This is a genomic window from Anaerolinea thermolimosa (assembly GCF_001050195.2).
Taxonomy (GTDB): Bacteria; Chloroflexota; Anaerolineae; order Anaerolineales; family Anaerolineaceae; genus Anaerolinea; species Anaerolinea thermolimosa.
On sequence record NZ_DF967965.1, the window covers coordinates 1156597 to 1212238 of the forward strand.

Annotated in this window: 56 protein-coding genes and 4 tRNA genes (1 of these 60 cut by a window edge); 38 read left to right on the forward strand and 22 right to left on the reverse strand. The window is 51.5% G+C overall.

What is annotated here, in order from left to right:
* The first annotated feature begins 213 nt into the window (after positions 1-213).
* A complete protein-coding gene (gene larA, locus ATHL_RS05245) occupies positions 214-1500 on the forward strand; it encodes a nickel-dependent lactate racemase (protein ID WP_062190520.1) in 1287 nt (428 codons plus the stop codon).
* Between the two features lie 67 nt (positions 1501-1567).
* Positions 1568-1933, forward strand: coding sequence for a nitrous oxide-stimulated promoter family protein (locus ATHL_RS05250; protein ID WP_084001192.1), 366 nt, complete (start codon positions 1568-1570; stop codon positions 1931-1933).
* 97 nt (positions 1934-2030) lie between these two features.
* On the opposite strand, the gene ATHL_RS05255 is transcribed toward ATHL_RS05250, so the two are convergent.
* Both ATHL_RS05255 and ATHL_RS05260 read right to left on the reverse strand, forming a co-directional pair.
* Positions 2031-3131 (reverse strand): glycoside hydrolase family 172 protein, encoded by a 1101-nt coding sequence (locus ATHL_RS05255; protein ID WP_062190522.1) that lies wholly within the window; start codon positions 3129-3131, stop codon positions 2031-2033.
* 52 nt (positions 3132-3183) lie between these two features.
* Positions 3184-3258 (reverse strand) — tRNA-Val (locus ATHL_RS05260).
* 170 nt (positions 3259-3428) lie between these two features.
* On the opposite strand from ATHL_RS05260, the gene ATHL_RS18800 reads away from it, so the two are divergent.
* Complete coding sequence (locus tag ATHL_RS18800) at positions 3429-3656, forward strand: hypothetical protein (protein WP_162787594.1); 228 nt, start codon at positions 3429-3431, stop codon at positions 3654-3656.
* 1 nt (position 3657) lies between these two features.
* On the opposite strand, the gene ATHL_RS05270 is transcribed toward ATHL_RS18800, so the two are convergent.
* Positions 3658-4548 (reverse strand): hypothetical protein, encoded by an 891-nt coding sequence (locus ATHL_RS05270; RefSeq protein ID WP_062190526.1) that lies wholly within the window; start codon positions 4546-4548, stop codon positions 3658-3660.
* A 61-nt stretch (positions 4549-4609) separates the two neighbouring features.
* Between ATHL_RS05270 and ATHL_RS05275 the strand changes: the two genes are divergently transcribed.
* The 7 genes from ATHL_RS05275 to ATHL_RS18805 all read left to right on the forward strand — a co-directional run bounded on the left by ATHL_RS05275 (position 4610) and on the right by ATHL_RS18805 (position 8249).
* Positions 4610-4798, forward strand: coding sequence for a hypothetical protein (locus tag ATHL_RS05275; RefSeq protein ID WP_062190528.1), 189 nt, complete (start codon positions 4610-4612; stop codon positions 4796-4798).
* A 46-nt stretch (positions 4799-4844) separates the two neighbouring features.
* Positions 4845-5204 carry a hypothetical protein gene (locus ATHL_RS05280; RefSeq protein WP_162787595.1) on the forward strand — a complete coding sequence of 120 codons (360 nt, stop codon included), beginning with the start codon at positions 4845-4847 and terminating at the stop codon, positions 5202-5204.
* Positions 5191-6216 (forward strand): AAA family ATPase, encoded by a 1026-nt coding sequence (locus tag ATHL_RS05285; RefSeq protein ID WP_062190533.1) that lies wholly within the window; start codon positions 5191-5193, stop codon positions 6214-6216. Before ATHL_RS05280 ends, ATHL_RS05285 begins: the two co-directional genes overlap by 14 nt.
* Before the next feature lie 70 nt (positions 6217-6286).
* The gene (locus ATHL_RS05290; protein ID WP_062190535.1) at positions 6287-7342 is read left to right on the forward strand and encodes a primase-helicase zinc-binding domain-containing protein; all 1056 of its coding nucleotides are present in this window, start codon (positions 6287-6289) and stop codon (positions 7340-7342) included.
* Positions 7335-7682, forward strand: a complete 348-nt coding sequence (locus ATHL_RS05295; protein ID WP_062190537.1) for a hypothetical protein — start codon at positions 7335-7337, stop codon at positions 7680-7682. The genes ATHL_RS05290 and ATHL_RS05295 overlap by 8 nt, the downstream gene beginning before the upstream one ends.
* Complete coding sequence (locus ATHL_RS05300) at positions 7670-8074, forward strand: hypothetical protein (protein WP_062190539.1); 405 nt, start codon at positions 7670-7672, stop codon at positions 8072-8074. Before ATHL_RS05295 ends, ATHL_RS05300 begins: the two co-directional genes overlap by 13 nt.
* On the forward strand, positions 8040-8249 hold the full coding sequence (locus ATHL_RS18805) for a hypothetical protein (protein WP_162787596.1): 210 nt from the start codon (positions 8040-8042) through the stop codon (positions 8247-8249). Before ATHL_RS05300 ends, ATHL_RS18805 begins: the two co-directional genes overlap by 35 nt.
* A gap of 225 nt (positions 8250-8474) precedes the next feature.
* Here the strand turns inward: ATHL_RS18805 and ATHL_RS05305 are convergent, their stop codons facing one another.
* From ATHL_RS05305 to ATHL_RS05315, 3 genes are all read right to left on the reverse strand, one after another.
* Positions 8475-8780 carry a hypothetical protein gene (locus ATHL_RS05305; protein ID WP_062190542.1) on the reverse strand — a complete coding sequence of 102 codons (306 nt, stop codon included), beginning with the start codon at positions 8778-8780 and terminating at the stop codon, positions 8475-8477.
* Positions 8781-8807: 27 nt separating this feature from the next.
* Entirely contained in the window at positions 8808-9746 is a 939-nt protein-coding gene (locus ATHL_RS05310) for a tyrosine-type recombinase/integrase (protein ID WP_062190543.1), read from the reverse strand.
* A 56-nt stretch (positions 9747-9802) separates the two neighbouring features.
* A tRNA-Val gene (locus ATHL_RS05315) sits at positions 9803-9876 on the reverse strand.
* Between the two features lie 66 nt (positions 9877-9942).
* On the opposite strand from ATHL_RS05315, the gene ATHL_RS05320 reads away from it, so the two are divergent.
* Positions 9943-10704 carry a fumarylacetoacetate hydrolase family protein gene (locus tag ATHL_RS05320; RefSeq protein WP_062190545.1) on the forward strand — a complete coding sequence of 254 codons (762 nt, stop codon included), beginning with the start codon at positions 9943-9945 and terminating at the stop codon, positions 10702-10704.
* Positions 10705-10713: 9 nt separating this feature from the next.
* Here the strand turns inward: ATHL_RS05320 and ATHL_RS05325 are convergent, their stop codons facing one another.
* On the reverse strand, positions 10714-11373 hold the full coding sequence (locus ATHL_RS05325) for a sortase family protein (RefSeq protein ID WP_062190547.1): 660 nt from the start codon (positions 11371-11373) through the stop codon (positions 10714-10716).
* A 222-nt stretch (positions 11374-11595) separates the two neighbouring features.
* Here ATHL_RS05325 and ATHL_RS05330 point away from each other — a divergent pair, with 222 nt between their 5' ends.
* The 9 genes from ATHL_RS05330 (at position 11596) to mreB (ending at position 19884) form a co-directional block, all read left to right on the forward strand.
* On the forward strand, positions 11596-12354 hold the full coding sequence (locus ATHL_RS05330; protein WP_062190549.1) for a YebC/PmpR family DNA-binding transcriptional regulator: 759 nt from the start codon (positions 11596-11598) through the stop codon (positions 12352-12354).
* A gap of 7 nt (positions 12355-12361) precedes the next feature.
* On the forward strand, positions 12362-12853 hold the full coding sequence (ruvC, locus tag ATHL_RS05335) for a crossover junction endodeoxyribonuclease RuvC (protein WP_062190551.1): 492 nt from the start codon (positions 12362-12364) through the stop codon (positions 12851-12853).
* Positions 12850-13665 (forward strand): TrmH family RNA methyltransferase, encoded by an 816-nt coding sequence (locus tag ATHL_RS05340; RefSeq protein WP_062190553.1) that lies wholly within the window; start codon positions 12850-12852, stop codon positions 13663-13665. Before ruvC ends, ATHL_RS05340 begins: the two co-directional genes overlap by 4 nt.
* Positions 13662-14243: a Holliday junction branch migration protein RuvA gene (gene ruvA, locus ATHL_RS05345; RefSeq protein ID WP_062190555.1), complete on the forward strand. Its 582-nt coding sequence runs from the start codon at positions 13662-13664 to the stop codon at positions 14241-14243. Before ATHL_RS05340 ends, ruvA begins: the two co-directional genes overlap by 4 nt.
* 198 nt (positions 14244-14441) lie before the next feature.
* Positions 14442-16034 carry a F0F1 ATP synthase subunit alpha gene (gene atpA, locus ATHL_RS05350; RefSeq protein ID WP_420807571.1) on the forward strand — a complete coding sequence of 531 codons (1593 nt, stop codon included), beginning with the start codon at positions 14442-14444 and terminating at the stop codon, positions 16032-16034.
* Between the two features lie 18 nt (positions 16035-16052).
* Positions 16053-16961: an ATP synthase F1 subunit gamma gene (gene atpG / locus ATHL_RS05355; RefSeq protein WP_062190560.1), complete on the forward strand. Its 909-nt coding sequence runs from the start codon at positions 16053-16055 to the stop codon at positions 16959-16961.
* The gene (gene atpD, locus ATHL_RS05360; RefSeq protein WP_062190562.1) at positions 16958-18370 is read left to right on the forward strand and encodes a F0F1 ATP synthase subunit beta; all 1413 of its coding nucleotides are present in this window, start codon (positions 16958-16960) and stop codon (positions 18368-18370) included. Before atpG ends, atpD begins: the two co-directional genes overlap by 4 nt.
* Before the next feature lie 16 nt (positions 18371-18386).
* The gene (atpC, locus tag ATHL_RS05365) at positions 18387-18800 is read left to right on the forward strand and encodes an ATP synthase F1 subunit epsilon (RefSeq protein ID WP_062190564.1); all 414 of its coding nucleotides are present in this window, start codon (positions 18387-18389) and stop codon (positions 18798-18800) included.
* Positions 18801-18879: 79 nt separating this feature from the next.
* Positions 18880-19884, forward strand: coding sequence for a rod shape-determining protein (gene mreB / locus ATHL_RS05370; protein ID WP_062190566.1), 1005 nt, complete (start codon positions 18880-18882; stop codon positions 19882-19884).
* Between the two features lie 9 nt (positions 19885-19893).
* On the opposite strand, the gene ATHL_RS05375 is transcribed toward mreB, so the two are convergent.
* On the reverse strand, positions 19894-20514 hold the full coding sequence (locus ATHL_RS05375) for a redox-sensing transcriptional repressor Rex (RefSeq protein ID WP_062190568.1): 621 nt from the start codon (positions 20512-20514) through the stop codon (positions 19894-19896).
* Positions 20515-20611: 97 nt separating this feature from the next.
* Here ATHL_RS05375 and ATHL_RS05380 point away from each other — a divergent pair, with 97 nt between their 5' ends.
* On the forward strand, positions 20612-21829 hold the full coding sequence (locus ATHL_RS05380) for a damage-control phosphatase ARMT1 family protein (RefSeq protein ID WP_062190570.1): 1218 nt from the start codon (positions 20612-20614) through the stop codon (positions 21827-21829).
* A gap of 53 nt (positions 21830-21882) precedes the next feature.
* Here the strand turns inward: ATHL_RS05380 and ATHL_RS05385 are convergent, their stop codons facing one another.
* The 3 genes from ATHL_RS05385 to ATHL_RS05395 form a co-directional block, all read right to left on the reverse strand.
* On the reverse strand, positions 21883-22584 hold the full coding sequence (locus ATHL_RS05385) for a zinc metallopeptidase (RefSeq protein WP_062190573.1): 702 nt from the start codon (positions 22582-22584) through the stop codon (positions 21883-21885).
* 197 nt (positions 22585-22781) lie between these two features.
* Positions 22782-22853, reverse strand: a tRNA-Arg gene (locus tag ATHL_RS05390).
* A 64-nt stretch (positions 22854-22917) separates the two neighbouring features.
* A complete protein-coding gene (locus tag ATHL_RS05395) occupies positions 22918-24981 on the reverse strand; it encodes a thioredoxin domain-containing protein (protein ID WP_062190576.1) in 2064 nt (687 codons plus the stop codon).
* A 188-nt stretch (positions 24982-25169) separates the two neighbouring features.
* Between ATHL_RS05395 and ATHL_RS05400 the strand changes: the two genes are divergently transcribed.
* From ATHL_RS05400 to ATHL_RS05415, 4 genes are all read left to right on the forward strand, one after another.
* Positions 25170-26300: a GNAT family N-acetyltransferase gene (locus ATHL_RS05400; RefSeq protein ID WP_062190578.1), complete on the forward strand. Its 1131-nt coding sequence runs from the start codon at positions 25170-25172 to the stop codon at positions 26298-26300.
* An 80-nt stretch (positions 26301-26380) separates the two neighbouring features.
* Entirely contained in the window at positions 26381-27895 is a 1515-nt protein-coding gene (locus tag ATHL_RS05405) for a glycosyltransferase family protein (protein ID WP_062190580.1), read from the forward strand.
* A 14-nt stretch (positions 27896-27909) separates the two neighbouring features.
* A complete protein-coding gene (locus ATHL_RS05410; RefSeq protein ID WP_162787597.1) occupies positions 27910-29481 on the forward strand; it encodes a glycosyltransferase family 39 protein in 1572 nt (523 codons plus the stop codon).
* Between the two features lie 38 nt (positions 29482-29519).
* The gene (locus ATHL_RS05415; protein ID WP_162787598.1) at positions 29520-31007 is read left to right on the forward strand and encodes a hypothetical protein; all 1488 of its coding nucleotides are present in this window, start codon (positions 29520-29522) and stop codon (positions 31005-31007) included.
* Here ATHL_RS05415 and ATHL_RS05420 read toward each other — a convergent pair.
* Positions 31004-31795 (reverse strand): nitrilase-related carbon-nitrogen hydrolase, encoded by a 792-nt coding sequence (locus ATHL_RS05420; protein WP_062190586.1) that lies wholly within the window; start codon positions 31793-31795, stop codon positions 31004-31006. The two genes, ATHL_RS05415 and ATHL_RS05420, sit on opposite strands and share 4 nt — an antisense overlap.
* 108 nt (positions 31796-31903) lie before the next feature.
* Between ATHL_RS05420 and ATHL_RS05425 the strand changes: the two genes are divergently transcribed.
* From ATHL_RS05425 to ATHL_RS05440, 4 genes are read left to right on the forward strand one after another with little or no spacing between them, the layout of a single operon-like run.
* On the forward strand, positions 31904-33148 hold the full coding sequence (locus tag ATHL_RS05425; RefSeq protein WP_062190587.1) for a glycosyltransferase family 87 protein: 1245 nt from the start codon (positions 31904-31906) through the stop codon (positions 33146-33148).
* Positions 33145-34656, forward strand: coding sequence for a glycosyltransferase family 39 protein (locus ATHL_RS05430; protein WP_062190588.1), 1512 nt, complete (start codon positions 33145-33147; stop codon positions 34654-34656). The genes ATHL_RS05425 and ATHL_RS05430 overlap by 4 nt, the downstream gene beginning before the upstream one ends.
* Complete coding sequence (locus tag ATHL_RS05435; protein WP_062190589.1) at positions 34637-36214, forward strand: hypothetical protein; 1578 nt, start codon at positions 34637-34639, stop codon at positions 36212-36214. The genes ATHL_RS05430 and ATHL_RS05435 overlap by 20 nt, the downstream gene beginning before the upstream one ends.
* A complete protein-coding gene (locus ATHL_RS05440; protein WP_062190590.1) occupies positions 36198-37676 on the forward strand; it encodes a hypothetical protein in 1479 nt (492 codons plus the stop codon). Before ATHL_RS05435 ends, ATHL_RS05440 begins: the two co-directional genes overlap by 17 nt.
* A 2-nt stretch (positions 37677-37678) precedes the next feature.
* Here ATHL_RS05440 and ATHL_RS05445 read toward each other — a convergent pair whose 3' ends face one another.
* Positions 37679-39670, reverse strand: coding sequence for an ArnT family glycosyltransferase (locus ATHL_RS05445; protein ID WP_162787599.1), 1992 nt, complete (start codon positions 39668-39670; stop codon positions 37679-37681).
* 129 nt (positions 39671-39799) lie between these two features.
* Here ATHL_RS05445 and ATHL_RS05450 point away from each other — a divergent pair, with 129 nt between their 5' ends.
* The 4 genes from ATHL_RS05450 (at position 39800) to ATHL_RS05465 (ending at position 43734) form a co-directional block, all read left to right on the forward strand.
* A complete protein-coding gene (locus ATHL_RS05450; RefSeq protein ID WP_062190592.1) occupies positions 39800-40873 on the forward strand; it encodes an ATP-binding protein in 1074 nt (357 codons plus the stop codon).
* A gap of 29 nt (positions 40874-40902) precedes the next feature.
* Positions 40903-42075 (forward strand): 6-phosphofructokinase, encoded by a 1173-nt coding sequence (locus ATHL_RS05455; protein WP_062190593.1) that lies wholly within the window; start codon positions 40903-40905, stop codon positions 42073-42075.
* 38 nt (positions 42076-42113) lie between these two features.
* Entirely contained in the window at positions 42114-43064 is a 951-nt protein-coding gene (locus ATHL_RS05460) for a class II fructose-bisphosphate aldolase (RefSeq protein WP_062190594.1), read from the forward strand.
* Between the two features lie 163 nt (positions 43065-43227).
* The gene (locus tag ATHL_RS05465) at positions 43228-43734 is read left to right on the forward strand and encodes an NUDIX hydrolase (protein ID WP_062190595.1); all 507 of its coding nucleotides are present in this window, start codon (positions 43228-43230) and stop codon (positions 43732-43734) included.
* Here ATHL_RS05465 and rsmD read toward each other — a convergent pair whose 3' ends face one another.
* From rsmD to ATHL_RS05500, 7 genes are read right to left on the reverse strand one after another with little or no spacing between them, the layout of a single operon-like run.
* The gene (gene rsmD / locus ATHL_RS05470) at positions 43735-44304 is read right to left on the reverse strand and encodes a 16S rRNA (guanine(966)-N(2))-methyltransferase RsmD (RefSeq protein ID WP_062190596.1); all 570 of its coding nucleotides are present in this window, start codon (positions 44302-44304) and stop codon (positions 43735-43737) included.
* Positions 44305-44310: 6 nt separating this feature from the next.
* Entirely contained in the window at positions 44311-45315 is a 1005-nt protein-coding gene (locus tag ATHL_RS05475) for a uroporphyrinogen decarboxylase family protein (RefSeq protein WP_062190597.1), read from the reverse strand.
* Positions 45312-46556 carry a magnesium chelatase ATPase subunit I gene (locus ATHL_RS05480; protein ID WP_062190598.1) on the reverse strand — a complete coding sequence of 415 codons (1245 nt, stop codon included), beginning with the start codon at positions 46554-46556 and terminating at the stop codon, positions 45312-45314. The genes ATHL_RS05475 and ATHL_RS05480 overlap by 4 nt, the downstream gene beginning before the upstream one ends.
* A 3-nt stretch (positions 46557-46559) precedes the next feature.
* A complete protein-coding gene (locus ATHL_RS05485; RefSeq protein ID WP_062190600.1) occupies positions 46560-47015 on the reverse strand; it encodes a GtrA family protein in 456 nt (151 codons plus the stop codon).
* On the reverse strand, positions 47012-47971 hold the full coding sequence (locus ATHL_RS05490; RefSeq protein WP_062190602.1) for a UDP-glucuronic acid decarboxylase family protein: 960 nt from the start codon (positions 47969-47971) through the stop codon (positions 47012-47014). The genes ATHL_RS05485 and ATHL_RS05490 overlap by 4 nt, the downstream gene beginning before the upstream one ends.
* A 15-nt stretch (positions 47972-47986) precedes the next feature.
* Positions 47987-49624, reverse strand: coding sequence for a G5 domain-containing protein (locus ATHL_RS05495; protein WP_062190604.1), 1638 nt, complete (start codon positions 49622-49624; stop codon positions 47987-47989).
* A 45-nt stretch (positions 49625-49669) separates the two neighbouring features.
* Complete coding sequence (locus ATHL_RS05500; protein ID WP_062190605.1) at positions 49670-50224, reverse strand: DUF2140 family protein; 555 nt, start codon at positions 50222-50224, stop codon at positions 49670-49672.
* Between the two features lie 66 nt (positions 50225-50290).
* Here ATHL_RS05500 and scpB point away from each other — a divergent pair, with 66 nt between their 5' ends.
* Both scpB and ATHL_RS05510 read left to right on the forward strand, forming a co-directional pair.
* The gene (gene scpB, locus ATHL_RS05505) at positions 50291-50863 is read left to right on the forward strand and encodes an SMC-Scp complex subunit ScpB (protein ID WP_062190607.1); all 573 of its coding nucleotides are present in this window, start codon (positions 50291-50293) and stop codon (positions 50861-50863) included.
* 55 nt (positions 50864-50918) lie between these two features.
* On the forward strand, positions 50919-51653 hold the full coding sequence (locus tag ATHL_RS05510) for a pseudouridine synthase (protein ID WP_062190608.1): 735 nt from the start codon (positions 50919-50921) through the stop codon (positions 51651-51653).
* 42 nt (positions 51654-51695) lie between these two features.
* Here the strand turns inward: ATHL_RS05510 and ATHL_RS05515 are convergent, their stop codons facing one another.
* Positions 51696-52430 (reverse strand): hypothetical protein, encoded by a 735-nt coding sequence (locus ATHL_RS05515; protein WP_062190610.1) that lies wholly within the window; start codon positions 52428-52430, stop codon positions 51696-51698.
* A gap of 18 nt (positions 52431-52448) precedes the next feature.
* A complete protein-coding gene (plsX, locus tag ATHL_RS05520; protein ID WP_084001198.1) occupies positions 52449-53477 on the reverse strand; it encodes a phosphate acyltransferase PlsX in 1029 nt (342 codons plus the stop codon).
* A gap of 75 nt (positions 53478-53552) precedes the next feature.
* Between plsX and ATHL_RS05525 the strand changes: the two genes are divergently transcribed.
* The 3 genes from ATHL_RS05525 to ATHL_RS05535 form a co-directional block, all read left to right on the forward strand.
* Positions 53553-53634, forward strand: a tRNA-Leu gene (locus ATHL_RS05525).
* 219 nt (positions 53635-53853) lie between these two features.
* Positions 53854-55479 carry a hybrid sensor histidine kinase/response regulator gene (locus ATHL_RS05530; RefSeq protein WP_062190612.1) on the forward strand — a complete coding sequence of 542 codons (1626 nt, stop codon included), beginning with the start codon at positions 53854-53856 and terminating at the stop codon, positions 55477-55479.
* Positions 55457-55642, forward strand: partial view of a response regulator transcription factor gene (locus ATHL_RS05535; RefSeq protein WP_062190614.1) — the 5' end (the start) only. Its footprint extends 540 nt past the window's final position; the window shows 186 of its 726 coding nt (coding positions 1-186); its start codon is at positions 55457-55459; its stop codon lies off the right edge, out of view. Before ATHL_RS05530 ends, ATHL_RS05535 begins: the two co-directional genes overlap by 23 nt.

Consider the following 55642-nt stretch of genomic DNA (forward strand, 5'->3'; position numbering starts at 1 on the left):
TTCATATTGCCCCGGTTCAACTTTTGGTAAAATGAGGTTCAGGCGCATTCCAGGTGTGCCTCTCTGTTCGTCGGATGTGGGGTGGTCTATTCACTACCCCTCATCCATTTAACCACCTTTTTACCAGCTTTGGAACGATCACGAAAATGCCCGAGTTATAATCAAACTATAAAATGGATAACGATAGGCAACCGAATCAGAGGTGTGGTGAAAATGGACGTTCAACTGGCTTACGGGAAAAAAGGATTATCTCTTCGGTTAGACGATACCTGGAACGTGAGTGTGGTCGAACCGTTGTACACTCCGGGGGTAACCGATGCACGCGGAGCCTTACAGGAGGCTTTACGCAACCCAACAGGTACAAGGCCCCTGCGCGAGCTGGTGAAGAACAGTGATCGGGTGGGCATTATTTTCAACGATATCACCCGAGCCACTCCCAATCAGGTCATTCTACCGGCGATTCTGGCCGAGTTGGAACATGTTCCACCGGAGAAGATTACCCTGTTCAATGCCCTTGGGACTCACCGCCCAAATACGGAAGAGGAATTGCGCCAGATGCTTGGCGATTCGATTGTGAAGACCTACCGCATTGTGCAGAATAATGCGTTTGAGCGCGCGACGCAGGTAAGCCTTGGAATGACTTCGCTTGGACATGAAATCTGGATTAATCGCGAACTGGCCAACTGTGATTTTCGAATCCTGACAGGGTTTATTGAACCTCACTTTTTCGCGGGTTATTCCGGGGGTGGTAAGGCGATCATGCCGGGAATGGCCGGGCTGGATACCATTCTGGGGAACCATTCAGCGCAAAACATTGGTAATCCGCGTGCGATCTGGGGTATCACTCATGGAAATCCGATCTGGGAAGAGATTCGAGAAGTAGCCTTAAAAACCGGCGCGGATTTTTTAGTCAATGTGACTCTCAATCGCGAAAAAGCCATCACGGCAGTTTTTGCCGGGGACCTAGATCAGGCCCATGAAAAAGGGTGTGAGTTTGTCAGGCGCACTGCCATGGTACCGGTGGATGAACCATTTGATATTGTTGTGACTTCCAATTCGGGATATCCCCTGGACCTGAATTTGTATCAGACTGTGAAAGGAATGAGCGCCGCGGCTCAAATTGTTCGGGAAGGCGGAGCGATTATCATTGCTTCGGAATGCTGGGATGGTATTCCCGATCATGGATTGTTCGGGCAACTCCTGCGAGAATCGGCTACACCCGAAGAACTCCATTCGCGGATCAACCAGCCTGGATTCTCAAAGCAAGATCAATGGCAGGCGCAGGTGCTGGCGATGGTGCTCTTGAAAGCTGAAGTATACGTCCATAGTGATTATTTGAGCGCAGAGCAGTTGAGACAGGCAATGTTACAACCTGCGATTTCTATTGAAGAGATGGTCCAGAGTTTACTCAATCGGTATGGGAAGCAGGCGAGGATTTGCATTCTTCCAGAAGGGCCGGTGACTATTCCTTACATTCGGCAAACTGCGCGAGTCGTTTGATCTTCATCAACGAAAGCTTACGTGGGGTGAATTACTATCAAACAAATTCAAACTTCGAGGATACAGAATGAACGCCATTCACCCCAGGCTGCAAAGAGAACGTCGAACGATTTATGCCATGCAGGTCATTTACTGCCGGGATCATCATGGGTTTCCATCAGGTGCTCTGTGCAGTTCCTGCCAGGAGCTATTCGACTATGCGATGATGCGCCTGTCTCGTTGCCCATATCAGGAGCGCAAGCCAACCTGTGCCCGTTGCCCAATTCATTGTTACCAGCCAGTGATGAGAGAACGTGTTCGTAAGATGATGCGGTATTCAGGCCCGAAAATGCTTTTGAAGCATCCAGTCTTGGCTATGGCTCATCTTCTTGATGGCCGGCGAAAAGCGCCACCTTTACCCCGGAGGCGGATCAGAGAACAGGCCACAGATTGAATCAATCGTACCCGGGGTATGATAAGGCGTAGAGATCCGGGCCAGGTGCCCTTCATGTGAGATTCTCGGATGAAGGGTACCTGTTTTCTTGTTTTTTTTAAATGACCTCCAGGTAATTGGCATCAGGAAGCCTGGGGAAAGGTGCATGAGGTTCTGCCTGGTACCAGAAGGCTGTGGTGGCGATATCATCCTGGCGGGGGAGATAACGACCTTTCCCTTCAAACGGAGAGCGCCAACCCAGGTCTTGAATGGTGGCACGCAGGTCTTTGTCAAAACGAATGGGGTCCATAATGTGCCAGCGATACAAGCCGAAACGCATGGTGCTTCTGTACAAACCGTCAGGTTGAATCACCTGTGGCATACCCAGAAATGCTGTGGAATACACTCCATACTGTCCACGTGGATGCTCGAAGCACCATGCGCCACCGAAATAATCTTCTGTGCCGGTACCGCAGTAGGTGGGGAAATTGGTATCGCCATCGATGAAGAATTTAACTTCTCCTTCACCCCACCAGCCATCGTTGTTAACCCCGATGGCCATATAAGTGCCCACGTAATGACCTTTTCCTTGCACTCCATCCAGGATGGTATGGTCGGTCATATAAGCCAACGGGTTAGAACGCCGCCACTGGGCATGAAAATAAGCCATAGTTTCAGGGACGGTTGTGAGGGTGTAGTCAATCTGATAGAAGAAACCGGGTACCGGATCAGGAGTGAGGTTTTCGATGGTGATGCGGGCATGTTCTCGGAAAGGCATTTCCCAGTAACTGTTGAAACCGCCGGCAGGGTTAACCGCGATGGGCAAAGAATTTACATTACAACGTACTCCCCAGCCGTTGCAAAAAAAATCACCGAGGGGGGTCTCAACCGATGGCGTTGGTTCGTGATCCCAGTACATGCGGAGAACCAACCGCCTCCATGCTGCTGGATCGACGGTGATCCAGATGTGTTGAATAACACCTGGACCCTGAATGTCTGCCAGATCGGTCACTTCGCGGCCCTTGAGGGTGATGCAGGGGCGAACTTTCCAGCCCTGGCCCAGCTCGCGGGCGGGTCCATCGGCCAGGCCTTCAACCGACATGCCCCCTTTACCTTTTTCTCCGCGGGGGTTTTCTGCACTGATCGAGCGGTAGACAGCCTGAGAAAGCTCAGGCAGGTTGCCGAGATGCAACCCGAGGCCATTGAAAGGAATCTGCATTGTGCCTCCAAAGCAGGAAAATGATGGGTGAAAGTAAGGAAAGGGGAGAGAGTGGGCGGAACAGGACTCGAACCTGCGACCTCATCTTTGTAAGAGATGGCCGAAACACGGCTCACCATACCGCCACAGGTGGGGGTCATGACCGCGCCGACCGCCACATATAGCCTGTTTTTAATCTTCCGTCAGAGCGCCCACAAGGAGAAGATGTGTTCGGAGCGTGAATCTCGCGGGCTGTTTTCCATTGTAAGCCGCAGGCTAAAAAAGGCAAGAAATTTTAAGGTTTCTGTAAGGTGAGCCGTGATTGCGGCGAGGCTGGCGACGATGGTGGGCACGGCAGGAGGGCGTCCATCAAAAACCGTGCAAATTTGCATGGTTTCTAAAGATACTGCCGCCGACTTATTGAACGTCTCTCCGCGTCTTGTGGCTACCGTCAAAGCCGTAGAGCGCGAAGCGCGCAGGTTTGGCGGGCCCGGCTGGCCAGGCGGATTAGAACGCTTGTCCGCGCCACAGGTGGGGGGGTTGTGATTTATCCCTGCCAGTTCAGGATGGCAGGCTCACGCTTGCGTTTGAAGCGTTTGAGGGCGGTGTTGCGGTCACGCTGAAAGTTGGTTTCATGCTGATAAGCCCACTGGGGATAAAGCGAATTCCACTTTTGCATGGCTTCACGACCGTTCAAACCTTCATGCTGGGCCGCAAAAAGGGCAAGTTGGCGGTGCTTTTCGGAAAGCGAGCGGTTGCGCTGGCGGCTTGCGGCGATGCCATAAGCACGCATGAGCAAGCGCTGGTATTCGCCAAATGCCTTTGCCAATTCACGGGGGGGACAGGTCAGGGTTACGGTGATGGTGATGGCGCTGGCAAGGGGGTAGTCCAAATTCCAGTTGCCTTTCATGGTGAACTTTTGCATAACTGGCTTTTGGCCTGTCAAAATAAAGGTGCGGGCGCTTTCGGGTGTCCAGCCGTAGGTTTTGGCAAATTCATCAGCCAGTTTTTGAACGAACGCAGAGAGTGCGGCGGTATCGAACGGGTAATCGGAAGCCCGGCAGACTTCGGCTAGAAATTCGCTTTCCCTGCCGGTTTGTGCCAGTTTGCCTTGAAAGATGGTGTCACGCAGCCGGACAAAATCAATGTGCTGGCAGGCTTGTTGAACCTGAAAATCAATCAGGGTTGCCAGCGTTTCATCCGTGCTGGTTTCGGTCAGGCGGGGCGGTTGTTTCGGCTTGTAAAGGCGCAGGGCAAGCCTGGCGGCGTCCACAAGGCTGTAAAACTGGTTTTCGCGTTCCTCGCGCTTCAAATCGGGGTCAAGGTAAGCGCCAACGTAGCCTTCGGCTTTGAGAGCGTCCCAAAGGTAATCATCCAGTTGCAGGCGTAATTCGGCTTCAAGGGCGGTGCGTAATTCGGCTTCGGTTTTTAGTATCACTTTAACGCTCCCTAAATTGATAGTGTACGATTATTGTAACACATTTGCGGAGTGTTTGAGGATGAAAAAGGAAAAAGTGACTCGAACTTTTGTCGTTCATTTGCGGTTGAGCCGGCCGGAAGCGGAAACTTTGAAACGCCTTACTAGGCACTTGGGCATGACGCAATCGGCAGTGGTGCGCTGGCTGGTGACCCGTGAGGCGGGGCGGTTGGAAGGCACGAAAAGGGGGGAAAATGGCAACGGCAATTAATAAAACAAGGCCCGCCGTGCCCGCGGCGGGCCAAGGCACGACACGCGTGGTTGATGCGCGTCAAACCTATTATAGCGCGGACGGCAAGCCTGTGGCGCGCCTTTGTGGGCGCACTTTGAAGAAAAAGGCGCGGGCTTCAAGCCACATGCTACGCCGGCCGCCTGCTTGGGCGATTGACCTGCAAATCCTTGAAGCCGCAAGGCGTGATGGTGCGACACAAGTTGAGGTGCTGGATGTCGAAACCAGGCGGATTTATCGAGCCTCGATTGACGCCTTCGCCTTGCACGGCTTCAAACTCAACAGGGGGCACGGCGACCAAATCGGGCTGGCTTTGTCCCACTGGAAAGTAGAAGCGCGGGGGGCGGCGCAGTTGGCGCTGTTTGGAGTGCGAGATGGGCGACCTTGACGAGATGCTAAATCAAGCCAGCCAGGCGGCGCAGGGTATGCCGGCCATCATCAACGGCAAAGACCTGATGGCCATGACCTTTCCCGAACCCGCCTGGGTTGTGGATAACATCATTCCTGCGGGAATGACAATCCTAGCCGGGCCGCCCAAAAAGGGTAAATCGTGGTTAGCGCTGGAATTGGCGCTTGCGGTTTGCAATGGCGGCTATTTTTTGGGCCGCAAGGCGCAAGCCGGACGGGTGCTTTTCTGCGCGCTTGAAGATAGCCCGAGGCGATTCAAAGACCGCCTGCAAAAACAGGGCTGGACAGCGGCGGCACTGGAAAACCTGGACGTCATCTTTGGACGCGACTTCCAAAGGCTTTTCGGAAAGCAAAACGGCCTGGCGGCTTTTACCGCATTTATAGCCGCTGGGGATTATTCGCTTGTGATAGTGGACACAATCAGCCGGGCATTCCACATTCGGGATTGGAACGATGCGGCGCAAGTTACAAGTATCCTATCGCCGCTTCAAGAAGCGACATCAGAGAGCGGCGCTAACCTGCTTTGCCTAGACCATCACAAAAAACGTAATGGATTTGACCCAAACCCAATCGAAGACATCATGGGCAGTGTTTCCAAGAGTGGCGTGGCGGATACCATTCTAGGCCTTTACAAAGAGAGCGGAAAGCCAGGCGCAAAACTCGCCGTTGTGGGTAGAGATGTTGAGGAGTGTACCATAGACTTGCGCTTTGACGCATTCGCCGGGTGTTGGGTGGAGACCGCAAGGAACGATAGCTTAACAGATGCGCAAAATGAGACCATACGAACCATTGAGCGTTTAGGTGGCTTTGCTACTCTTGCGGATTTAGTAAATGCTACGAATCGCAATCGGGGAACTTTGTATAGGGAGTTGGTTAACCTTCAAGATAAGGGGCTTGTAACATACGATGGTAAGTGCTGGAAAACCACACTTAAAGCAACAGACGCAACAGACGCAACAGACGCAACAGACGCAACAGACGCAACAGACTAATGATTTTTGTTGCCTTTGTTGCCTTTGTTGCCTTTGTTGCGTCTTTTCTAATGGCAACACGGAGCGAACCATGAGCAATTTTGATGCGGACTACATTCAGCGCACGTTCGACTTACTCTCTCTTGTGGAGCGAGATACCCACGTGCGCAAGGTTGGCGCAAACTGGTATGCTGGGCCGTGTCCGTTCTGCGGCGGTACTGACCGCTTCGTCTTGAAGCAGACCGCTGACGGCTGGCGCTGGTTGTGCCGCCACTGCACGGATGGCCAGTACCAGGATGCCATCGATTACATTCAGCGGCGGGACGGGCTGGACTTCAAAGAGGCGCTGGAACGGCTGGGCGGCGGCAAACCTTCACCCTTGCGGGCTGAACCGGAGCGGACGGCTGAACCAGAACCGCAAGGGCAAACGCAGGAAACACGGGAACGGCTGAAACAAATCGCCTTCGATGCGTCCAGGCGGATTGACCTTGACGATGACCCACTGGCGCAGACCGTCAGAAATTACCTGCACGGGCGGGGATTACTACCGCCGACCTGGCAGTTTGCACTGCTGGGAGCGGCGGAAGTTTACGACCCGAAGGCGGGGCGCAAACGCCCGGCGGCGGTCATACCCTACTTCAATCGTCGCCTGGAGGTGCGGGCGGTAAAGTTTCGTTTTGTGGATGGCGCTTCGGATGGCCTGCGCTATATCGCCGCAAAGGGGAGCGTGAACGATTTATACTGGCTACCTGAGGAGGTTGGGCGCTTTGAACGCCTGCTTGTGGTGGAAGGCGAGCTGAATTACCTGAGCCTGGCGCAAACGTTACCGGAGCTTGACCTGATAAGCACGGGCAGCCAGTCCCTCACGGCGGAGATGCAGGAAGTACTGCAAAAAGTGAGCAGGCGATACCGGCGGGTGTTTGTGTGGCTGGATGACGGCGACCGTTCGGCAAAACTGGCATTGCTTTTGAGGGGCAAAGCGTTTAAATCGCCGCTGATGGACGGGCAGAAATGGGACGCAAACCGGCTGCTGCAAGCAGACATGTTGAACGAATTTGTAGAAAAGGCTTTCAGCGTTCCCTGTCACGGCTGGCGGTTGAGCGATTGGCGGGCGCAGTACGAACCGCAGGGGGTGATGCATGGCTGACACGACCTGGAAACAAACCGAACGGGCGATAGCCGGGCGGCTGAACGGCAAGCGTCAAGGTGCAGTTGGGCGCACAGGGGCGGATGTGGTGAATGATTGGCTTGCGGTTGAGGTCAAGCACAGGCGCAGGCTGCCGCAGTGGCTGAAAGACGCACTGACGCAGGCCCGCAGCGGCGCAGGCGACCGGTTGCCGATTGTGGTACTGCACGAGGCAGGGCAGAGGCACAGCGCCGACCTGGTACTTGTGCGCCTTGCGGATTTTCAAGATTGGTTTGGCGAGGTGACGCATGACCCTTACCTGTTGGCGGAGGCAGGAAACGAGGCAAAATGGCAGAGATAACATCCACACAACGGCGCTTCCTGGCCGCGTTGCTGGTGAGTAGAACGGTATCCGAAGCCATCCGCAGGGCGAACGTGTCCGAACGTTCGGCCTGGCGCTGGATGAAGGATGAAGCCTTCAGGGCGGCGCTGGAAGAGGCCGAAGGCCAGACGCTGGAAGATGTAATGCGCCGGTTGATTGGAATGCAGGAGCAGGCGCTGAACGCCCTTCAGGCCATTCTAGGCGACCCGCAGGCCAGGCATGGCGATAAACTGCGCGCTATCGATATGGCGCTATCTCACTTCCTGCGCCTACGGGAAGCCATCACGCTTGAAGAGCGGCTGAATGAACTGGAACGGAGGATAGAGGAGGTACGGAATGAACAACATGGCAGGCCGGTTGAAGCGGATTGAACGGGCGATAAGGCCGGTAAAATGCCCGGAGTGCGGCGGCCCGGCGACAAAATACGATAATCTGAAGGTTGAAATCCACTGGCGCACCTGCGATGACCCGCCGATGAAGCCGGAATATTGCCCGAAGTGCGGGCGGCAGCTTGTGTTTGTGGTGGAGTGGCCGGATAAACGGTAATAAAATGCCCGTAGAACGCGCCAGGATGCCCGTAGAGCGATTTTTCCACGGCAAGGCATAAAAACACCCTTTGCCCGGCAGAACAGGCCTTACAGGGCGTTTTGTGCCCTTTGCCCAACACAATGACTATTATGTTGTGCATACTGGCCGACAGGGCAAAAAAAGCCCTGCCACTTGCGGCAAGGCTGAACAATCCGGGCGTGGTGGATGATTCGGTATCGGATACTATGCGTCTTCTACGGTAACACCAGGAAAGGCTTCTTCAAGCGATACCCGCTTTTCGGGCAATTCTTCAAACATTTCTGCGGCTTCTTGCGGGGTGAGCGGTTGCAGCGCGTCTCTTTCCCCCTGCCAGCAGGTGAGGCGGATGGAGAAGTAGTTGCCTTTGGGGGTGCGGTACAGGAAGGTATTTCGTCCGTGCCGTTCAAAGTTGTGCCCATCCCAATAATCATCGCCTGCCAGCAAGGTTGACTTGCTGACGTCATACCGCTTGCCGTTCTTGACTTCGGCCCATTCTTTAGGGGGTTTCATGGTTTTACTCCTTTCGGTCTATGCCTTTTATCGGGAACTGTGCCCGGATTGTTTGAGGTTATCCACAGGGCTGGCGTGCCGGTGGGCTTCCAGCAGGTCAGTGTCCAGCCATTGAATATAACGGCGGGTAGTTTCCAGGTTGGAATGGCCCAGGATGGTTTGCAGACTGACCAAATCCATGCCGTTTTGCAGGCTGAGCGTGGCAAAGGTGCGGCGCAGGGCGTGCGCGGAGAAGGCCACTCCCGCCTTTTTCGAGAGCCGCCGCAGGAGCGATTGCAGGCCGTGGGGAGTGAAGGGGCTGCCGCTTTCGGTCTGGAACAGCGGGGCGTCCGCGTCCTGACTGGGGCAGGTGCGCAGGTAAGCCAGCAGGGCGCGCCTTGTGGTTGCGCCAATCACGGCCAGCCGGTCTTTGCGGCCTTTGCCTTGCCGCACCCTGACCGCGCCGGTCTGTAAATCCACGTCTGCCCGTTGGAGGTTGCAGACTTCCTGACGGCGCAGGCCGCTGTCCACCAGGAACAAGACCAGCGCCTTCTCCCGTAAGGCACACACGTTCAGCACCTTTTGCACCTGTTCGGCGGTGAGGAACGATAGCCGCTTCTGGCGCACTTTGGGCATGTCAAAGGTGACCGGCTGGGGAAGATAGCCTTCCCTGTGCCAGAAGCGGAGAAGCGTCCGAATGCGGCTGGCTACGGTGTGGGTGGTGGTGCTTTCGGCGTCCTGATACAACGCCAGGAACTGGCGCACGTGGCGGGCGGTCACTTCATGAGGGGCGGTCATGCCTTGACCTTCCAGCCAGGAGATAAATTTACCCAGCGTGTCCGTGTAATTGGCGAGGGTAGTTTTCGAACACTGCATGGCCTGGCGGCTGAGGATGAAATCCGTCCAGGCGTCACGCAGGGCGACAGAGGCGATGTTAAAGGATTGGGTTTCGAGGAGATGAGGTCGTTGTTTGGATGGGTGAGACATAAAGACCGCCATATATGGGGTTATGGCGGTCAAATGGTGGGGATGAACCGTACCTGTGGGCGGAACAGGACTCGAACCTGCGACCTCATCTTTGTAAGAGATGCGCTCTAACCGACTGAGCTATCCGCCCGGGTAGGGAAATTATACATGAAAATTCATGAAGTATGTTAAACTGGCGAAAAAAGGAGGTGGTATTATGCGCTTCATTCGATATAGTCTAGGGGATGAGTTACCGCGGTACGGTTGGATTTATCAGGATCATGTTGGATTGGTCGAGGGAGATATTTTTAATGAATACCGTCGGCTGGAGGCCGGGATGCCTCTGGAGCGAGTTAAGTTGTTTGCCCCTGTTCGGCCGGGAAAAATCATTGCAGTTGGAAGGAATTATGTGGAACATGCCAGAGAACGGGGTGCTGAGGTACCGGAAATCCCTTTGATCTTTCTAAAACCTCCCTCGTCGGTCGTTGGGCCTGGAGAAGCAATTTTATTACCCCCTCAATCTAAACAGGTGGACCATGAAAGTGAACTGGCCGTGGTGATTGGGAAAAGAGGAAAATGGATTGCAGCGGAGGATGCGCTGGATTACGTTTTCGGGTATACCGCGGCGAACGATGTTACTGCCAGAGATCTCCAGAAGGTGGATGGTCAGTGGACGAGGGCTAAAGGATTTGATACCTTTTGTCCTCTTGGTCCATGGATTGAAACCGAACTCGACCCCGCCGATGTACTGATCCATTGCCGGGTTAATGGTGAGTTGCGACAGGTCGGTTCAACGAGGGATATGGTGTTTTCGGTGCAGCAGTTAATTGCGTTTATCTCTTCAGTGATGACTCTGGAACCTGGAGACGTGATTTTAACGGGAACACCAGCTGGAATTGCCCCGTTGAAAGTCGGAGATGTGGTCGAGGTGGAAATCGAAGGGATTGGAGTATTATCGAACCCGGTGAAAGCACTCTAACTGATAAGGTTACCTGGCCACCAGCGTATCCCCGGACGCCCAGGCGGGCGCCGGATTATAGAGTATCAAAGGAGCTGATAAGGGAGGAGTCCCGGTTTCAAGTTCCGCAATGATAAATAGCCGCCCCCAGGATGGATTCCCATTTGCCTCCAGACAGGTTTGCAGGACGAGGCGTTTACCGTCTCCGGTGGCATAAATATGGTTAAAAAGCTCGGTGGCGGTCATTCGGCGACCGGGCGAATCCAGTGGGGAAAAGTCACTTTTTGGGCTGGAAGGAGTAAGAGCACGGTATTTTTCTATAGCAGTAATTCGATAGAGTGTAATGGAGCCATCCTGGGTGATAAGTTGAAGCGATTGCCCGGTTTTTAATTGGCTGAACGCGGCCCCCGCCAGGGTGTTATGGGCGAGCAAACCGATGGTTCCATAAGTGCGGGCAAGGGAAAAATCGGTCACAACACCGGGCTCGGAAGATACAAAGGCGGGATCCCCGGCCGGTTGAGGGGAGATCGTGAAAGAAAACAGGCTATTTGCAGAAAGCCGGGCGTATTTCAGGGAGGTTTTCTGGCTGTCAGAGGGTTGTGTTTGCGGATCTGCATGAGCCAGCGAAGCTCCCTGAAAAAACAGGAAACAAGAGAAGAAAATGACAAGAAGGCGCACGATTTTCTGCATGGCTTATTAACCGTTTTGGTGTTGAAACGGTTATATTTTAGTTAATTTATCGGTGTTTCAGTGGTTATGGAGGCAGGTGTAAGGGGACTGTAAGGGACGAAGAACGGGTGAGTGTAGCAATGAGGGCGAAAGGGTATGAAAAGGTGAGCAGGGGTTCTATGGTATAATCTGGGCACTAGGGAGAATACTCTCCATTTACTCGCACTGAGGAGAAAACGAGGTATGTCTGGTCACTCAAAATGGGCAACCATTAAGCGCAAAAAAGGCGCGGCTGATGCAAAGCGAGGCCAGGTTTTCACGCGCCTGACGCGTGAAATCGTGATGGCTGCTCGCGAAGGCGGCGGAGATGTGGACACAAACTTCAGGCTCCGCCTGGCGGTCGAAAAAGCACGCTCACAGAACATGCCTAAGGAAAATATTGAGCGGGCAATCAAACGCGGAACCGGTGAAAGTAAAGAAGGGGAAGCTTTCGAGCAGATTTTTTACGAGGGTTATGGGCCTCATGGGGTTGCCATGATGTTCGAGTGCTTCACGGAAAACCGCAATCGAACTGTGGCAGAACTCAGGCACCTTTTGAGCAAGGCGGGCGGCAGCCTTGGCGAGGCCGGTTCGGTGGGATGGCAGTTCAAACGCGTGGCTTATTTTGCGGTTCCGGCTGCAAAAGCGAATTTTGATAAAGTTTTTGAGGTGGCTGTGGAAGGTGGCGCCGATGATGTGGTGCAGGATGGCGACACGATTGAAATCTATGCGCCGGTAGAAAACTTTAAGTTGATGGGTGATGCTCTCCGGAATGCCAAAATTGAGATCGAAGAGGCCGAGTTGCGCATGATTCCTCTGAATGAAGTTGAACTGCCGGTAGATCAGGCACTGCAGGTACTGCGCACCATCGAGATGATTGAAGACCTGGATGATGTGCAGAACGTGTATCACACCCTGCGGCTGTCGGACGAGGCAATTGCTGCATTGGAGAGCGAAGCGTAGCGGCGCTATGTTGGTCCTGGGAATTGATCCGGGAACGGCAACCACTGGTTATGGTCTGGTGCGGGAGTCTCCTCAGGGCGATCTGGAGATGGTGGAGTGTGGGGTAATCAGTACCCCGGCCGGTCTGGAAGCCGAAAAGCGCCTAAAACTCTTGTATGATCGAATCGTTGAAATTTTACTTCTCCACCGCCCCGAGTGCGGAGCGGTGGAGAAGTTGTTTTTCAGGCGGAATGTGACCACAGCCATTGCAGTGGGGCAGGCGCGCGGAGTTGCTCTGCTGGCTATGGCGCAACATCAGGTGGCTGTTGCTGAGTATACTCCCATGCAGGTGAAGCAGGCGGTGAGTGGATATGGTGGTGCCGACAAGCATCAGGTTCAGGTGATGGTACAGGCGATCTTGAATCTGGATGCGCTTCCCCAGCCAGACGACGCGGCTGATGCCCTGGCTGTGGCTATTTGCCACCTCCATAGTTATCGTTGGAACACGGCGGCAGAATGATTACCAGCCCGAGCAACGAAAAAATTAAGTGGATAAGAAAGTTGCAGCAAAAGAAATTCCGGCAGGAAACGGGGCTTAGCTATGTTGAGGGCCTGCGGGTGGTAGGCGATGCCTGCCAGTATTCCGCCGGGGTGGAATTGCTGATCGTCTGTGAGGAATTGTTGAGAAGCCAGTTCGGAGCGGCTTTGATTGCCCGGGAAAGATCCAGAGGAACTGAGGTGGTGGAAGTGAGTAAGCCCGTGTTTGAGGCCTTTTCACTCAAAGAACACCCTCAGGGAATTGCTGCGGTGGTGAGACAACACTGGTCAATTTTGGATGAAGTAGCCCCGGAACGAGAGAAACCCTGGGTAGTCCTCGATTCAATCGCTGACCCCGGAAACCTTGGCACTATCCTTCGCAGTACCGATGGAGCGGGTGGGGCAGGAGTGATTCTGCTGGATCAATCTACCGATCCTTATGACCCGGTTTCTATCCGGGCGAGTATGGGGGCATTGTTTCATCTGAAAATATGCCGGGCAACTCTCGAAGAATTTGCGCGATGGAAAACTTCTCGAGGATGTTTTGTAGTTGGTACTTCAGATGCAGCCGCAACCGATTATCACCGGTTTCAATACCCGGAATATTGCGTTTTGATGATGGGAAGTGAACGCCAGGGATTGGGCCAGGGCCATTATGCCCTCTGTGATGCGGTGGTAAGTATTCCGATGCTTGGTGTGAGCGATTCGCTCAATCTGGCTGTAGCTACTTCTCTGGTTCTTTATGAGGTTTTGAACCAGCGGAGAGACCGTTTGGAAGGAGGACTCTCCCGATGATCGCGTCTATTGAAGGGGAAATTATCGGGTTTGGTGAGAATTCCATTGTGGTTAGAACTGGAGGAATGGGATTTCAGGTAGCTGTACCCACCAGCTTACGGGCAGGTTGCCGGATCGGGGAGACCATTTCTCTTTTTACCCATCTGGTGGTGAGGGAAGATTTACTGGCTTTGTACGGTTTCGCTACAGAAGCCGAGAGAGATTTCTTTATCCTGTTGCTTGGCGTGAATGGCGTTGGCCCGCGCATTGCGCTTTCGATCCTCTCTATTCTCTCTGTAGATGCTATTCGTCGGGCGGTGTTAAGCGAACAGGCGGATTTGTTTTCCAGAGTGCCGGGCGTAGGCAAGAAAAATGCGCAGAAGATCCTGCTTCATTTGCAGGGAAAGATTAAAGGTGAAGGAATAGAGCTGGCAAGCGGCATCAGTTCAGCAGATGAGGCGGTGCTGGAAGCCCTGACCTCACTGGGTTACAGTGTGGTGGAAGCGCAGATGGCGCTTCAGTCGATTCCAAAAGATACTCCTGATGATGTGGAGGAAAGATTGCGCCAGGCACTACGGTACTTTAACCCGCGCGGATAAAGATGACCTCTGAAATCTGGAGGGGGTGTAATGGTAGGGGTCAAATTTTCTGGACATTCTTTTTTCTTTCAGGTATGATTGTTGCGTTATCCAATCGACGGTACATGCACCGGGAGTTGAAGTATCATGACTGATTTTATCCGACAGATCACCGAAGATTTACAGGCGCGAATTGAAACCTTTCAACCGGCTTTAGAAGTGCGTGATATTGGCACTGTGGTCGAAGCCGGTGATGGGATCGCCCGGGTTGACGGCCTCGCCAAAGTTCGTTCTCAAGAGCTTGTGCAATTTGCCAATGGGGTTATGGGAATTGCATTTAATCTGGAACACGATTCGGTGGGGATCATCATACTGGGAGACTACACCAGTATTAAAGAAGGTATGCAAGTTTATACAACCGGTCGGATTGCCTCGGTGCCCGTTGGAGATGGGTTAATTGGACGGGTGGTGAATGCCCTGGGTGAGCCGATTGATGGCAAGGGTGCGCTGAATTTTAACGGATACCGGGCCATCGAGCGGATTGCTCCCGGGGTGATTGAAAGGCAGGATGTTGATACCCCGGTTCAGACCGGGATCATCGCTATTGATTCGATGATCCCAATCGGGCGCGGTCAACGTGAGTTAATCATCGGGGATCGTCAAACAGGAAAGACGGCAATTGCCATTGACACCATTATCAACCAGAAAGGGAAAGACCTTATCTGCATTTACGTGGCTATTGGTCAGAAAAAAGCCGCTGTCGCCCGCACGATTGCTCTTCTGGAAAGATTTGGGGCAATGGAACATACGGTTGTCGTGGTGGCAGCGGCAGATGAACCGGCGGCCATGCAGTACATTGCCCCATACGCAGGTTGTACGATTGGGGAAGAGTTCATGGAGAAAGGTAAGGATGCCCTGGTGATCTATGATGATCTTTCCAAACATGCCTGGGCATATCGGCAAGTATCGCTTTTACTGCGCCGTCCGCCGGGCCGTGAGGCGTACCCAGGCGACGTTTTTTACCTGCATTCCCGGTTATTAGAGCGGGCTTGCCGCCTGGCCGACAAGTATGTGCTGGTCAGGAAGGATTTTGAAGGAAAAGAAGCCACCATTGAAGATGCAGTGGATGGTAAGGTTTTTGGTGGTCCACTCTCACGCCATGACGCAGAACAGGCGCGAAAGGCAATGCCTTCACCGGATGAGTACAGGGTCGTCAAGCTGGCGGGAAGCGGGGGATCATTAACTGCGCTGCCCATTATTGAAACTCTGCTCGGGGATGTATCGGCATATATCCCTACAAATGTCATTTCTATCACCGATGGTCAGATATACCTTGAGAATGATTTGTTTAATGCTGGTATTCGCCCGGCGATCAATGTAGGTATCTCGGTCTCGCGGGTGGGTGGTGCCGCCCAGACAAGAGCTATTCGTCAGGTGGCGGGGCGGTTGCGCCTGGATATGGCTGCCTACCGGTCGCTTGCGGCGTTTGCGCAATTCGGTTCAGGTCTGGATAAGGCCACCCAGAACCAGTTAAATCGAGGGCAACATCTTCAGGAAATTCTCAAGCAACCCCAGTATGAGCCAATCCCGCTGGAACACCAGGTAATCATTCTGTACGCCGGAACCAATGGTTATGCGGATGAAATCCCATTAGATCAAATGCGAAACTGGAAACAGGCGCTGGTACGGCATATTGAGGCGGGATACCCTGAAATTGCCCGGTCGATTGCTCAGGAAAAACGTATTACCGAGGAAACAGAAGCCCGACTGAAAGAGGCCCTGCAAGCATTTACCTCAACCTGGGTCGGATGATGATGGGGGAAACTGGCCATGCCATCGACTCGTGAAATGCGGCTGCGCATTCGCAGTGTGAAGAACCTGGCTCAGGTAACCCGTGCTCTGGAAACAGTCAGTGCAAGCCGGGTACGAAAAGCCATTCAGGCCAACAACGCTACCATGCCCTATGCTGAAAAAGCCTGGAAGGTTTTAATCCATCTGGCACGCCAGCCGGGCCGGGATGTGCTTCACCCTCTGCTGAGACAGAGAGACAGGGTTGATCGAATTCTGGTGATAATGGTGAGCAGTGACCGCGGGCTGGCCGGAGCTTACAACATGAACATCACCCGACACACGCTTTCTGAGTTTGACCGGGCGGGTGTTCCGGTTGATTATGTTACTGTGGGAAGGAAAGGGCGCGAACTTCTGGTCAGGAAGAAAAAGAACGTGGTAGCTGCCTTTGTCGATTTGCCATCTCCACCGAGTTTCAATGATGTGGCGGCGATCGGGCAGCTGGTGGTGGATGATTACCTTAAGGATGTATATGATCAGGTTTTCATCACCTATACCCACTTCCGAAATATGATTAAACAGGAGCCGGTGACGCAAAAGTTATTACCTCTGACTGTGGTTGACAAGGAGCATGCGAAGCCGGGTGATCTGAGTGCTACCCATCGAACCAGCTCGGTGTTCACCTACGAACCAGATCAAAATGAAGTTCTGGAAAATGTGGTACCCCATTTTACGGCCATCCAGATTTACAAGGCCATTCTTTCTGCGCAGGCGAGTGAACATGCGGCCCGGATGGTTGCCATGCGGAATGCCACTGAAAGTGCCAATGAGCTGGTTCAATCACTGCAATTGGAATATAACAAATTGCGCCAGTCGATTATTACGAATGAAATGCTGGATATCGCTGGTGGAGCGAATGCCTTACAGAATGATGAACGGGGAGTAGGATGATGGAACGGGTCTTCAACAACGTGGGTCGAATAGTCCAGATTCAGGGAAGTGTGGTCGATGTGGAGTTTCCGGCTGACGAGATGCCAGAGATTTATGAAGCACTGGAAATCGTTACTGCAGACGATCAACTTCCGGTGGTTCTGGAGGTGGAAAAATACCTTGGAAACAACTGGGTACGCACGGTGGCTATGGATTCCACGGATGGATTACAACGAGGGCTCTCTGTCCGACGGACGGGCGGGCCTATTCGTGTACCGGTCGGGCCAGTGACGCTGGGACGGATTTTTAACGTCCTGGGCCGTCCTATCGATAATAAGGGGCCGGTCGAAAGTTCCATCATGTATCCCATTCACCGGCCTGCGCCCAGTTTTGAAGATCAGTCGGTGCGGGTTGAGGTTTTTGAAACAGGATTGAAGGTTATTGACCTGATTGCACCGTTTACCAAAGGTGGAAAGACCGGTATTTTTGGCGGGGCAGGTACCGGGAAGACCGTCATCATCATGGAGTTGATCCGTTCCATCGCCACTGTGCATAAAGGAAATTCGGTTTTCGCCGGAGTGGGTGAACGAACCCGTGAAGGTACGCAGTTATACCGTGAAATGCTGGAATCTGGCGTTATGAAGGATACCGTGATGGTATTTGGACAGATGAATGAGCCAAGCGGGGTTCGGTTGCGCGTGGCTTTAACAGGTCTGGCCATGGCGGAATACTTCCGGGATCAAGGGCGCGATGTATTGTTGTTCATTGATAATATCTTCCGTTTCACGATGTCTGGTTCGGAAGTATCGGCCCTGTTAGGCCGAATGCCATCGGCAGTGGGATATCAACCCACACTGGCTACTGAAATGGGTGAGCTCCAGGAACGCATTACGTCCACCAGGCAGGGTTCCATTACTTCCATGCAGGCAGTCTATGTTCCAGCGGATGATTACTCAGACCCGGCGCCGGTAGCAACTTTCACCCATCTCGATGCAACGATTGCCCTCGACCGGGCGATTGTCGAGAAAGGTATTTTCCCGGCGGTTGATCCGCTGGTGTCTACTTCGCGGATTCTCGATCCGAATATTGTAGGGGAAGAACATTATCGTACTGCCCGTGAGGTACAGCAGGTATTACAGAGATATAAAGATCTCCAGGATATCATTGCCATTCTTGGGTTTGACGAGTTAAGCGAGGATGATAAGCTGGTGGTATCGAGGGCGAGAAAAATCGAACGTTTCTTCTCGCAGCCCATGTTTGTGGCTGAACAATTTACTGGCCGGCCCGGGGTATATGTGCCCTTGCGGGAGACCGTGCGAGGGTTCCGCGAGATTTTAGATGGAAAGCATGATGATTTGCCCGAGCAGGCCTTTTATATGGTTGGGACAATTGATGATGCTGTAGCCCGGGCAAAAGAACTGGCGCAATAATGGGATAGATAGGACGATGACCATTCGTTGTGAAATTGTTTCTCAGGATCGAATCGTCTATCAGGACGACGTGGATATGGTGGTGTTACCGGGGACTGCCGGAGAAATGGGGATTTTACCTCATCATTCGCCAGTGTTAACGACTTTGAAATACGGTGTTATCCATGTGAAAAGACAGGGAGAGGAACTCTTCTTCACCGTGGCGGGAGGGATTGCAGAAGTGCAACCTGACCAGGTAACCGTCCTGGCTGATGCAGCTGAAAATGTGGAAGAGATCAATATCCAGCGCGCCGAAGAGGCGCGTCGGAGGGCAGAGCAGCTTCTTAAAGAAGGAGCTGAAAAGAATCCGGATATCTATTTACAGGTTCAGGCAGCATTACGCCGTTCCAACCTGCGGATCAGTGCGGTAAAACGCTACCGCCGTGGATAGGTAGTTTGCTCATCATCGAAGAGGGGCTTCTCCCCTTATATTGGTATATAGTAGACAAAAGGTTAAGGAAAACGTATTCATGGCGTTATTTACCCGAGAGCTGGGCATTGATCTGGGAACGACGAACACCGTAATCGTTGAAGGAGATCAAATTCTACTCAACGAACCAACGGTGGTGGCGATCGTTGTCTTTGAGCAGAAAATGGTGGAATGGGGAAGGGCTGCCCGCGATATGATCGGGCGGGTTTCTGACACCATTGAAGTTGTTCGACCGCTCCAGCACGGGGTGATCGCTGAATATGAAATTACCGAGAAGCTTTTAAAATTCCTGGTGCGAAAAACCGCCGGGCCAATGCAACTCTTCCCGCCACGGCTGATGCTTACTGTGCCTTACGGGGTGACCAGCGTGGAGTGCCGTGCGGTACATGAGGCCGGGCTTAGTGCTGGACGGGAAGTATACCTGATCCCTCAACCTCTGGCAGCTGCGATTGGGATTGATCTCCCCATTGGTACGCCTTCAGGAAACATGATTCTTTCGCTGGGAGGAGGAACCATCCAGGCGGCGGTACTGGCGATGAACGATGTGGTTCGGGCTGAAACCCTGCGCAGTGGCGGGATTCGGATGGATGAAGCGATTATCAGTTATGTTCGGAAAAAATACGGAATTATCATCGGGCAGCCGACGGCTGAACAACTGAAAATTCGCCTTGGTGCGGCCATTCCGCAGGACGATCAGAGTTCGATGGAAGTGCAGGGACAGGATCAGGTCACCGGTTTACCGAAACCTGTTTCTCTGACGAGCAATGATATCGTTGATGCCCTGCAGGAACCCCTTCAGGAGGTGGTGAGCTGTGCGCGCCGAGTGCTGGAGAAAACCCCACCTGAATTGATTGCTGATATTATTGATCGGGGGGTGGCGCTGTGCGGTGGAGGGGCTTTACTGCGAGAGATCGACAAATACCTGACCAAAGCCCTGGGAATTCCGGCTTATCTGGTCGATAATCCCACAACATGTACGGCTGAGGGGGCGGCACGGGCGCTGGGAATGCGCGATGCTTTATCTCGCAGTCTGTTACAGGTCTGAGGCTCTTTGTTATTCCAGGTAATACGTCATCCGTTGTAAGTAGATGATGGGATCTACATACTGGACGTGAACGCCCCGGGGGACTGAAAGCGTAATCGGGGCATAATTGAGAATAGCCCGAACTCCGGCTGCAATCAGGGAATCGGCCACTGCCTGCGCTTCACTCGCAGGCACAGTGATCATGCCGATTTTAATTCCATGATGGCGTATTTTTTCGACCATCTGATTTGCATCCTGCACGATCAGGTTGCCAGCTTTTTGACCGATTTTTAGTGGATCGGAATCGAAAATTAATGCGATGCGAAAGCCATGTTCTGCAAAGCCCTGATAATTGGCAATGGCGTGTCCTAAATTCCCTGCACCAACGAGCGCCATCTCCCAGATACGGTTAACTTTGAGGATTTCCCGGAGTTTATGGATGAGATAATGAATGTTATACCCTTTCCCTTGCTTACCAAACTCTCCATACTGAGAAAGGTCTTTGCGAATCTGGGCGGCTGAAATTCCAATGAACTCCCCCAGTTCCTGAGAGGATGTCGTCTGGACTCCATCTTTTTCCAGGTGCTCCAGGGCCTGCAAGTAACGAGGAAGTCGGCTCACCACAACATCTGGAATCGATTTTTCGGGCATGCTTCATCCCCTCGCGGACTTATTTGTATTAAATCTATCATAAAAGGCTGTTTCGTGCAAATTATCACAGGTTGCAGAGCAAGGTATAATCAGGCTCATGTTCCAGAGATGTCATTACCCCCCTCCCTTTTCATGTTCTGAACCTGGTTCCTTTGCTGAGCATACCTTGCTGGTACGCCTACCCGAAATTGCCCGACGGGTGATTGAAGAGAATGACTTCTCGGGCTGGATTAACCGGCGGATCATGGCCCTGGTCGAAGAAATGCCGGAGGGACAGATCCGGCTTTTCAATGACCCTGGCGCGCCCGACCTGGATTATTGGGCCGTTCATCTTGCCCCATGGTTGGGAAAGTCGTGGCGCGAATTGAGTTTCCTGGCATGTGAGATGATTTTTTACCGAAGGATGCTAGAAGCCACGCGTTATTTTCAGCCTGGTGATACTTATCTGGTAGACCCGTATGGGTTGCAAAAAAGGCTCGGTTATAACACGTCCCGGTTAGGGGCGAAAGAACTGGTTCAACGGTCAGGGCAATGGAGAGATGCCTCAACTCCGGTTGAGGATGCTTTATATGAAGCGATTGACGCCAACTTATGGGCAAACCGGGCGGATTTGAGCATCTGGCCTGCCAGCGAAGATTCACCGGGGGCGCTTCCAAACCGGCTCCATCAGGCGGATGAATATTTGCTGGTAAACGACCTTGATCGGGCGGTGCAATGGATAAGTTCTGGTAAGGATGTGAGAAAAGAAATCCATTTTCTGATCGATAATGCGGGCTTTGAGTTGATTCATGATCTGGCCCTTGCAGACGTGCTATTGGGGCGTCAACTGGTGGGGCGGGTGATCTTTCATGTGAAAGCTTATCCAATGTTTGTTTCAGATGCCATCGAAGGCGATGTAGTGCAGACGGTGTTGAATTTATGCGGAGAAGCGGAGCAGGAATTATCTACCTTTGGAAGAAGATTGGAGGATTATCTCGCAGGAAACCGCCTTCAAGTCATGAGTGACTTTTTCTGGTCAGCTCCGTTACCTTGCTGGGATATGCCCGCTCATCTCAAAGCCCTTTTATCAAAATCCTGGCTGGTGATCAGCAAAGGAGACGCCAATTATCGTCGTCTGACAGGTGACTGCCACTGGTCGGAAGATACGTCCTTTCAAGAGGTCGTGGAATATTTTCCTGCGCCGGTTTTAGCGCTGCGTGTGGCAAAATCGGAAGTGATGGTTGGTCTACAACCTGGTCAGGCATCGACATTATCGGCCCGGGATCCTACCTGGAAGACGAATGGCCGCTGGGGATTAATTCAATTTCGAGGTTAAAAAAACTGCCGGGATATGTTTACCCGGCAGTTTTTCACGGGGATCACCCGGGGTTAATCGCGTTGCCGTCCAGAGAGAAGGAACAGGTAATAAAGCACTGTGGAAACTGCCTGGATGGCAGCAGCGACGTAGGTCAGGGCGGCGGCGTCGAGCACACTGTGAATGCCCTGCATTTCGGTATTGTATACCATGCCGCTTGTAGCCAGGATGGCCTTTGCCCGGTTACTTGCGTCAAATTCAACCGGCAGGGTGATGAGAGCAAAGACTGCTGTTGCCGCAAAGAGGATCAAACCGACCCATGCTACCGTGTTGCCCAAAAGGAATAACCCCAACATGAAAATAATCGGGCCGAGCCAGCTTCCAATTTGAACTGTTGGAACGATGGCTGAGCGAATCTGCAGAGGGAAATAATTTTCCGCGTGTTGCAGGGCATGCCCGGCTTCATGGGCGGCAATGCCTGCTGCTGCAATGCTGTTACTGCGATACACGTTCGGGCTGAGGCGAAGGGTACGAGAAATCGGGTCGTAATGGTCACTAAGGAACCCTGAAGTCTGTTCAACCTTCACACTGGTCAGCCCGTGACTATCCAGAATTCTTCGCGCGACCTCAGCTCCAGTCAACCCGGTAAAGGTTCGGATGCGTGAGTATTTGTTAAATGCAGACTGGACTTTAATCTGTGCCCAGAAACCGAGGATCAAGGCCGGCAGGCTGAATAACAGATACAACCCGTAACCTCCGAAGTAAAATCCTCCCATCTTGTTACGTCTCCTTTCACCGTATCGTCGTGGTGCTCGTTAACCCGGCCCCTGAAAGAACCGGAGAAAAGGGCAGGGTCTTTTCTTTAGATGCACTTTTTAGATAAAGATAGCAGTTCTGTATAAAAGAAAGATTAGAAAAAAGCCGACGGGTATATAGATTTGATAAAAAAGGCGGCTAAGAAGCCGCCGTAGAGCGCGCCTGCCGAGACTCGAACTCGGGCTTCCACCTCCGGAGGGTGACGTGATATCCACTTCACTACAGGCGCATAGGTTGGTGCAAATTATACAACGAGACCCACGCACTGGCAAGGCGTCGACATGGCTCTTCGCTCAAGCTGCCATGGTTGGCAGACCTGAAAGTTGTTGATCCATTTCCTCTGGACTGTATACAGGTTGTTTGCAGGTAAAACCTTCGCAAATGTATGCGGTGGTTCGGTTATTCTGGAGGGGGCGATGTTGTACCAAAGGAGGGTGAAGCTCAGTGGCGGGAGGTGGCGAGAGGACAGCCGTTACCAGACGGGGTCGGAATTGATTCCATAAAACTTTGATAAAGGGGTTGTCTTCCGATATCTCAGCGGGGAAGATGAGAGCAAGTTGTTTCGTTGGGCCGATTGAAAAATCCAGCGCTTGAAGCCAACACCCAAATGCAGTGGGGTGCCGGATCATCATGTCCTGAAAGGTGGCCAGGTTGGATTCTGCCAGAGGACGATACCGATTTTCACCGGTGAATTCGGCCATGTGGAGCAGTACCAGGGTAGCAAGAGAATTCCCACAGGGTGTAGCCTGATCCTGGAAGTCTTTGGTGCGGTAAAGGATGACTTCTTCATGAGGGGAGACATCGAAAAAACCGCCTGCCGGATCGTGGAATTGCGTTATCATCTCTTCTGTAAGGACGTGGGCCACCTGATACCAGCGGAGATTGAAATCTGTCTGGTAGAGAGATAGTAATCCCAGAATAAACGAGGCATAATCTTCAAGGAAAGCCTGCTGAGTGACTTTGCCATTTCGCCAGGAACGGTAGAGTGTTCCGTTCTTCTGGAGATGATGGAGGAGAAAATCTGCATTTTTCTGAGCCGCTTTTAAGTAATCTGCGCGGTGCAGATATCGGGCAGCCTCTGCCAGTGCACGCAATGCCAGACCATTCCATGACAATAACACCTTATCGTCGGTGGATGGCCTGCTCCGACTGGAACGAACCTCCAGCAATCGCTGATGGATGGCATCCAATCGCTTTTGCACCTCTTGAAGGGAAGACCCGGATTGATGAGCTAACTGCTCGAGACCAATTTTCTGCTGCAGAATGATCTGACCATCAAAATTGCCCGAAGCTGGTAGATCATAAACCTGGCTGAACCATTCAAAGTCATCCGCTGAATTGATGGCCTGTTTTAATTCTGCATGGGACCACAGATAAAATTTGCCCTCTACACCTTCTGAATCTGCATCAAGACTGCTATAAAAACCTCCGTCCGGGTGGGTTAACTCTCGAAGTATAAAGTCCAGAGTTTTTGTTGCGGTTGCAAGCAGCAGTTCGTCTTTTTCCAGTAAGCCTCCGTGCAGGTATGCCAGAGCCAGCTGGGCGTTGTCGTAAAGCATTTTTTCGAAATGCGGGACAAGCCAATGATCGTCGGTGCTGTAGCGTGCAAAACCTCCACCGACAACATCCATGATGCCGCCACGATTCATAACCCGCAAATGGTGCAGAGCGGCCTGCCGGGCTTCGGAGTTACCACGAGTACCCTGTAACAGAAGGAACTCAATGGACATGGGTTGAGGGAAACGCGGTGCTGGTCCCCAGCCTCCGAACTGCCAATCGTACGTAGAGAGGATGGCCCGGGTGGCCTGAGGGAGCGCTTCGGAGCGAAGTTCATGGTTGGGAGAATGTCCCCAGGAAGCGTAGGTGGAAATATGGGCGGTGAGCCTGTGTGCCGTGTTGCGAATTTCCTGCCGGTCTTTTTCCCACGCCCTGGCGGCCGCCAGTAAAACCTCACTGAAGGAAGGCATACCATACCGTCGCTGGGGCGGAAAATATGTACTGCCAAAAAAAGGTTCACCTTCGGGAGTCAAGAATACACTTAATGGCCAGCCGCCCTGTCCGGTCATCGAAACGACAGCGTTCATGTAAATGCTATCTATCTCTGGTTTCTCTTCACGATCTACTTTGATGTTGATGAAATGCTCGTTCATGATCCTGGCTACTTCAGGGTCTTCGAAAGATTCATGCGCCATCACGTGGCACCAGTGACAGGACGAATAGCCAATCGATAGAAAAATGGGTTTATCTTCCGTTTTTGCCTTCTCAAATGCTTCCGCTCCCCAGGGCATCCACTCTACGGGGTTTTCGGCGTGGTGGAGAAGATATGGTGAGGATTCATAAATCAAACGGTTGGGCATGGTTACTCTCTCGTAATATGATAAATTGAGTATAAATAGTTTTGTTCCTGCGGTCAAATGACAGTCCGGGTTTTTTCCTCATGGCAGAAAGGGGTAAAAACAGGGGGTTGATAGCGAACTCTTTGCGTATCGAATAAAGCCTTCAGGTGTATACTCAATGATCATCCTTTTTTTGTGCGGAGGAACTTATGGTCACTGTCGAGAAAGTTGACACCACTTCGTCGGCTCAGGTTCATCGTTTTGTCCAGTTCCATTACGATCTGTATCGGGGAACACCGCAATGGGTGCCGCCGTTTTACAGCGACATTAAATTGATGTTGAATCGAAAAAAACATCCTTTCTTTGAACACTCCGATGGAGACTTTTTTATTGCCCTGAGGGGCAAAGAAGTGGTTGGGCGGCTGGCAATCCTGGAAAACCGCCCATTTAACCAGTATCATGGCACAAAGAAGGCGCAATTTTATCTGTTTGATGTAATCAACGATCTCGAGGTGGCCAAAGCCCTGTTTGCCCGGGCCGAAGAGTGGTGCAAGGAGCGTGGATTAACAGAAATTGTTGGCCCGAAGGGACTCAGCCCCTTTGATGGATATGGCATTCTGGTAGAAGGTTTCGAGCATCGCCAGATGATGACGATGATGAACTATAATTTTGATTATTACCCGCGTTTGATGGAAGCAATGGGTTTTGAGAAAGAGGTGGATTTTGTTTCCTGTCACCTCACGCGAGATAATTTCACCGTTCCGGATAAAATCCGAGAAGTTGCCCGGCGCGTCCGTGAACGAGGGAAATTCAAGGTGATCAATTTTAAATCGAAGAAAGAATTGAAAGCCTGGGCACCGAAGATTGGCGAGGCTTACAACAAAACTTTTGTGAATAACTGGGAATATTATCCACTGACTCAGAATGAAATCAAGTTCGCACTGGATAATTTACTGGTGGTGGCCGTTCCTGAGCTGATTAAAATTATCACCTACAATGATGATGTAGTCGGCTTCATGTTTGGGTTCCCAGATGTGTCGGCGGCTTTACAGCGGCAGGGTGGGCGGATCACTCCCTGGGGACTGGTGGATATTCTCCTGGAGTTAAACCGAACACACTTCATCTCTCTCAACGGGGTGGGGGTTTTACCGGAATTCCATGGCAGAGGGGGAAATACTTTGCTTTATGATGAGATGGCCCGGGTTTTGCAGGATTCGCGTTTTACAGAAGGCGAATTGACTCAGATGGCGGAAACCGCGGTTCAAATTCGAAAAGATATGATTACCGCTGGTGGAGTGCCATGGAAGAATCATCGGGTGTATCATAAAACAATCGGATAAGTGGTGGTTTTGCGTCTATCGTAACTGTTTGATAGGGAACCGTAAAGCCCGGCCGGAAGAGCCGGGCTATAATTTTGGTTATGAAACCATTTCGATGGGGCATTACAATTTTCCTGATGGCTCTCGCCATTCTCGCCAGGGTGATCCCTGGGCCGCGCACGATTGATGATGCGTATATAACGTTTCGATATGCCCGTAATTTACTGAGCGGGTATGGCTTTGTATACAACCCCGGGGAGAAAGTTCTCGGTACGACCACTCCCCTTTACACCTTGTTGCTGGCTGGCATGGGAATGCTGACCGGTGGGCAGGATGCGGATTTCTCCAGCCTGGCTCTGGCTATCAACACTGTTGCTGATGGAATTACCTGTCTTTTACTGTGGAACCTGGGGAAAAAGGCGGGTTCCTCGGGGGCAGGGCTGGCGGCGGGAATCCTCTGGGCGATTGCCCCATTTTCGGTCACTTTTGCCATTGGCGGCATGGAAACAAGCCTGGTCGTGTGTTTGCTTACCGGAGGGGTATGGGCCTTTCTGGAGCGGAGATATGCCCTTACGGGGGGGCTTGGCGCACTGGCGTTTCTGACGCGGGTGGATACCACGCTTCTCTTTGCCCCGCTGGGTTTGTTTTGGGTTATTCAGGCCCTTAGAGGAAGAGAGAAGATGCCACTCCGAGCCATTGTGGCAGCGGGCTTACCGGTAGCATTGTGGCTTATATTTTCGATTACATTTTTTGGAAATCCCATTCCACAATCGGTTCAGGCAAAAATCCTGGCGTATCGCTTAGAACCGGGGGCCGCTTTAATCCGTTTATTACAGCATTATGCGACCCCTTTTATGGATTACAACCTTCTGGGTTACCCGGCCAGTGTGATGGTGGGGCTATTTTTGTATCCATTTCTCGCGCTGGTTGGAACATTCACGGTTTTTCGCAGAGAGCCTCGTTTTCTCCCTTATCTCCTGTACCCATGGTTGTATTTTGTCGCCTTTGCTTTACCCAATCCCCTCATTTTCCGCTGGTATCTGACTCCTCCTCTTCCTGCATGGATTTTTCTTATTTTCTTTGGAGGTGCCAGGGTCATTTCATCTTTGAGTAAACGGCGTTGGGTCATCCTCGGCGTGGGGGCAACCCTGACGGGGCTGGCTATGGTTTCTATGTTGCTGGACTGGCGATGGCGCCCTGACCACGGCCCGGCACGACCTGCGCCAGACATGGCATATATTCAGCTGGAACTGCTCTACAAAGAGGCAGCTCAATGGGTGAAGGAGATGGCTCAGCCTGGAGATACTCTGGCAGCCGGAGATGTTGGTGTGCTGGGGTTTGATACTAACCTGGGTATCCTTGATCTGGTGGGATTGAACTCTCCCATTGCCACTCGGTACTACCCCCTTAATTCGGATCTTTATGTGATTAACTACGCCGTCTCCCCCCAGCTTATTCTTGATACCAGGCCTGATTGGGTAGTGATCCTGGAGGTGTATGGAAGGCGTGGGCTGTTGCGTGAACCAAAATTTCTCCAGGAATATCATCTGGTGAAAACGATCGAAACGGACATGTACGGCAGTAAGGGTTTATTAATTTTTTCGAGGAAGCCTTGAAGAAAATTATAAAATTGGAATTTCTGATCCTTACTTTTATTATCTTCGTTTCCATGGGCTGGAAAGGCTGGTTGATCTTTTCAGGGCACGTACCTTTCAATGCAGATGAAGCGGTAGTTGGATTGATGGCCCGACATATCCTCCAAGGGGAAAGGCCCGTATTTTTTTATGGCCAGAGTTACATGGGGAGCCTGGATGCCGGACTCGTTTCGCTAGGCTTTCTCCTTTTTGGGGAACATATCTGGGTGATTCGTGCAGTGCAAAGTTTGCTCTACCTTGGTCTTCTGCTTACGACTTACTTTCTTGGAAAAGAGATGTTTTCTTCAGGTGGGGTAGGGCTGATTGCCGCGGGTTTATTGAGTATTCCAACGGTTAATATGACTTTATATACCACGGTCTCGCTTGGGGGGTATGGAGAAGCTCTGTTGCTGGGTAACTTCATATTACTGCTTACCGTCAGACTCTGGAGGCGTTTTCGGGTTGTAGAGGCTTTCTTATGGGGTGGGCTGGCTGGTTTGGGCCTTTGGGCAAACGCATTGACCATGGTCTATGTTGTACCTGCTCTGGTGTTTCTGATTGTTCATCACCGCCAAAATATTTATAAGATGGGGAAGATGTTTCTCTGGATTGGATTGGGGGGATTGCTGGGGGCTTTTCCGTGGTGGTGGTACGCTCTGTACCATGGCTGGTATCAGCTCGTTGCGGAGTTGACCGGCTCGGCAGTTTCAGTAGAACAGGTGCCGTGGCTGGCGCGGAGTGGATTGCATCTGGTTTACTTTGTGTTACTCGGGATACCTGTGATCTTTGGGTTGCGCCCACCCTGGGCGGTGGAATGGCTGGCCTTTCCTCTGATTCCGTTCGCAGTGGCAGGGTGGGGGATTCTTCTGTTTGCATGTGCTCGTCTGGCAAGGCGTCAAACAGAAGTACAAAAGGGGTACCGACTTCTCCTGGGGGTGGGGGTGACACTAATCGTCGGCTTCGTATTCACTGCCTTTGGAGTCGATCCTTCGGGGCGGTATTTCTTGCCTCTGGCAGTTCCTCTGGCATTAATGGTAGCTACTGGAGCCTGTTATAGCCAGCTACCCCGGTGGTTAAGGAGTGCGGCGCTGATGGGCATTGTGAGCTTTCAGGTTGTCGGGAATCTGCAAACCGGTTTAACCTACCCCCCGGGATTAACCACACAATTTCATGCCCCAACCATTATTGAACATCGGTATGATGAAGAGTTAATTCAATTTCTTAAAGACCAGGGGGAGACGCGCGGGTACACTCATTACTGGGTTGCATATCCGCTGGCATTTCAATCATCTGAGAGCCTTCTGTTCGTTCCACGTTTGCCTTATCATACCGATCTACGGTATACCAGTCGAGATAATCGGTATGCTCCTTATGACGATCTCGTAAAGTCCAGCCTGCGGGTTGCATATATTACCACGAATAACCCTGCTCTTGACAGGCTGATCACGGATGGTTTTCAGAGGTTGGGGATCACCTGGAAGGAAAAGACCATTGGTGACTATCACATTTTTTATGCCCTCTCCCAGAAGGTAGCCCCTGAAGAACTTGGTATTGGTGAAAAACCTTGATGTACCGATGGAGATCGCTTCTGATGTTAAAAATGCTCATGCCTAATCTCAGGCTGGTGTTCTGGGTTGCTCTGTTTTGGGGGGTGCTGGCTCTTGGCCCGACGATGATGAATGTGGATGGAGACCTGGGCCGGCATCTTACGATTGGGGAGTATATCATCGCAACCCGGAGCATTCCTACAACTGATCTTTTCTCTCACACCATGACTGGCCAGGAATTAACCCCTCATGAATGGATGGCTCAAATTTCCTTTGCTCTTGCTTATCGCTGGATGGGGCTAAACGGAGTGGTTTTATTGACTGCCATAGTGATTGCCACTGCTTTCACCCTGGTTTTCCAGGCCTGCATTCGTGCGAGCCAGAGCCTGATTGTGGGGCTGTTTTGTGCGTTGCTGGCGATTGGGGCGGCCAGCCTTCACTGGTTGACCCGCCCGCATATTTTTACTTTTTTATTTCTGGTGATCTGGGTTCGATTACTGGATCAGATTCGTCATGGGAAGTGGCAGGTCTGGGTGGCCATGCCGTTTGTGATGGGGATGTGGGCCAATTTCCATGGGGCATTTGTGGCAGGGTTTGCTGTATGGGTGTTGTTCCTGGCTGGCCAGATCTGGGAACGCTGGATTGAAGGATCACTGGAAATACAGGGATCATCGATATGGAGGATGGCTCTCGGAGGGTTGATTTCTTTCCTTGCAACCCTGATCAACCCGGTGGGTTTCCGTTTATGGAGCACCAGTCTTGGCTATGTGAGTAATGCCTATCTTGTTGGGCATACTGCGGAATATTTATCTCCCGATTTTCATCATCCCAGTACCTGGCCGTTTCTATTAATGATTGGTCTGGCCCTTCTGACCTTTGGATTGCTGGAAAAACGTCTCAGAGCGCCAGAGATTTTTTTGGTATGTGGATGGTTGGTTATGGGGTTATATAGCCAGAGAAATATACCTCTGAGCGCTATAATCGTCGCTCCAGTACTGGCCATAGCGATTCAAAAACTGGTGGACGGTTTACGTCCGGGATTGCAGGTGGCAGAAGGCTTGCGGCTTATCGATGATCGGTGGCTTGTTATTGAAAAGCAGTTCGGGGGGTGGCTCTGGGCTGGAGTGGTGGTAGTGCTGGCAGGTTTAGCATTGAATCAAGGGATTCGGCTCGATTTTAACAGGCAGGGTAATACGTTCGATGCCCGGGTATTTCCTGTGGCCGCACTGGACTGGGTAGAAGAAAATCCGCAATCGGGGAAGATATTTAATTATTTTCCATGGGGGGGATACCTTCTGTATCGTGCATGGCCAGGGATTACTGTTTTTATTGATGGTCAGACGGATTTCTACGGCGAGACTTTGAGCCGGGAATATGAACAAGTCCTTACTCTTGATGAAGGCTGGCAGGAAATTCTGGCCCGTTATGACGTTCAATGGGTGCTTATGCCCACGGAATCGGCGCTGGTCAGGGAGTTAAGGGTGACCTCTGGCTGGAAAGAAGTTTATCGGGACAATGTTGCGGTGATATTACACCGGCTGCCTTAAGAGCTCAACGGATAAATATCCGGGCGGCGATCCTGGAAAATCGGCAGGAAATTTCGCGCCCTAGAGATTTGGTCGATATCTACGGTCACAGTCAGGAGTTCTTCATCCCTGGAGCTGGCTTCGGCCAGGGTTTCACCCCAGGGTGAGATCACCATACTGCAACCACCAAACTCATCTCGAGTGGCCGGACCGATACAGTTGACTGCAAACAGGAAACTCAGGTTTTCAATGGCGCGGGCATGGGTGAGAATTTTCCAATGGTGAATCCGCTTTGCAGGCCATTCTGCGCTCAGAAAGAAAAAATCAGCCCCCTGAAGGGCATAAGAACGGAACAATTCCGGGAAGCGGAGATCATAACAGATGGCCAACCCGGCTTTTCCCCACAGGGTAGAAGCCATTTGCAGGCTGTTGCCGGGTTGAAGCCAGCGGTGCTCATCCATAAGGCGGAACAGGTGAATTTTGCGGTATCGAATGGGGTCTGCATGTTGCGGATCGAGCCAGAGGAAGGAATTGAAAATTCCAGTAGGTGAGTTTTCCAGAAGTGAACCACCGATACAGAGGTTAAACTGCCTGGTCAGTCGGCTTAACTCAGTGAGTATTTGGGGTGTCTGAGCGGCATGGCGTGAGGCGTTTTCCAGATCGTATCCGCTGCTCCAACACTCTGGAAGAAGAATGATCTGACTGCCTTGCCTGGCGGCCTCTTCAATGGCGCTGAGTGCTTTTTGCAAATTGAGAGCCACTTTTCCAGGGGTAATATAAAGCTGAGCCAGCGAGAGGGTTAAATTCATTTAAATCCCTTTCCATGAAAAGACTTCTGGCTGATCTTTCCTGATATAAAATAAGGCTGGAAACTCATTCATTGAATCGGTATCTTTTTTTACCAGGGAGGTCAACCCTTGAAACCAAGGCGTACTCATTGGGCTTTACCCTATCTGTTATTCGTTCTTGGGCTGGTGGTTATAGCAGGTATCACCTGGGGAAATTATAACTATACACGGAAGAATCCGGGGGGAAATGATTTTCTCGTTCACTGGATGGGTAGCAGGGCGCTTCTGGAAGAAGGGATCAGCCCCTACAGTGATGAAGTGGCAGTACGTATTCAGACTTTTGCGTACGGGAGGCCGGCCCGGCCAGGAGAGCATGAACTGCGTGTAGCCTATCCTTTATATTCGGTGTTCTTTTTTATTCCATTTGCCCTCATTAAACAATTTGAGCTGGCCCGGGCCGTCTGGATGACCCTTCTCGAAATGGGGTTGGTGGGGTTGGTCATTCTTTCTTTTCGTCTTTTTCGCTGGCGCCCTTCGTTGTGGATGACGACGGTTTTGATTCTGTTTTCTCTATTCTGGTATCACGGCCTCAGACCGTTGATCAATGGGAATGCGGTGATTCTTGTGGCGGTCTTGTTATGGGGGGGACTGCTGGCTTTGCGTAATGGTGCCGACGAGTTTGCCGGGGTACTTTTTGCCTTTTCAACCATTAAACCTCAGGTTGTGGTGGTCATTCTGGTATGGATTATTGCCTGGGCGCTGGTGCAACGGCGGTTGCGAATGTTAATCTGGTTCTTTGCCACACTTTTTCTCCTGGTAGCCGGGGCAGCTCTTATCTTGCCAGACTGGCTGATCCAGAATCTTCGAGAGGTGATACGCTACCCATCTTATAATCCACCGGGAACGCCGGGGGCAGCATTTCAAGCCTGGTGGCCTATCTTTGGTCAGCGACTGGGGTGGTTATTAACTGTTCTGGTTGCACTGATTCTTCTGGTTGAATGGTGGGCCGCGCGTAAGGCGGAGATGCGTGGGTTCCTCTGGACCGTTGGCCTGACTCTTACCGCCAGTCAATGGGTTGGAATTCAAACCGATCCCGGTAACTTTGTGATTCTTTTCCCGGTGCTCATCATGTGCCTGGGGCTGCTGGATGAACGCTGGCGAGGTCGAGGTAACTGGTTTATTTTATTCCTTTTGTTTATCCTTTTGGTTGGCCTTTGGGCGATATTCTTAACCACGGTTGAGCACGGGGATCAACCGATCCAGAGCCCAATCATGTTTTTCCCTCTGCCAGCTTTCCTTCTGCTCTTGCTATACTGGGTACGCTGGTGGGCGGTTCAGCTACGGCGTCCATGGCTTGAGCAAATAGACTTATGATCCCATTGCGTGCCTTCCGTTCACTTGCCTGGCCCAGGTGGATGCCCTTAACCTTCATCCTGGTGGGTGGTTTATTAATCCGATTGGTCAATATACAATCCCGGGGAATCCAATATGACGATGCCTTCAGTATCTTTTTAGCTCAGCGTAATCTCGGTGAGATTATCCAGGGCACCGCCGCAGACACCATGCCCCCTTTGTATTATTTTCTTCTCCATTTCTGGATGAGAATGGGGCAGTCGACTGGTTTCCTGCGAATTTTAAGCGTAGTTTTATCGATGGGAGGAGTGGTGCTGGTGTATTGTTGGGTCGCGGAAATGACCAATGAAAGCTCAGCGCTTTGGGCGGCCTTGCTGATGGCTATCTCTCCCTTTCAATATTATCATGCCCAGGATCTTCGGAATTACGCTCTCCTGCAGTGTGCACAGCTTGGTTACTTCTTTTTCTTTTATCGAATCCTTCGGGACGACAACCTGTTTCCTCGAAAGAGAGCCATTGCGTGGGTGGGGCTGGTGTTGTTTGGGGTGGTGGCCATGTACACGCATAATGTGGCCGGTATTGGTTTGATCCTGCCTGATTTGTTCCTGATTTTGAAACGAAAGTGGAAAACCCTGATTAAATTGGTCCTTGCCCAGGGTGTGATTGCTCTGGCTGCTCTGCCCTGGTTGCTGTATGTCCCCGGGCAGGTGGCAAAAATTCAGGCCGCCTGGTGGCAGGGGCGCCCTGGCCTGGTTGAATGGATCCAAATTCCGGTGATATGGGTGACGGGGCTGCCTCTTCAAGGCTTCTGGCTGGCCTTGGGGGTGTTTTTGGGATTAGAAACGCTGGCGTTGGTGACCTTTGCCTGGGTTCGAAACCGCGTCAGTGAGGATGGACTTGATTTTCTGGCTTTTATCTGTTGTGGTCTTCCGCTTATATTGTTTGTCCTGTCTTATTTCGTTAAACCTATCTTTATCCCACGGGCGTTCATTGTAGCTCACAGTGCGTTCCTCGCATTAAGCGGCTGGGTTATCTCTCATCAGTGGAAGCAAGGGGTGGGAAAGTTGATCCTGGGCGGGTTTCTTTTGGGCGCTATAATAGGTATCCCGAACCAGGCATTCTTTGATCAGTTTCCACGTTCCCCTTTCCAGCAGGCGGCAACAGACTTATCCGCTGAGATCGGAGAGGGTGAAGTGGTGGTTCACGATAATAAGTTGAGTTATTTCCCTTTTCGTTTTTATGCACCTTCTCTCCCGCAGGAATTTATTGAAGATATTCCCGGCAGTGGAAATGACACTTTTGCACCGGGTTCGCAGTTAGCGATGGGAATTTTTCCAAAGCCAGACCTCGAAAGTGCGATTGGAAATTGTAGAAGAGTTTATTTTATTGTATTTACGCAGACAATTCAGGAATATCGAGATTTGGGTGAAGCGGAGCATCCATCCCTTCTCTGGCTGAGGAGCCGATATCGCCAGGTTGCGCATCGCTTCTACAACGACCTGGAGGTGTATGTCTTTGAGAAACCGTAAGCTCTTCTACGGGGCTTTCTTTCTTGTGGCGTTGCTTCTGGTGACGGTGGGGGGAGGCATGCAAAAAGCACCGGGATACATGGACGCCGAATATTATTATGCAATGAGCGTCAGACTAGCCGAAGGTAAGGGAATGACTCAGCCGTTCCTCTGGAACTATCTGGACGATCCACCAAGCCTGATCGCTCCTTCTCATACCTTTTGGATGCCACTAACCTCTTTAGTAGCTGTTCCGGGATTCTGGCTTTTTCGTTCATTTACCGGCGCACGGTTGATTTTCTGGCTCTTATCTGCCCTGGTCCCTCCGCTGACGGTGTGGTTTGGATATCGTTTCCATGGGGATTGGGAGCTGGCAGTAACCGGAGGGGCTCTGGCGCTCTTCCCGGTATTTTATGGAGTCTATTTACCTGTGACCGACTCTTTTGCGCTGTATATGCTCCTGGGAATGGCTTTTTTCGTAATGACTGGCTGGCCAGCAGGGAAAATTGAAATGCAGGCTGCAGGGTTAGGGGTGGTTACAGGGTTGATGTATATGACGCGTCCGGATGGTCTCCTCTGGCTGGTTATTGCTCTTTGCTGGCTGGGGTGGAAAGTCTGGAATGAATCGGAACAAAGGGTGAAGTCCCTTTTGGCTGTGGGGGTGCTCTGTATATTGGGGTTTCTGTTCGTTGGATCGTTCTGGTTTGCCCGTAATCTGATGGTATTTCATCGCTTACTACCGCCAGGGAGTGGACGGGCTCTGTGGTTAACCCGTTATGAAGACCTTTTCCTTTACCCGGCTCAAGATCTGACTTTCGCACGGTGGTTGAGTGGGGGATGGGAACGGATTGGTTCGGGAATCTGGCAGGCAGTGGTAACAAATTTCCAGACTGCGGTGGCTGTTCAGGGAAGCATTGCATTGTTCCCGTTCATTGGGGTGGGAATGGCTACTTGCTGGAAGCGTAGTGTCGTTAAAGTGGGTTTATTACTCTGGGCTGGTATCTTCTTGATGTTCAGCCTGGTATTTCCATATCAGGGGGTTAATGGATCCTTCTTTCATGCCGGTGCGGGCGTACAGCCTTTTTTGTGGGTCATGGCATCGGTGGGAATCCAAAGAACGGTAATGGTCGTGTCCGGGTGGCGCCACTGGCAGCGGGGGCATCAGGTGCAGGTGTTTCTGGAGGTGCTGCTGGTGCTGGTATGTGTCTTTCTTACGGCAGGGCTTTTTTTGCAAAAAATCCATGGAGGGAAAACGGGTATTCCATGGGGAGGAGGCACAGAGGCTTATTCACAAATTGAGATGGTGCTGGAAAGGCTGGGCATTTCTCCCTGTGAGCCGGTGATGGTGAATAATCCACCAGGATATTATCTGGCCACGGGGCGAGCCGCGGTCGTTATTCCCTTTGGTGATGAGACCACAGTACGGGCGGCCTCCGAGAGGTATGGGGTGAAGTACCTGATTTTGGACCAGAATAATTCGGGCCACCTGCCTGATCTGTATTTCCACCCGGGTATATCCAGAGGGTTTAAATTTCTTATGCGATTTGGAGACGCGCGGATTTATGAAATTCTTCCGTAGATCCTTTGCTCTTTCCACCAAAACATGGTGGATGGTACCGGTGATGGGGATCGGTGTATGCGCGCTTTTTCTTAGCCTCAGTGCCTCGATGGCCGGGATTGGGTTCCCATTAGATGATGCCTGGATTCATCAGACTTATGCCCGTAATCTGGCTGTTATCGGGGAATGGGCTTTTATCCCGGGCCAGCCATCGGCGGGGTCTACTGCCCCTCTGTGGTCGTTTTTTCTGGCGGCAGGGTATTGGATCAACGCTGGCATGCCGTATGGGTTCACTTTCGTTCTCGGGTGGCTATGCCTGATGGTGATTGCCTGGGCGGGGCAGAATCTGGTCTGGGATTGGACAGGCAGGGGAACTGTTCCGTGGGTGGGTTTGTTTCTGGCAGGCGAATGGCATCTGGTCTGGGCCGCGCTCTCAGGGATGGAAACTTTAGCTCTTGGTTGTGTGGTCTTATTAAGCTTTTATTTTTTGAGCAAAGAAAATATCCGCTGGTTGATGATCGGGGTTCTGGTTGGGCTGGCACTCTGGATTCGGCCGGACGGCGTGACCCTTTTGGGGCCAGCTTTTTTGGTGCTTGGCCTGTCACCTCAAAAATTATGGACACGAATGCTTCGATTTTTCCAGTTTCTGGCCGGTTTCCTTATTCTGACACTACCTTATTTGTATTTCAACTGGCAGTTAAGTGGTTCAATCTGGCCGAATACTTTTTACGCGAAACAGGCGGAATATGCGGCGCTTCTGGAGCAGTCTATTTGGGTGAGGGTTGGTCAACAATTTTCATTGCCTTTGATTGGGGCGGGAGTCTTCTTTCTGGTCGGTTTCTGTTATTGCTGTATACAAGCCTTCAGGTACCGGAGATGGGCGCTGGCCGGGATGGGGTTGTGGTTTACAGGAATGGCTTTATTGTATGCGCTTCGGTTGCCGGTTACTTATCAGCACGGGCGTTATCTAATGCCAGCCATGCCTGTGTTCTTTATTCTTGGTTGGATGGGGAGTATAGACCTGATCCGAACAATTCCGTTAAGCCGGTGGCGTTTTATCCTTTTGCGCAGCTGGCAACTTGGGACAGGGTTAACCTGGGCAGGGTTTCTCGTCCTTGGCGCGAGAGCCTATGCTACTGATGTGGCGATCGTTCAGACAGAAATGGTGGCTACAGCGAAATGGATCGAGCAAAACACTCAACCTGGCGATCTCATCGCAGCACATGATATTGGTGCCATCGGTTACTTCAGTCACCGCCGATTAATCGATCTGGCCGGGTTGGTCTCACCGGAGATTATCCCTGTTTTACGCAATGAAGAAGCGCTGGCCAGGACGCTGGATCGAATGAATGTGGAATGGCTTGTGACTTTCCCGGGGTGGTATGTGGAATTAACGAAGGGAAAAGAAGTCGTTTTCACTACCGGTGGGATTTATGCGCCTGCCGCAGGTGGTGAAAATATGGCTGTTTATCGCTGGAAGTGAGTTTAATGGGGTGGTTGTACCTGATATAAAAGATAATACTGCCCTCCCACGTTTACCGGCGCAGGCAAAGAAGCCAGTAGCCGATCAAACGATTCCCAACCTGCTGAAGAGATGGCTCGGTCCTCGGCGCGCATGAAATCAGCTCCGCCTTGATATACCAGAAGGTGAGTGATACCTTCACTCTTCCATTTCTCCAAAATGGAGTTTGGATCAGATTGGGTGCGGTAGGCTTCGCGCCAGATGTCTATCCATGGGTCTGGAATGGCATGGAGGGGAGCGTACAGGCTACGCGCTTCCCAGAGCATAAGAATCTTTGAGGTTGGGGGTAATTGATCGATGGCTTTCATTGCGTAAATATAAGCCCCCAAATTTTCTTGCAGGTATTCTTCCTCAGTAATGATGCCAAGAAGATAGGGGACTACTCTCATACGGGCCCAATGAATGGCATCCTGGAAAATGGAAGTCATCAAAATGATTAAAGCCATTGCTGTTATGATAGGTTGAAGGGACACCTGGGGGATCTTCAGGGAGCACAAATTGGGCCAGGCCCAACTCGCGAGGGCCACCAGAGCTGGAAGTAATGCAAAGTACAGACGAGTCTGTTGCAGGTGAGGGTACCGTGCCCCTGCTAGAGCGATGGTACCCCATGCGATTACAAGTGAAGCTCCCAGAAACCGGGCTGTTGGGTTCTGACGGTACATGAAAACCCCCGGGATGGCAAAAAGGATCAACAACGGCCCCAGATCTGTTCCTGCCCCGGATGCACTATCGATCCCCGTCCAGGTGATGTAGAGAGGTAAAATGAGTTGTGGCAGGATGCTGTAATCCCCAGGGGGGAGATTCGCCGCAGCCAGGCGTTCGGCTGGATAAGCGGGTGTCGGGAAAATATAGGGAAAAAGCGGGTTGCCGGTTGAAAAATAATTTTTTAAACCCCAGGGAAGAAAGGCCAGCAAAGCAAGGGCAACCCCAATTGTCCACTGGCGCAGGGAGAATTTGCGCAGGCCAGGGAGAAAAACCCCCAGCCCAAAGACGGCAATTCCAAGAATTCCGGCAGTATATTTAGTGCCCACTGCAAAGCCCACCAGGGTTCCTGCCCAGGAGATCCATGAGGGCTTCCCGGTCTCTTGCCAGAGAAAAAAAGCGTGGAATGCGGCCAGTCCAAACCATGCGGAGAAGAGATCGGTATAGGCCCATGCCATCATCCAGCGCGCAGTTGTACTGCTAAGAATCAAAATCACAGAGTACAACGCTACCTGCGATGAAAAGGGTGGCTTCCCGGTGACTTTGGGCAACCAGGTGAAAGCAAAACCTGCCATACCCGATAAGAAGAGCAGGCTGCACCACCAGGATAAAAGGGCGGCTGAAGATGGCGTTCCCAGGGTCATTGCCCAGGTATACAGCATTTCGACCAGCTGGGGATGCCCCCAGTAAGGGATATGAGGGGTAAAAACAAGCCTGCCGGCTTCCAGGTACAAGCGGGGTAAGGCGAGATGGTAGGTGAGAGCGTCATATTTTACAGGTGGGGCAGCGGCGATCCCAAGCTGGAAGATGATCAGGGTGATACTTCCAACAGCCAGCCACTTCTCCACTGGCCGCCACAGGCACCAGAGGGTTTTCCATTGCTTGAAACCCTGACACCACAGGTAAATCTCTTTTCGGAAAATGAAAAAAGACAATACGATTAAAGCAGAGGATAACCACCCATTCATGAGACCCAGTGCTCCGATTCCGAGCCAGACCAGCCCTGATACTCCTGCTCCAAGGGCAGCGAGCATGGATTGGAGAGCAAGATCGGGTGGCTGGTGGACTCTCATCAGCCATGTGCCTATCCCTGCGCAGGCTAGCACGATTGACCCGGAAAGGATGAAGTTTCTGGAAAAATCGAGCAGGGGTTTTAACTGATTGGATTGCAAGAGTGGGTGAAAAAAATAATAGCCGGTGAGGACAATGATAGCCCAAATAAGAAAGATCAATGGTATACGGGATGATTTCATAGAAGGGGTGTTATTCACGGTTTGAGCGAGTTGCGGATGTTGCCTGTAGAATGTACTCATAGTATACTATGCTGGTTCGAAATCAAAAAACGTCCCATTTCCCTCTGGTATTAGTGCAGGAGAAGAAGCATGACTCTCCAGGTGCCGGTAACGCCCGAAGAAGAATCGCAGACCTCTTTCGTGGATGAGATCGAAGAGGAATACGAGAGGGTACGCCAGACTTTAAAAGAAGTCTCTCTGATGCTGGAACAGAGCCAATCAGAGATGGCAAAATTAACCCAAAGGAATGCGACCATTACCTCTCATTTACAACAGGTTCAGGCGCAATTTGATACCATGCCTCGCATGGATATAAAAATTGCCTACAACTCGGCGCTTGAAGCACAACAGCGCTTACTGGTGATGCGCGGGCAGCTCGAGAAGCTTCAGAATGACGAAGAATCGTTGCGCAGATATTTAAACCTTTTGGAAAAGGTTCGGAACTATCTGGCACAGGACAGCCGGGCGCACGGGAATTCACGGGTTGCGATCAGCAATCGACCTGCCTCCCTGGAGATGGTGATTAATGCCCAGGAGGCTGAACGGCAACGGTTATCGCGGCAAATGCACGATGGGCCGGCCCAGGCGCTTTCTAATTTTATTGTTCAAACAGAGATTGTTGCTCGCTTGCTGGACGTTGACCAGGAACGGGCGAAGGAAGAAATGGCCAACTTAAAGAATGCGGCCATGAGCACTTTTAAAGAAGTGCGCACCTTTATTTTTGAGCTCAGGCCGATGATGCTGGATGATCTTGGGCTCTTTCCCACCATCAAGCGTTATGTTGAGAGTTTTAAAGAGCAGACTGGCTGTGATATCCATTTAACCATTAAGGGGAGTGAAAGACGTCTGCAATCATTCCTGGAGGTTATGATCTTCCGGGCACTTCAGGAGTTGATTGGCAACGCTTACCGGCATAATCAAGACATTCCAGGTAAATTGCAAATAACAGCCGGGATTCATCTGGACGATGTGGTGATTAAGGTAAGTGTTGCGGACAATGGTAAGGGGTTCGATCCGGATATTATGGATAAGACCGGACATCTGGGATTAAATTTGATTCGGGAACGCGTTGAACTGCTCGGTGGGCACATGGAAATCGACTCGGGAACGGGTCGGGGGACACGAGTGACATTCCAGGTGCCTGTCCTGGAAGCAGAGAGCTAACATCTTAACAACATTACCAGGAGGAATGTATGGCAAAAACGATTGGTGTCTTAACCGGGGGTGGAGATGTGCCGGGATTGAATCCGGCGATTAAAGCTCTGGCACTCGGGGCGATGGAAATGGGATACCGGGTGCTCGGGATTCGACGCGGATGGGCTGGACTGCTTCACTACAACCTGGATGAGCCTTCTACTCATGATTACTATATCCGTGAATTAACCCCGGAGAGTGTTCGTACCATTGATCGAACTGGTGGAACCTTTTTGCATACCTCGCGAACGAATCCTCAAAAGGTAAGCAAGAGCGCCACCCCTGATTTCCTGAAGAATTCTAAATGGGGAAAACCCGTTCCGGATAGCGAGGGAGTCACTGATTATACCGACTATGTTTTGAAGGTAATCGAACATTTAGGGATTGATGTGTTGACTCCTATCGGTGGAGATGACACCTTAAGTTTTGCGGTAAGGTTACATCGAGAAGGGATGCCGGTTGTGGCGCTTCCCAAGACGATGGATAACGATGTATTTGGGACAGATTACTGCATTGGTTTTTCAACCGCTGTCACCCGCTCTGTAGAATTTATCACCAATATGCGCACTTCCGTCGGTTCCCACGAGCGCATCGGGATTGTGGAGCTGTTTGGGCGGAACTCCGGTGAAACCAGCCTGATCAGTGCCTATCTCTCTTATGTGGATCGCGCAATCATCTCTGAGGTGCCGTTTAATATTGAAAAATTGGCGAATTTCCTGCTGGAAGATAAGCGGAACAATCCCTCTAATTATGCCATTATGACCATCTCAGAAGGCGCGATTATGGAAGGAGGCGAGGTTATTGAGTCAGGTGAGGCCGATGCCTACGGTCACCGTAAGCTGGGCGGCGTTGGTGAGATAACAGCCCAGGCGATTAAACAACTCACCGGGCAGAATATTATGTACCAGCAGCTGGGTTATCTCATGCGCTCCGGGGCTCCGGACTCACTTGATCGCATGGTAGCCATGTCTTTTGGCAATCTTGCGGTTCAGCTGATTCGCCGCAATGACACCGGAAAGATGGTCGCCTTGCATGGCGGAAAGTACACAACAGTTCCTGTGGAAATGGTACTGGCTGGTAAGAAGCGGGTTGATGTGGCCAGTTACTATGATATTGATCAATATAAGCCGCGCGTTAAGGACTTCATGGGTGTGCCCATGTTCCTGAGTTAATCAAAGCGGGCTAACCAATATTCGAGGAGTATAAAGCGATGATCGTCACGACGAAAAAATTGTTTGAAGCGGCGTATGGCAAATACGCCATTGGCGCGTACAACATTAACAATCTGGAGCAGACCATGGGCCTGTTCCGGGGAAATCTGGACAGCCAGGCGCCGTTTATCATCCAAATCAGCAAAGGCGCACGCAAGTATTCTGATAAACGGATGCTGGAAGCATTGATTCGGGCTGCGGATGAAATTTTCCCTGAAGCCATCTTTGCTGTTCACCTGGATCACGGGGATGAAGAAACCTGCATGGATTGCATCAAGAGCGGTTTTTATAGTTCTGTGATGATCGATGCCAGCCATGAGGATTTTGAAACCAATGTGGCTATCACCCGCCGGGTGGTCGAAGCAGCCCATGAACGGGGAATTGTGGTTGAGGCCGAACTGGGTCAGCTGGGCGGCGTTGAAGAACATGTCAAGGTAGATGAAGCCAATGCCAAGCTAACGGATCCAGATAAAGCTAAGGAATTTGTGGAACGCACCGGTTGTGACTCTCTGGCTGTGGCGATTGGCACCAGCCACGGGGCTTACAAATTCTCTGGTTCTCAGGCGTTACGCCTGGATGTGCTGGCTGAGATCCAAAAACGGTTACCGGGCTTCCCGCTGGTGATGCATGGGTCTAGCTCGGTTCCCCAGGAAGAGGTCGAACGAATCAATAAGGCCGGTGGAAACCTGAAGGGCGCCAAGGGTGTGGACGAAAATGCCTTCCGGCGGGCGGCTGAACTGGGTGTGACCAAGGTGAATATTGATACAGATGGACGGCTTGTCTGGACACGGGTGCATCGTGAATATTTCATGCAACATCCTGAAGAAATCGATCTTCGCCCCATCGGTAAAATTTTTATGGCGGAATATGCAAAATTCATCGCCCATAAGAATGAGAAACTTGGAAGTGCGGGGCGCCTGCCAGAAGTCCGTGCGTTACTCTCGGCCTGAAGCCGGTGCGGGTAGCCCCCGTGTTACTCACCTTTGAAAGGTAAGCTAAACCTGCCCCCGCCTGTAAGGGCGGGGTTTTCTTTCATCAGGAAGACAGGTTCTGGGTGGGGGCAGGAGAAGATTTGGCCAGAGGATAAGGATATGCCATCTTTTGGAGGGAGTCGTGGGTAAAGAGGAACAGGGAATCGATCCAAGAAAGACGCGGTATGCAGTGATCCCCCGAACGTTAAGTTTCCTTTTTCGGGGTAGTGAGGTCTTGTTGATTCAAGGAAATCCCCAAAAGAAGCTCTGGGCGGGTTTGTACAATGCTATTGGAGGCCATATTGAGCGGGGAGAAGACGTCACCTCAGGTGCACTGAGGGAGATTCGCGAAGAAACTGGTTTGGAAGTAACCCGTTTTCGGCTTGTGGGCACGGTTCTGGTGGATGTGGAGATAGATTTAGGGGTATGTTTGTTTGTGTTTCGAGGTGAAGTAAAACCCGGGGACTTGATTCCTTCCCGGGAGGGACAGCCTGCATGGATTGCGATTGAGCAAGTTTCAGAGCTACCCGTGGTGCCTGACTTGCCTTTGCTGCTCAGGCGTGTCTGGTTGATGGGCGACGGAGCCCCCCCTTTCTCGGCGCGTTCTTTTTATAACCGGGAAGGGAAACTGGAAATGATTTTTTCCTGATCAATCAGAACTGGCTTTGAGGGTATAAAAAATGAGCAGGGTATTCCCGTATTTTCGTTGATCAAATTCCTCCAGATGTTCGAGAGGGATTGCGTGGTATTCAACGGGATCGATTTGGATGATGACCCAGCCATCGGGTGCGAGCCAGCCGATGTTCTGATCGAGAGTAGAAAGCGCTTGATCCCACAGCCCTTTATACTGGGGTGGGGCGATATAAATGTAGTCGAACTGACGATCGGGGGTCTGCTTTAAGTAGTGTAAGGCATTGGCAAGGAGGACTTGCCCGTACTCTTTTAATCGGGTGTGTTCCAGATTATAGCGTATGGTATCGACAGCTGCGCGGTGTAAATCGATGAACCGAGAGAATGCGGCGCCACGGCTGAGTGCTTCAATCCCAACACTGCCAGTGCCTCCAAATAAATCCAGGAAGCTTGCGTTTATAATATCGTTTCCAATAATGTTAAAAAGAGCCTCTTTGACAACATCGGTGATGGGACGGGTAATATCCCCGGGAACCATACGCAGACGCATGCCCCGGGCTTTACCGCTGATAATGCGTGGGTTAGCCATAATTCTTTACGATGCTGCGATCTGATCGACAATCTGACGGGCTGCCAGCAGATTCCCTGCCGGTGCAGTGATGGGAACAACGCACCCTGTGCCAAGGATGAAACGTTCCCCCAGAGTCTGGTGAATGGCGTCACGGCTTTCTTCGATCACCTGATCGGGTGTACCAAGGACCATCGTTTCCCATTGTCGTAGCCCCCCACATAAGACGCCCTTCCATTGAAGGCGAGCTTCTGCCAGCGATGGGGCGGTCTGGCGGTCGTGCCAGTTTATGATAGCTGCGGGGTAATCCAGCACCCTGGAAAACATAATATCGTTACCATGGATGTGAATGATGTTTAACCACAGATCTTCAGCAGCTTCCAGCAGGCGTAGATCGTAATAACGCCCAAAAGCGTCAAATTCAGCAGGAGACAGGATACCCAGTTGAGCATGCTGGACGGCATAGAAAATGCCATCGATGCCCGTTTTCCGAATTTCCTCAAGGAACCGAAGGGTAGTCTGAGTGATACGTTCCAGGCCGGAGTGAAGGGCATCGGGGAACTGGCGCAGGTGAACCAGCAATTTATCGCCCCCCACCAGGTTTTTTGCCTGCGCCAACGGGCTGAAGATGGTTTGAACAATGGGTGTGTGGTGAGAAAATTCGGCGGTGAGGATGCGAAGGCAGGTGATTTGATCCCCCAGGTGGCCACTGAGCGGATCGAGAAAGGGAAGTTTTCCCCAATCTTCAGGATGCTGGATAACACGGCGGGTGTAATCTCGGGTGCCTTCCGGGTTTCCTCGCCAGGTATCCTCTGCTCCCCAGTCTTTGAGGCAAAAAGAAGAAGAAGGAGTGACTTTGATTAAATCAAAATCATACGTGCGCTGGAAGGCGGCAGTTGCGGCGGCAAGCCCATCGGGGGTCTGATCGTCTACGGGGAAATGCCGCCACAGGGCAACCGGTACCCGGTCTGGCAACTGACCGGAAAGGCAAACTTCCAGTCTTTCACGGTGGCTGATGGTTCGGGGCTTCATTTCTCTTTGCTTTCATCAGTTTTATGGGTGGGAGGATATGCTTCAGGCGGGTTTTCAGGATGTGAAAGACATTGCTCGATATATTTCTGAAGAGCTTCGTCTTCTTTTTCCTGTTCCTCAAAATATTTTAACATGAACTCAGAGTGTCGGAATCGAAGGGCCATCGGAGCGACCATGCGCAGATCGTCTTCTGAAACCGTCGTTCGGGCATCGGCGGCTGCGAAGGCTCGTGCGGCTTCGAGAAGGGTGATTTCTGCGCGGATCGAGTCGATATTCAGGTGCCGGATCATTTGAATGCCCAAGTGAGCCACTTTGGGAGGGATCTCAACAAAAGGAAGGAGTTCTTTCGCGGCAATAATTTCTTCCCTGGCGCGCATGGTTTCCTCCTGATATTGTTGAACCGTGGCGCGAGGGTTCAACCGATAAGCCCGGGATCTGCGATATGCTTCCAGACGCTCTTCATGATCTTCCAATCCCTTGACGAGGACACGCAGGCCGAAGCGGTCCATGATCTGGGGCCGCAAATTTCCCTCTTCCGGGTTCATCGAACCGATCAGGGTGAAGCGAGAGCGGTAAGTAGCCGAGAATTTTTCGTTTCTCACAGTGTAGGTGCCGGCTGAGGCGGCATCGAGAATGGCGTTGATAATCGCGCTATCCAGTAAATTAACTTCATCGATATACAAAACATTGAGATCAGCCTGAGCCAGAATACCGCGCCGAATAAGCATCCGGTTCTGCGAGAGGGCATTTTCATCCATGCCTCCAATTACAGCTTCCAGCGTGGCATTGAGAGGAAGCTCGATTAAACGAACGCGATCCTGGCGGGTAAGCGGGATACCTTCGGCGTATTTTCGGGCGCAATCGGGGCATACAGCATCTATTCCGCCCGTTTCTATATCTTCAGGTAAACATCCTAGAAAACAGTTGGAACGTTGTACATCTGGAAGGAGATGGATGAGGCTGCGAACGGCTGTGGTTTTCCCTGTTCCTCTGGGGCCGATGAGAAGGACTCCGTTGACCAGCGGATTAATGATGGAGAGAAGAAGAGCCAGCTTCATTTCTTCCTGGCCGACCAGGGCCAGAAAGGGGAAGGGTAATATCTCGGCTAAACCCGAGTCGGCGGGTTCGGCATTCGGCTGGAAATTCTTGCCAGTGACGATGTCGATTAACTCACGCAGCGACCTGACCGTGTGAACGACATTTTCGTCTCTGGATTCTTGGTACTCAGGTTTTTCGCTCATTCCTTAGCTTACATCATTATACGTCCAGAAGCGATTGGCAAAAAAATTCCAGAGCATAACTACCAGTACGGCTATGGCCAGGGCAAAGTTATGGGCAAGAAACACCGGTGTGAGGAAGAAACTCTGGGGAATAAACCGCTGGAACAATTGCACCAGGATGCGTTCCATATAGGCGAATAATGGAGTACGAATTCCAAGCCCTATCAGGTTGACCAGAAAGAACTGGACGAGTTGCTGCGAGAGGCGTTTACTGCGCGAATCAGGGTATGTCCAGTAACGATTCCAGATAAAATTGCTGATTACGGCTGCGGTAAAAGAAACCATGCTGGCAAATACTGCCTGAATGGGGAGGGTTTGAACGAGCAAATTAAAGGTACCGAAATCAACCACTGCCCCAATTGCGCCGACCACGGCGAAACGTAAAAAGCGGATTCTTTCCTGAGGATTGGCAAGAATCATTCCAACCCCATTTTTTGCTTGAAGTAAGGTATGGTGCGTTGAATGCCTTCGTGAAGCGAGGTGGTGGGTTCCCATTTTAAGATTGTCCGTGCACGGGTAATATCTGGCCTTCTTCGTTGAGGGTCATCTCCCAACCTGAGAGCCGGTTTGTAGACTATTCCTGAAGGATTTCCAATGATTTCATTGATCGTTCGGGCAAGTTCCAGGATCGTGGTCTCGACGGGGTTTCCGATGTTGACCGGTTCGTGTTCGTCGGAGAGGAGCAGGCGAATAATTCCCTCGATGAGATCATCGACATAACAGAAACTTCGGGTCTGGTTTCCTTCTCCATAAACTGTAAGAGGCTCGTGCCGCAAAGCCTGCTGGATGAAATTGGGGACAACGCGTCCGTCATCCAAACGCATCCTCGGGCCGTAGGTATTAAAGATGCGTACAATGCGTGTATCCAGACCATGGTAACGATGATACGCCATGGTGAGTGCTTCAGCAAAGCGTTTGGCCTCGTCATAAACTGAGCGTACCCCGATTGGATCGACATGCCCCCAGTAACTTTCACGCTGGGGATGCTCGAGCGGGTCTCCGTAAATCTCGCTGGTTGAGGCCAGAAGATACCGTGCCCTGTGTGCAATGGCGACCCCAAGAGTGTTGTGGGTGCCAAGGGCTCCGGCCTTCATGGTCTGAATGGGCAGGTTGGTATAGCCGTAAGGAGATGCCGGGTTGGGGCTGGCCGGTGAAGCAAAATGCATGACGGCGTCCACTTTTCCCGGTACAAAGATGAAGTTTGAGACATCATGACGAATAAACAGGAAGTTGGGGTTTCCGGCGAGGTGAGTGAGGTTATCCGGGCTACCGGTAACAAAGTTATCCATACCAACGACCTGATGACCATCTTTGAGTAAGCGTTCACATAGATGCGAACCGAGGAATCCGGCTGCGCCGGTTATTAAAATGCGCATGAAAAAATTACCTCTTCACCAGTCGATTTTTTCGATAAGTCCGTCACCGGTAATCTGGCGGTAGTCACCGGTGACAGGGTTGATTAGAAAAAGGTTCCCCTGATAAATACAGGCGATCCATGGGGTATTTCCTTCCATTGGCGCAGGAGACCAGACTACCTTCTGAGGTTCTATACCCAGCTTTCCTTCATCCGGGAAGACGCGCTTCAGATTACTGCCATCACGGTCGATGACAGTTAGCCAGTATCGCCCTGTTTCTCCCTGCTCGCGTGATGCGTTCATCAAGAAGGCAACCATGTAACTGCCATCGGCCAAACGTGGAGAAGCTACCGGGTAGCCAAACATGCCTGACTTCTCAACCAGTGAGAGGGTGAGTCCACTATTCACCAGCCTGGCTGAAAGGTCAAAATAAGGAGAGCTTTCTGCATTTTCCATGCCGGGTTTAGGAGCATGAGAATTAAAGTATAACACTTGATGATTGGGGGACCAGCCCAACCCGGTGACCCATGCCCAATCAGCGCGGGTCTGGTATGGGGTTATATCTACCAGGGGTTTGAGGGATTTTGTTTCCAGGTCTACGAGGCCAATCCGATCGGGTTGGGCGTAAGCCAGTAACTCTCCATCAGGAGACCAGGCAAACTGTGTTCCCCACCAACCTAAGGCTCCGCCATAATTGGCTTCGATAATTTTTTCCGTTTCCAGGATCATTCCGGTAGGGGCATAACGGGCAATGAAAAGGTCGTTGTTGGCCTGCCAGCCGGGGGCTGTGGTGCGCGGTTCTACTGTGGAGTAGGTAATGGTGAGCCCCTGTCCGGGAACCCAATCGGCAAAATGGACGATATTACTCACCCGCAAAGCAATTGGCCGGGTGTCTTCTTGTTCCAGGTTGATCATCCAGAGGGTGTTGATTTCTTCGCTGGCGGGGCGTGAAGACTTTCGGGTAAAGAGCAGCCAGTTACCGTCTGGCGATAGAGAAAAGACCCGACCATCGAGGTCCGCGGTAGTGACGACAGGCCTGCGCTCACCGGTTGATTTTTCCATAACCCAGGCATTACCACCCGCAAGGTAGACCAGCCTGCCGGGAATGGGATAGGGAGTGAAAGGTTTTTGCACCCCGATCATGGTGATCTCGGCTTTGGGTTCTACCAGACGTTCTTCTTTGAAAATAGAGCGAGACACTTCCTGCCCATCTTCGTACACAATGCGATACGTGCGCTGTAGAAGACCATTTTTCCCGGTCTGGATGATCATTTCTCGTTGCTCGGGTAAAGACTCATTCTGAACGATCTGGCTTTCAAAGGGGAGAACCACTTCTTCCTGCTGGAACTCTTCTTTTACTCGAATGACCCGAATGGATTGTCCTTCTGTGAGGACGGTGTAACCCGGGGGGTCGATGCGGTCCAGCTGATTCAGGGTGACGCCGGCCCGATCAAGAGCGCCCTGAACGGTTGTTCCAACTGGCACAGAAACTGAAATCTGCTGGCCATCTACCTGGATGGGGATGGTCAGGTTACCAGCCGCGCGACTCTCTACTGCGACGCAACCGCTGAGGAATATACTAAAAAACAAACAGGCCAGGAAAGCCAGAAGGTACCCTTTAATCCTTCTAAGCGGGGAAAATGAAGATGGTTCAAAGCCCGCAAGAGTGCTCATAAACCGAGTATAATCAGGAAGTCTTGTGAGGAGGGAATGCCTCTTTCATGGAAGCATGCCTTTCAACGTCATACTGCCGTTTTCCATGGTAATCGATTCAAGTTTAAATTGTTGACCATGGAAGGTGACCAATCCGGGCATTTCCTGGTTAATCGTTTGGGTGAGGGTCTTCAAGGTTGCGTCGGGGATTGGAAGAGAACCGATTTTCCCGTCCTGGATGGTGACCTGAAGATTCCCCTGGTCGATGTATGGTTGCATGGTGAGCGAGAGATCGGTTGTGAGAGAGCTCACACTCATCTGTCCGGTCAGCTGGATGGATCCGTTTTCGAGTCTGACCTGGGCGTTTTGAATGGGCGAATCGGGCTGGGAGGCCAGTTTTTCGGCCAGATAAGAAGTGAGCTGATTTTCAGTAATGGTGAGAGAGGCTGTGCCGGTTTGTTCTAATTGAGCTACAGCGGTGGCTACATTTGACTCGAGTTCGGCGGCGGCTTCTCCAGAGGCTATGATGGTTGTTGATGGAGGTTGGGCTGTTCGGATGGGTAGAGAACACGCCAGCCCTGTAGATAGCAGGAGTACCGATAAGAAGAGAATTGGTTTCATGTCCTGTCCTTAAAATTCAACCTTATGGATGGTATCGATTCGGTTTGTGAACGAAGCAATTATAGCATGAGTGAAAACAATCCTACCGATCCGCAAACATACCTGGGGATCCTTGAAGCTTTGCTTTTTGTGGCTCCGGAGCCGGTTCATCCTCAACAACTGGCCGAGGTTCTGTCGCTTTCGGTCACCGATGTTGAAACTTACCTGCGGGCACTGGATGAAGAGTATCAGAATGGGCGCGGGTTGAGGATTCAATGGCACGCTGGCCGGGTTCAGCTAACTACCGCTCCGCAGTTTTCTGAAACCATCGAGCGTTTCCTGGGTCTGGAAGCGACTGCGCGCCTGAGTCGTGCCGCTCTGGAAACCCTGGCGATCATCGCATATCGTCAACCGGTTACCCGGCCAGCAATCGATGCTGTCCGGGGGGTTAACAGTGATGGGGTGGTTAAAAGTTTACTGGGCAAGGGACTGATCCAGGAGGTGGGGCGAGCGGATAGCCCGGGGCGGCCCATTCTCTATGGAACAACGGGTGAATTTTTACAATACTTTGGCCTGGGGTCAATTCAGGATCTTCCACCTTATGATGTTCCGAGTGAGGATGAACTACCGACCGCGGAAAATGGAATATTGAAAGATTAAGTTAAGTTCATTGTTGCGATTCGGAAATGGAATAGAGAGATCAGGAAAGATATTTATGGAAGAACGATTGCAAAAAATTTTATCGCGTGCAGGTTTCGGATCACGGCGTGCCTGCGAGGACTTGATCCTGGCTGGGAGAGTCAGGGTCAATGGGCAGGTAGCCAGTATTGGTTCGAAAGCCGATCCGGCGAAAGATATGATTCAGGTGGATGGACAAAAAATTCCTGCTCAACCACCGCCGGTATATATTGCTCTGCATAAACCTCAAGGGGTATTATCTGATGTGGAAACACACCATGATCCGAGGAAGACGGTACGTGATCTGGTGCCGGTTCCGGGTCACTTATTTTCGGTTGGGCGGCTGGATTATGAGAGCGAGGGATTGATTCTGTTGACCAATGACGGAGAGCTGGCCAACTTGCTGACGCACCCGAGATATGGTCATGAAAAGGAGTACCGTGTGCAGGTTTCCTCGCGCCCGGATGAACGGCAACTAGAAGCCTGGCGGCACGGAGTGGTGCTCGAAGATGGATATCGAACTTCCCCGGCCCAGGTCAGGCTGGAAACCATAGACGGGAAAGGGGCCTGGTTAAGGGTGATCCTTCGAGAAGGCCGGAAGCGGCAGATTCGCGAAATGGGAAAGCAAACCGGCCTCTATGTTACCAGGATTATCCGTGTGCGAATTGGTACCCTGCTTCTTGGAGACTTGAAGCCAGGAGAGTGGCGGTTTTTAAGACCGGATGAAATTCGGTTGTTGAAGGCGGGTAAAAAGGCATCCAAAAAAGGATGATATCAGGACCGGCGCGCTGATTTGAGCGCGCCGGTCTTGATTTTACTCACCCTGGGGGAGGGATTCGATCAGGGGTTGGACTTTGGCCGGAGGCACCATCATTTCCTTGGTCTTACGGCGGATAAAATCCTTGAGCTTTGAGGCAGGGAGTGTGGGATAGGGAGCATCATGGACTTCGAGACTGGCTTTGGGATTGGTAAATACAATGACCACCTCAGGATGAATAACCTCCTGATCCTTGCCACTCTTTTTAATAAACCGTAATAAATCGCTTCGATAACTTTCGGCTTCAAGATCAGGTCGGCCAATCCCTTCCTGGCCGAACAGGCGGGAGAAGAATTTTACGCCCGATTGTCGGTATCGTTTTCCATCATAAGTGATCTTCCCGGCCTGATACATGGGGGCGATAATCCAGACGCCTGCTGGCCCTACCAATAAATGAGGGACAGGGGCTGTGTAATGATAAAGAATGAAGCGATCATCCAGGCCTTTCAGGCTGTCGGAAATCGCCTGATCGATGGTTTCTTTTCGGCCCCACCGATTTCCAAAGTAAAGGCTGATCTGGGTCAGAATCAGCCCAACGAACATGGCGATATATGAGTAGGTAAGCATACGATCGTCGATGACTGGAACCGGGTCGGTGCTCTGGAAGGTCTTTACAATTTGAGTTACAGCAAGGATAAACCCTCCGAGAAGGATGGCAAGAGCAACCAGTGAGGTATACTGGCCGATTTTCCGGTATCGAGCAACTTTCTTTTTGTCAATGATGATTTTCATGTTAATTTCCCCGACAGATTAAGAAAGAGATGGATTGATTTCAGTGGATGAGCTGTTCAGCCTGAGCTTAATTTCCTGACGCAGAGCCCCCAGCAGGTCTAGCTGAACAGCCTGACGTGCCAGGCGGAGGGCACTGTAAATGGCGCGGGCATTTGACCTGCCATGGCCAATGAAGACAAGCCCATCGACGCCCAGCAGGGGGGCTGCGCCAACTTCTTCAGGAGACATCATTTTTCGCAGTTTTCCAAAGGCGGGTCTGGCCAGCAGTGCCCCAAGGGTGCGCAGAGGAGTGGCTCGCAACTCTTCACGAAGGATGTCTACGAGAAGCTTCGCTACTGCTTCGGATGATTTTAACAGAATGTTTCCGGTAAAGCCATCGGTGATCACCAGGTCAACTTCGCCCTGGAAAAGCTCTTTCGGCTCAACATTCCCAATAAAGTTCAGGGGGGTCTGTTGAAGTAGTTCGTGCGTTTCGTGCACCAGGGCGTTGCCTTTCATGGATTCTTCGCCATTAGACAGTAACCCAACACGAGGAGATGGAACGCCCAGGATCTTCTCAGCATACAGACTTCCCATGTAGGCAAATTGAACTAAAAACTCAGGACGACAATCTACATTGGCGCCAATATCGCATACCACGCACTGGCCTTTTCGAGTGGGGAAGATTGCGGTAAGAGCGGGGCGCTCAACTCCCTCAATACGGCGAAGGATTCGAGTGGCGTTAAACATGGCTCCACCTGTGTTCCCAGCAGTGACAAAAGCGCTGCCTTCACCGTTTTTGAGAAGCTTAAGACCGACAGCCATCGAATTGTTGGGTTTGGCGCGTGTTCCCTCAACGGGCTTGTCGGTCATTTCCAGAACGTCGGGAGCATGTACAACCCGAAGGGGCAGATTTTCAGCATTGAATTCTTTAAGCCTGGGCAGGATCTGAGTTTCGTTCCCGACCAGGATAATTTCTTCCCTAAATTCTCTGGCGGCGGCGATAGCTCCTTCTATTTCGGGAATGGGGTAATGGTCACTTCCCATTGCGTCAAGAATGATGGACATGCTTTCCCTCTCTATCAAAAAAATGGTTAATTTGCTTGACAACCCTACAGACCGGATTATAATACATCCACTCCTGCGCTGGTGCTGGAATTGGCAGACAGGCATGGTTGAGGGCCATGTGCCGCGAGGCGTGTGGGTTCAACTCCCACCCAGCGCACTCCTGCCGCCGTAAAGCGGCCTTTTTGTTAAAGGCGATTTGGGGGTTGGTTGATTTATAAGGCAGTCAATTTATCTGTGTGCAAGATAATTTGACGGTTCCCTGTTCTCCAATGGATAAGCTTGCTTTTCGAGGATGTTTTAAGCAATAATAAGGTCAGATATGATTACTATTGCGTGGGGGGTTGGATATCTTCTAAACGGTTGACCAGGAGAGCGTATGCCGGGTGCCTCTGTGCTTATCGTAGATGATGATCGCAGTATTGTGCGATTATGTCAGCGCTTGCTGGAACGGGCTTCATACAGTGTCCTGGCTTCAACTGATCCGATTGAGGCGTTAAAAATCCTCAATGAAACGAAAGTGGACTTGCTCCTTGCCGATATTCGCATGCCGGTCATGGATGGATTCGAACTGATCGAGCGTGCACGCCAGATCTACCCGGATCTGGCGGTTCTGGTCATGACGGGGTTTGGAACAGTAGATACTGCGGTTCAGGCACTTTATAAAGGCGTGGATGGCTTGATTTTGAAGCCCTTTGAAAACACTGCGGATCTGGTTCAGGCGGTTCAAAGGGTTATGCTTGATCGGAAACAGAAAGAAGAGGCTGCCCGGGCACAGGCACTGCGTCCTCTGTTTGATATCAGTGAGACTCTTCTCTCCGAAACCAATCCCCGGGTGCTGGAAACGCTGGTGCCTGACACCCTGATGGAGACCTTTCAGGCGCACCATGTGGGGGTTTTTCATTCATCTCAGGCAGGCCAAGAGGGGCAGTTGCTGATCTCGCGGAACATTCCAGACCCGGTTGCAACACCGGCGTGGGCAGGGTTGGTCCGTTTCGCTCAGGAATGCCAGGCTGAAACCGCTGTGAATATCCAGGAAGAGAGTGATCCGGTTGTTCAAAACCATCTAAGAAGCCTGGGGTGGTCTTCGATGATGGTTGCCCCGGTTCTGCGCAATCAACAACGATACCTGTTTATTGTGGCGAGAAACATGCACACCCCGGTGTTCAGGGAATCAGAACTTGAATTGTTAACGATCCTTGCAAGGCAGTCGGTTGTCGCGATGGAAAATGCGCGACTGTACACCGATTTAAAAGAATATGTCAGGAAGGTGGAAGAATCTCAACGGGCCCTGGTTCAGGCGGAAAAAATGGCCGCTGTGGGCCGGCTTATGGCTTCAATGGCTCATGAAATTAACAACCCCTTACAATCGGTACGTAATTGTTTGCACCTTGCAATGCGTGAAGATATCAGCGATAACCAGCGGAGCAATTACCTTTCTATGACGGTGACAGAAGTGGAAAGGTTGGTCAATGCCGTCCGACACATGCTGGATTTTTATCGGCCCGGGACGACTGAGAAAGAGATGGTCAATTTGAATGGAGTGATCGAGAGGGTAGCCCATTTACTCCAGGCTCAGCTGATCAGCGCAAATATTGATTTGGAGCTTTCTCTTCCCGATGAGCCCATACTGCTGTTTGGAGTCAAAGACCAATTACAACAGGTGGTTTTTAACCTGCTCTTAAATGGGATGGATGCAGTTGAGAATCAGATGACGAAAAAAATATGGGTGGAGTTATCGAAACAAGGTGAGGATATTACGCTGACTATTGAAGACTCCGGGCGGGGGATCCCTGCAGAGGTACAGAATCGGTTATTTGAGCCCTTTATCAGTACAAAAAGCCACGGTACGGGTTTGGGGTTGTCGATCAGTTATACAATCGTAGAGGCTCATGGGGGGCAGTTGGCTCTGGTTCCGGGCCGGCATGGTGAGGGAGCGTGTTTTGCGGTTCAACTGCCTGTTCAACCCAAGGAAGGATCCTATGGCAAAGATCCTGGTCGTTGACGATGAAGAAATTGCCCGAACTTCACTCGCAGATATTCTACGATTGGAAGGGCATGAAATTAAGGCAGTCAGTTCTGGTGAACAGGCGGTTCAGGTACTGGAAAGTGAACCATTTGATGTAATGCTTCTTGATCTGCGGATGCCCGGCATGGGAGGGATTGAC

Excerpts from the sequence above, each read along its gene's own strand:
- larA (WP_062190520.1), top strand. The coding sequence starts at position 214 with ATGGACGTTCAACTGGCTTACGGGAAAAAAGGATTATCTCTTCGGTTA.
- ATHL_RS05250 (WP_084001192.1), top strand. The coding sequence starts at position 1,568 with ATGAACGCCATTCACCCCAGGCTGCAAAGAGAACGTCGAACGATTTAT.
- ATHL_RS05255 (WP_062190522.1), bottom strand. The coding sequence starts at position 3,131 with ATGCAGATTCCTTTCAATGGCCTCGGGTTGCATCTCGGCAACCTGCCT.
- ATHL_RS05275 (WP_062190528.1), top strand. The coding sequence starts at position 4,610 with ATGAAAAAGGAAAAAGTGACTCGAACTTTTGTCGTTCATTTGCGGTTG.
- ATHL_RS05285 (WP_062190533.1), top strand. The coding sequence starts at position 5,191 with ATGGGCGACCTTGACGAGATGCTAAATCAAGCCAGCCAGGCGGCGCAG.
- ATHL_RS05290 (WP_062190535.1), top strand. The coding sequence starts at position 6,287 with ATGAGCAATTTTGATGCGGACTACATTCAGCGCACGTTCGACTTACTC.
- ATHL_RS05295 (WP_062190537.1), top strand. The coding sequence starts at position 7,335 with ATGGCTGACACGACCTGGAAACAAACCGAACGGGCGATAGCCGGGCGG.
- ATHL_RS05300 (WP_062190539.1), top strand. The coding sequence starts at position 7,670 with ATGGCAGAGATAACATCCACACAACGGCGCTTCCTGGCCGCGTTGCTG.
- ATHL_RS18805 (WP_162787596.1), top strand. The coding sequence starts at position 8,040 with ATGAACAACATGGCAGGCCGGTTGAAGCGGATTGAACGGGCGATAAGG.
- ATHL_RS05305 (WP_062190542.1), bottom strand. The coding sequence starts at position 8,780 with ATGAAACCCCCTAAAGAATGGGCCGAAGTCAAGAACGGCAAGCGGTAT.
- ATHL_RS05310 (WP_062190543.1), bottom strand. The coding sequence starts at position 9,746 with ATGTCTCACCCATCCAAACAACGACCTCATCTCCTCGAAACCCAATCC.
- ATHL_RS05320 (WP_062190545.1), top strand. The coding sequence starts at position 9,943 with ATGCGCTTCATTCGATATAGTCTAGGGGATGAGTTACCGCGGTACGGT.
- ATHL_RS05325 (WP_062190547.1), bottom strand. The coding sequence starts at position 11,373 with ATGCAGAAAATCGTGCGCCTTCTTGTCATTTTCTTCTCTTGTTTCCTG.
- ATHL_RS05330 (WP_062190549.1), top strand. The coding sequence starts at position 11,596 with ATGTCTGGTCACTCAAAATGGGCAACCATTAAGCGCAAAAAAGGCGCG.
- ruvC (WP_062190551.1), top strand. The coding sequence starts at position 12,362 with ATGTTGGTCCTGGGAATTGATCCGGGAACGGCAACCACTGGTTATGGT.
- ATHL_RS05340 (WP_062190553.1), top strand. The coding sequence starts at position 12,850 with ATGATTACCAGCCCGAGCAACGAAAAAATTAAGTGGATAAGAAAGTTG.
- ruvA (WP_062190555.1), top strand. The coding sequence starts at position 13,662 with ATGATCGCGTCTATTGAAGGGGAAATTATCGGGTTTGGTGAGAATTCC.
- atpG (WP_062190560.1), top strand. The coding sequence starts at position 16,053 with ATGCCATCGACTCGTGAAATGCGGCTGCGCATTCGCAGTGTGAAGAAC.
- atpD (WP_062190562.1), top strand. The coding sequence starts at position 16,958 with ATGATGGAACGGGTCTTCAACAACGTGGGTCGAATAGTCCAGATTCAG.
- atpC (WP_062190564.1), top strand. The coding sequence starts at position 18,387 with ATGACCATTCGTTGTGAAATTGTTTCTCAGGATCGAATCGTCTATCAG.
- mreB (WP_062190566.1), top strand. The coding sequence starts at position 18,880 with ATGGCGTTATTTACCCGAGAGCTGGGCATTGATCTGGGAACGACGAAC.
- ATHL_RS05375 (WP_062190568.1), bottom strand. The coding sequence starts at position 20,514 with ATGCCCGAAAAATCGATTCCAGATGTTGTGGTGAGCCGACTTCCTCGT.
- ATHL_RS05380 (WP_062190570.1), top strand. The coding sequence starts at position 20,612 with ATGTTCCAGAGATGTCATTACCCCCCTCCCTTTTCATGTTCTGAACCT.
- ATHL_RS05385 (WP_062190573.1), bottom strand. The coding sequence starts at position 22,584 with ATGGGAGGATTTTACTTCGGAGGTTACGGGTTGTATCTGTTATTCAGC.
- ATHL_RS05395 (WP_062190576.1), bottom strand. The coding sequence starts at position 24,981 with ATGCCCAACCGTTTGATTTATGAATCCTCACCATATCTTCTCCACCAC.
- ATHL_RS05400 (WP_062190578.1), top strand. The coding sequence starts at position 25,170 with ATGGTCACTGTCGAGAAAGTTGACACCACTTCGTCGGCTCAGGTTCAT.
- ATHL_RS05405 (WP_062190580.1), top strand. The coding sequence starts at position 26,381 with ATGAAACCATTTCGATGGGGCATTACAATTTTCCTGATGGCTCTCGCC.
- ATHL_RS05415 (WP_162787598.1), top strand. The coding sequence starts at position 29,520 with ATGCCTAATCTCAGGCTGGTGTTCTGGGTTGCTCTGTTTTGGGGGGTG.
- ATHL_RS05420 (WP_062190586.1), bottom strand. The coding sequence starts at position 31,795 with ATGAATTTAACCCTCTCGCTGGCTCAGCTTTATATTACCCCTGGAAAA.
- ATHL_RS05430 (WP_062190588.1), top strand. The coding sequence starts at position 33,145 with ATGATCCCATTGCGTGCCTTCCGTTCACTTGCCTGGCCCAGGTGGATG.
- ATHL_RS05435 (WP_062190589.1), top strand. The coding sequence starts at position 34,637 with ATGTCTTTGAGAAACCGTAAGCTCTTCTACGGGGCTTTCTTTCTTGTG.
- ATHL_RS05440 (WP_062190590.1), top strand. The coding sequence starts at position 36,198 with ATGAAATTCTTCCGTAGATCCTTTGCTCTTTCCACCAAAACATGGTGG.
- ATHL_RS05445 (WP_162787599.1), bottom strand. The coding sequence starts at position 39,670 with ATGAAATCATCCCGTATACCATTGATCTTTCTTATTTGGGCTATCATT.
- ATHL_RS05450 (WP_062190592.1), top strand. The coding sequence starts at position 39,800 with ATGACTCTCCAGGTGCCGGTAACGCCCGAAGAAGAATCGCAGACCTCT.
- ATHL_RS05455 (WP_062190593.1), top strand. The coding sequence starts at position 40,903 with ATGGCAAAAACGATTGGTGTCTTAACCGGGGGTGGAGATGTGCCGGGA.
- ATHL_RS05460 (WP_062190594.1), top strand. The coding sequence starts at position 42,114 with ATGATCGTCACGACGAAAAAATTGTTTGAAGCGGCGTATGGCAAATAC.
- rsmD (WP_062190596.1), bottom strand. The coding sequence starts at position 44,304 with ATGGCTAACCCACGCATTATCAGCGGTAAAGCCCGGGGCATGCGTCTG.
- ATHL_RS05475 (WP_062190597.1), bottom strand. The coding sequence starts at position 45,315 with ATGAAGCCCCGAACCATCAGCCACCGTGAAAGACTGGAAGTTTGCCTT.
- ATHL_RS05480 (WP_062190598.1), bottom strand. The coding sequence starts at position 46,556 with ATGAGCGAAAAACCTGAGTACCAAGAATCCAGAGACGAAAATGTCGTT.
- ATHL_RS05485 (WP_062190600.1), bottom strand. The coding sequence starts at position 47,015 with ATGATTCTTGCCAATCCTCAGGAAAGAATCCGCTTTTTACGTTTCGCC.
- ATHL_RS05490 (WP_062190602.1), bottom strand. The coding sequence starts at position 47,971 with ATGCGCATTTTAATAACCGGCGCAGCCGGATTCCTCGGTTCGCATCTA.
- ATHL_RS05495 (WP_062190604.1), bottom strand. The coding sequence starts at position 49,624 with ATGAGCACTCTTGCGGGCTTTGAACCATCTTCATTTTCCCCGCTTAGA.
- ATHL_RS05500 (WP_062190605.1), bottom strand. The coding sequence starts at position 50,224 with ATGAAACCAATTCTCTTCTTATCGGTACTCCTGCTATCTACAGGGCTG.
- scpB (WP_062190607.1), top strand. The coding sequence starts at position 50,291 with ATGAGTGAAAACAATCCTACCGATCCGCAAACATACCTGGGGATCCTT.
- ATHL_RS05510 (WP_062190608.1), top strand. The coding sequence starts at position 50,919 with ATGGAAGAACGATTGCAAAAAATTTTATCGCGTGCAGGTTTCGGATCA.
- ATHL_RS05515 (WP_062190610.1), bottom strand. The coding sequence starts at position 52,430 with ATGAAAATCATCATTGACAAAAAGAAAGTTGCTCGATACCGGAAAATC.
- plsX (WP_084001198.1), bottom strand. The coding sequence starts at position 53,477 with ATGTCCATCATTCTTGACGCAATGGGAAGTGACCATTACCCCATTCCC.
- ATHL_RS05530 (WP_062190612.1), top strand. The coding sequence starts at position 53,854 with ATGCCGGGTGCCTCTGTGCTTATCGTAGATGATGATCGCAGTATTGTG.